The following is a 54,899-nucleotide window of genomic DNA, read 5'->3' as shown; positions in this document are numbered from 1 at the left end:
CTACCATGTCCCAGATGCCAAGACTCATGAACCTCAAGGAAACGGCCGACTTGCTAAGCGTGTCGCGAGCCACGCTGTACCGTATGCAAAAGCGCGACCCTCGGTTTCCGCCGCCGCTGTATTTGTCGCCGGGCTGCGTCCGGTGGCGCGAAGACCAAATCCATGCCTATATTCAGCGCCTGACGCCGACCATGCCCGACGACCAAGAATGACGCCAATAAAATGATCACAAACACGTGAGGTCTCGATCAAAGAAAATCTGTTGCCCCGGCGTTGCCCAACATGGGCTTGCACCAGGAGTCAACTCAGCGGCCTGTAAAATTATTCTTTTCTTTCAAATATTTAAGTGGTGCCCGGGGGCGGAATCGAACCACCGACACGAGGATTTTCAATCCACTGCTCTACCCCTGAGCTACCCGGGCACGGGGAACGCGCTGGCGTTCGGGTGCGCGCGTTCTAGGCGAGGGCGCGCAGGGTGTCCAGAGGGTCGGCGGAAATTTTCAGTTCGGCCACTCGGGCGTCTCGTCGCGGGCCAGCAGAGCTTCCAGCGCCGCCTCGGTGTCCTCCGGGTCGGTCGACGGCACGGCGTACCCGCCGTTCAGCCACTTCGCCAGGTCCACGTCCGCGCAGCGGCGCGAACAGAACGGTCGGTAGCGGTCAGCAGCAGGATGTTCGCAAACGGGGCATTTCATCGCGGCATCACCTCACATAGCGCGATCCTGTCGCGTTTCCTGTGCAGTTCGAAATGGCCCAGCGGCGTCCAGCCCGCAAGGGCGGTTTCCACCCCGTCGGTGCGCAGCGCGCCGCGCAGCGCCTCCTCGAAGCGGCGCCGGTCCTTCTTGGGCATCGGCGCGGTGTCGATGGTCACCTGCCCGGCCAGGCCGCGCAGGCGCAGTTCACGCGGCAGCGCCTTCGCGGCAGCGAGGTTGGCCTTCATGCCCGCGGCCGGCGAGGTATCGCCGCCGGTGTTCACGTCCACGGCCACCAACGCACGCGTCGGCTCGACCGCCATGCTCGCGCCCGCGCCCAGCGACACGACAGGCTGCCCCAGCGCCTCGAGCGCATCGAGCACGCCGTGGCGTGCGAAGGCGCCCGTTTCGCCATCGACCTCTGCCGGGGCTGTCCATTCGCGCCAGGCCAGCTCGTGTGGTCCGTCGCCCTCGGTCAGTTTCTCGGGACTTTCGCCTTCGGCGTCGCCCAGCACGGCGCCCGACAGTTCCGCCATCGCGCGAATGTCGCCGGTGATCCCCTCCGTGTCGCCGCCCGCGCAGGCCGATCGCAGGATCAGGCCCATGTCTTCGCGCGCCGCCGGGTCAAACGCACCATGCGCGATCTCCAGCAGGCGGTCGCGCTCGGTCTCGTCGCGGATCGCGCGCGAGACGTTCACGCCCGGCGCCCCCGGCGTGATGATGGCGTAGCGGCTCTTGAACAACAGCCGGTCGGTCACGGGGATCGCCTTGCCCGGCTCCGCGTGGCCGGACACCTGCACGAGCACCGCATGCCCCGGCGCCAGCCCCTTGACCCGGCGCAAGAAGGCCGGGCCGTCGGGCGTGCGCAGGAACATGCCGCCCTGCCCCTTCACCGGCCGATCCGCGATGGCGCGGAAGATCGCACCGGGGCGCGGCCGGTCCTCGGCGTCGAGAAAGAGATCCTCCAGCCGCCCGTCAACCACAAGCGCGGCCGCCTCGGCCCCGCCCAGCGCATCGAGCGCGATCAACCGCCCCTTCATGGCCCCGCCCCGAGAACCGGGTACCCCGCCGCCTTCAACAGTCCGGCAGTCTCGCACAGCGGCAGCCCCACGACGGCGGTGAACGATCCCTGCACCCAGGGGATCAGCGCGCCGGCGGGGCCCTGGATGGCATAGCCGCCCGCCTTGCCCTGCCAGTCGCCGGTGGCAAGGTAGGCAGCCAGTTCCGCCTCGTCGAGGCGTTTCATCCGCACGGCGGTTGTCACGTCGCGCTGCCAGAGCCGGGCGCCGCGGCGCACGGCGACGGCAGTGTGCACGCGGTGTCGCCGTCCCGACATGGCGCGCAGGAACGTCTCGGCCTCGGCCGCGTCGGCAGGTTTTCCCATGATCCGGCGGCCCAGCGCGACGGTGGTATCGGCCGAGAGCACGACCGCGTTCTCGCCGGCGTCCACCGCGCGCGCCTTCTCGCGCGCCATGCGGACACAATACGGCCGCGGCGTCTCGCCCCGGCCTGGCGTCTCGTCGATGTCGGGGGGGCGTATGTCGTCGGGCACCACGCCGATCTGCGCCAGCAACTCCCGCCGGCGCGGGCTGCCCGATCCGAGGATCAGCCGCATCGCGACACTGCCGCGACGGTTACTTGAAGCGATAGTTGATGCGGCCCTTGGTCAGGTCGTAGGGCGTCATCTCGACCTGCACCTTGTCGCCTGCCAGAACCCTGATTCGGTTCTTGCGCATCTTGCCTGCCGTGTGCGCGATGATTTCATGGCCGTTCTCGAGCTCGACCCGAAATGTCGCGTTCGGCAGGAGCTCCTTCACGACACCGGGAAATTCGAGCGTATCTTCCTTGGCCATGGTCTCTCCTGCGTTGGTGACACCGCCCCGGGGGCGGAATGGCGCCCTAAATGGGCTTATTCTCTGTTTTTTTCAAGGCCCCGTTTACTGCAAGGGGCAATGTGTGACCTGCGTGTCGCGCCCCGATTGCTCTGCCCAGTGCGCGCAGCCGCGCACCCCGCCCTCGGCGCGCACGCGGGCCACCGCGGCCGCGTCCACCTCTGCCATGCACCAGCCCGGCCGGTTCAGGTTACCCGCCGCAAGCACGCCCGTCGGCGGGAACCCGGTATCGGGCGGCCCGAACACGCCGCCGGTGCCGGTATTCTCGTCCACCGCCGGGCACCACGCCGCGTCGCCCACCGTCGACGCCATCACCGTCACGCACTGTCCCTCCAGCGCGCGCGCCATCGCGCCGACGCGCACCCGCCAGTAGCCCGCCAACGCCTCGGTGCACGACGGCACGAGGATGATCTCGGCCCCCGCCTCCACCAGTGCCCGCCCCAGCAGCGGGAACTCGGCGTCATAACAGATCAGCACGCCGATGCGGCCCAGCGCGGTGTCGAACAGCCGCAAGGCCCCGCCCGGGGCGATGCCCCATTCGTCACGTTCGAAGGGGGTCATGATCTGCTTGTCCTGATGTCCCCGGCCGCCGCCGGGGGCGAAAAACCCTGCCCGGTTCACGGCGAACGCGCCCTGGGCCGGATCGAACACCGGACCGGAAGCCGACAGGATGTGCACGCCGTGCCGGGCCGCCAGTTCGGCGTGCAGGGCGTCCGCATCGGCCATGCGCGCCGAAACCGCCCGTGCGGCGGCCTCCAGGTCGCCGGCGGCATCGGCCCCGGCCAGCATCGCCAGTTCCATCGCCCCGTACTCGGGAAAGACGAGAAGGTCCGCGCCTTGCCCGGCCGCGTCCGCGACCCACGCGCCGATCTTCGCGGCGTAATCACCCCAGCGCGTCAGGGGCTCCATCGGGTAGGCGGCCGTCGCGATCCTCATGGGCTCCCCCTTCGCCGCCACGGCCCGTAAAACCGTGCCGGCCCTTCACCTTGGTCCAAATACTCCCGCCGGAGGCACTCCGAAAGCCCGGCCCGAACACCGGTCTCCGCCGGGGCGCGACACTCGCCGCGCGCGGCCCGAGGTCGCGGGCCAACGCCCGCGTCCGAGACACCCTGCGCGCGGCGCAGCCGCGCACCGCCTAACAGCGCCGCGCCCGCTCTATGCCCGCGTCGGCGGCAGCGCAAGGGTGGCGCCTCTCGGCGATCCCGTGATCGTGCAAGGAATCGTGAAAACACCCGGCCCGGGGAACTGTTACACTCGGCCACGACAATACCGCAACCTGCCCCGGGCCGCCGGGCGCAGTCCTCTGTGCCGCAAGCCCGGGCCACGCTTGCGTGACAGCAGGAGGATACAATGGTCAAGACAATCGGAAACCCGCTGAGTTGGGCCGCGGGCGCGGTGTTCGGCACCGGCCGCAGCCTGGGTGACGCCGCCGAAGCCATTGGCAGCCACGAGGCCACCCCGCCCGAGGTGACGCGCATCGGCATCGGCGACATCCGTGAGGCCCTGCGCAAGGGCTACGACGATTTCATGCACTTCCGCAGCGACGTGATGTTCCTGGTGGCGATCTATCCCGTGATCGGCATCTGCCTGGCGGTGATCGCCTTCGACCGCGCGCTGGTGCCGCTGCTGTTCCCCCTGGCCGCGGGTTTCGCCCTGCTCGGGCCGGTGGTGGGCGTGGGCCTTTACGAGATGAGCCGCAGGCGCGAGGCCGGCGAGGCCATCGGCTGGGGCGCGGCCCTGTCGGCGCTGCGCGCGCATGTGATCGGCCCGGTGCTCGTGCTGGGGATCTACCTTCTGGTGCTCTTCATGCTGTGGATGTTCGCGGCCTATGCGATCTACGCCGCCACTCTGGGTCCGCAACCCCCGGCCTCGGCGATGGCCTTTGCCAGCGACGTTCTGACCACGCCCGCGGGCTGGACGCTGATCGTCGCGGGGCTCGCCGTGGGCTTCGTCTTCGCGGTCATCGTGCTGGTGATGAGCCTGACGTCCTTCCCGATGCTCATCGACCGGCGTGCCGGGCTGCCGGTGGCGGTGGCCACGTCGGTCAAGGTGGCGCGGAAAAACCCGGTCTCTGTCGCCTGCTGGGGCCTCGTGGTCGCGGCCCTGATGGCGCTGGGCACCCTGCCGTTCTTCCTGGGCCTGATCGTGGTGCTGCCCGTGCTGGGCCATGCCACCTGGCACCTCTACCGCGCGGCGGTGCCCGCGCGGGGCTCGGCGCCTCAGCCGTAGGTCGGGTGGAACCGCCCGGCGGGGGAAAGCGTGAAGATCTCGACCCCGTCGGCGGTCACGCCGACCGAGTGTTCGAACTGGGCCGACAGCGACTTGTCGCGCGTCACCGCCGTCCAGTCGTCCGACAGCACCTTGGTTTCCGGGCGGCCGAGGTTCACCATCGGTTCGATGGTGAAGAACATGCCCTCCTCGAGCCGCGCGCCACTGCCGGGGCGACCGTAGTGCAGCACGTTGGGCGGGGCGTGGAACACGCGGCCGAGCCCGTGCCCGCAGAAATCGCGCACCACCGACATCCTGTGACCCTCGACATGGGTCTGGATGGCATGGCCGATGTCACCGAAGGTGTTGCCCGGCTTGACCGCCTCGATCCCGGTCATCAGCGCGTCGTGGGTCACCTGGATCAGGCGTTCGGCCTTGCGGCTGTGCTTGCCGGCCACGTACATCCGGCTGGTGTCGCCGAACCAGCCGTCCACGATCACGGTGACGTCGATATTCAGGATGTCGCCATCCCGCAGTTTCTTGTCTCCGGGGATGCCGTGGCAGACCACGTGGTTGACGCTGATGCAGCTTGCGTGCCGGTAGCCGCGGTACCCGATGGTGGCCGATTGCGCCCCGGCGGCCTCGATCCTTTCCTCGATCAGCCGGTCGATCTCGCCCGTGGTCTGGCCGGGGAAGACGTGCTCGGCGATCTCGTCGAGGATCGTCGCCGCCAGCCGGCCGGCGCGGTGCATGCCGGCGAAATCCTCCGCCGCGTGGATTCGGATGCCGTCACGGGTCACGCGTCCGGGGTGCTCGTCTTTCAATTGGCCGCCTCGTTTCAGGATCATGCGCCCTATTTAGGCGAAAGCGCCCGCAAGGGCCAGAGGCGCCGTCACCCCTCCGGCCCGGCCACGCGCAGCGGCAGCGGCACGCCGGGGCAGATCCCCGCCGTGTCGATGCGGGTGCCCAGCGCCAGCGGTTCCACGCCGCACGCCCGGGCATGCGCGAAGGCCGCAGCATAGCCGGGGTCGATGTCGGCCGCCAGTGTCACGGCGCATGCGTCGGTGCGCTGGACAAGGAACAGCATCACCGCCCGGTGCCCCTGCGCGGCCATGGCGGCCAGGTCGTCCAGGTGCCGCGCGCCGCGGGCGGTCACGGCATCGGGGAATTCGGCCAGCCCGGCGTGGCGGGAAAGGGTGACCGATTTCACCTCGACATAGGCGTCGGGCCGCCCGCCCCCGGACAGCAGGAAATCGACCCGGCTCTTCTCGCCATACCGCTGTTCGGGGCGCACCGTGTCGTAACCCGCCAGCGCGGGCACCCCGCCGGCGTCCAGCGCTTCGCGCACAACCCGGTTGGCCAGCCCGGTGTCGACACCGGTGAAATGGCCGGTGTCATGCTCCACCAGGCGCAGGCCGAATTTCAGCTTCTTGCGCGGGTCGTCGTTGGGTTCCAGCCAGACGCGCGTGCCCGGCTCGGCCAGACCCATCATCGAGCCCGGGTTGGCGCAATGCGCCGTCACCTCGCGCCCGTCGTCGAGCCGCACGTCGGCGAGGAAGCGTTTGTAGCGGCAGATCAGCCGCCCCGGCACCAGAGGGGTTTGAAAGCGCATGCGCCGGGGCCTATACCCGACCGCGACGGATGTTCAAGGAGGCCCGGCCATGCCCAACCCGACCGCCGCGATGCTGGTCATCGGCGACGAGATCCTTTCGGGCCGCACCCGCGAGGGCAACATGCATTACCTCGCCGGCGAACTGACCAAGGCCGGCATCGACCTGCGCGAGGCGCGCGTCGTCCCGGACGACGCCGATGCCATCGAAAGGGCAGTGCGTACCCTGTCGGGCGCGCACGACTGGCTGTTCACCTCCGGCGGCATCGGACCGACGCACGACGACATCACCGCCGATTGCGTGGCCCGCGCGCTGGGCCGGCCGATCGACGTGCGCGAGGACGCCCTCGCACGGCTGCAGGCCCACTACGACCGCATGGGCACCGAGTTGAACGAGGCCCGGCTGCGCATGGCGCGAATCCCCGAAGGCGCCACGCTGATCGACAACCCGGTCAGCGCCGCCCCCGGGTTCACGCTGGAGAACGTGCACGTCATGGCGGGCGTCCCGGCGATCTTCGAGGCGATGGTCGCCAGCGTTCTGCCGCAACTCACCGGGGGGGCGCCGCTGCTGTCGCAATCGTTGCGGATCGAACGTGGCGAGGGCGATATCGCCGGGCCGCTGGCCGATCTGGCGGACCGCTACCCGGACCTGTCGTTCGGCTCCTACCCCTACCAGAAGGACGGGGCGTTCGGCTCCAACGTGGTGGTGCGCGGCACCGACGGCGCACGGGTGGAGGCGGCGATGGCCGAACTCGCCGCAATGTTCGGCACATGACGCCCGCGCCGGGCCGGTTCCTTGCGGCGATGGCGGCGACATGGCCGCCTGCGTCACAGCGCCGCCTCGGCCCCTGGACCATCCGCGACGGCGCGGGCGGGGGGCAACGCGTGTCGGCCGCAACGGCCGAAGGCCCGGTCACCGCCGCCGACCTGCCTGCGGCAGAGGCCGCGATGCGGGACCTCGGGCAGCGGCCGCTGTTCATGGTGCGCGCGGGCGAGACGGCGCTCGACGCCCTGCTGGCCGGCGCGGGCCATGCGGTGGTCGACGCTGTGGATGTTCATGCCGCGCCGGTGGCGGATCTCGCCGCGCGGAAGCCGCCGCCCGTCACCGCCTTCACCATCTGGGAACCCCTGGCGGTCATGGTCGACATCTGGGAGGCGGGCGGCATCGGCGCGGCGCGCCGCGCGGTGATGGCACGCGCCCCCCACCCGAAAACGGGGATACTGGGCCGGATCGACGACAGCCCGGCCTGCGCGGGGTTCGTCGCGATCCATCAAGATGTCGCCGTGGTCCATGCGCTCGAGGTCACGCCGCGCAGCCGTCGCAAGGGCATGGGCGGGTATGCCATTCGGCAGGCCGCGATCTGGGCGCAGGAGCACGGCGCCACGCGTCTCGCCGCCGCCTGCACGCGGGACAACGCGGCCGCCCGTGCGCTCTACTCTTCCCTCGGCATGGGCATTGTGGAACACTACCACTACCGGCAAAAGCCATGAAGGACAGCACGATGCGCGACACCGAGCGGACAACCGCCCTCGACCTTCCCATGACGGACCCGCTGCCCGACGAGACCCGGACGTATTTCGACATCTGCGAGGAAAAGCTGGGCCTCGTGCCGAACGTTCTGAAGGCCTATGCCTTCGATATCGACAAGCTGAACGCTTTCACGGCAATGTACAACGACCTGATGCTGGCCGACAGCGGGCTGAGCAAGCTCGAACGCGAGATGATCGCCGTCGTCGTCTCGTCGATCAACCGCTGCTGGTACTGCCAGGTCGCCCACGGTGCAGCGGTGCGCGCGCTGTCGGGACGGCCCGAGCTGGGCGAAGCGATGGTCATGAACTGGCGCGTGGCGGATCTCGATTCGCGGGAGCGCGCGATGCTGGCTTTCGCGGAAAAGGTGACCGTGGAAAGCGCCAGGATCGAGGAGATCGACCGCGAGGCGCTGCGCCACGTCGGCTTCAGCGACCGCGACATCTGGGATATCGCCAATGTCGCGGGGTTCTTCAACATGACCAACCGGGTGGCCAGCGCCACGGGGATGCAGCCCAACGATGAGTATCACGCGCAGGCGCGCTGAGATGCGCGGGCTGCGGTTCGCCGCGGCCCTGCTTCTGGCCGGCATGGCAGCCCTGCCCGCAGCCGCCATGGAACTGCAGATGCCCGGCGAAGCCACGCTGACCCGCCAGATCGTGACCGGTCCGGACAGTTATCCGTTGCCCACCGGCGCCTTTTCCGACGGCACGCTGCCGACCCGCACGGTCGAGGGCGCGGTCGTGCGGCAGGCCTGGCGAATCGACGGGGACGGCATGACAACGCTGCAGATCCTGCGCCCCTTGCGCGATCAGCTGGACGAGATGGGGTTCTCTGTGGTGTTCGAATGCCAGGACGCGGGCTGCGGCGGCTTCGACTTCCGGTTCGGGGTGCAGGTGATCTCGGCGCCCGAGATGTTCGTCGACCTGTTCGATTTCCGGTTCCTGTCGGCGCGCCGCGGCACGGGCGAACAGGCCGAATATGTCACGCTGCTGGTCAGCCGGTCGGGCAACACCGGCTACGTCCAGCTTGTCCATGTCGGACCGGAAACGGCCGAGCCCCTGCCCGTCGCGCCCGCAGGGGTGGCACCCGCGCCCGATGCGACGGAGACGGCCGTCGCGCGCGCGCTCGAGGAGACCGGGCACGTCATCCTGTCGGACCTCGATTTCGGCACCGGGGCCACGGCGCTCGGGGACGGGCCGTTCGAATCGCTCGAGGCGTTGGCGAACTACCTGCGCAACAATCCCGATCGGCGTGTCGCCCTGGTCGGGCACACCGATTCGGTGGGCAGGCTGGAGGCCAACACCGAGCTTTCGCAGCGCCGGGCCGCCGCCGTTCTGGAACGGCTCGTTGCCGCCCACGACGTGCCGCGCGCCCAGCTCGACGCCCAGGGCGTGGCCTACCTGGCACCGGTGGCGCCCAACCTCACGCAGGCGGGCCGTGATGCCAACCGCCGGGTCGAGGCGGTGTTGCTCGACAGCGAGTGACGCGCACCGCGGCCGGGCCGGCGGGGGCGCATGGCAAGCGCCGCGCCGGTCAGCTGCCGTAAACCATGTTCCATCGCTCGATGAGCGCCTGTTGCAGATCCTTCGCGCGGCGGTTCCATCCGCGGGCACCGGGCGGCCGGCCGCGCGCGTCGCGGTCGATCCGCGACCGCCGGTCGGTGTCAGCCGCGAAGATCGCGAAGGCCATGACGCGCCCGTCCTCCGCTGTCATGTATCCCGCGAGCGAACTGACGAAATACAATGTCCCGGTCTTGGCCTCGACCTTGACGGGATGGCCCTTGTCGACCCGGCCGTTCTTGTCGCGCATCGGGATGTCCTTGAGGATCGGGCGCAACGTGCCGGACCGGTGCGCCCGCACCAGCGCCAGCGCCATGGACCGGGCGGACAGGCGCGAATCCTCGCCCAGGCCCGAATGATCGAGCAGGCGGGCATCGGTCATGCCCAGCTCCTCGGCCGCCCAGCGCGACATCGCCCGCGCCGAGGCACGCAGCGATCCGGCCTGCCCGGCGCGCGCCTGCGTGGCCGTGATGCCCACCAGTTCGGCCGTGAGGTTGTTGGAATATTTCAGCATGCCGTGCAGGATATCGCGCAGCGGCTGGCTCTTGCGGATGACAAGCGCCTTGCCCTGCGGCGCGCGCCGCGTCGGGCGGATACTGTCAAGCGCGATCCCGTGGGCACGCGCGAACGTGACAAAGACCTCGCCGGCATAGACATCGGGCTTGCGCACGGGCAGCCAGCGTGCCCCGCCCTGACCCAGCGCACCGCGCGCCACCGTCCAGCTGTCGTGGTCGCCGCCGTCGCTGTAAGTGTAGACCGGGTAGTTCCGATCGGCGACGGACATGCGGGACACGCGCACCTCGGGGCGGTACTTGCGAGAGCGCGCGTCGATGGTCACGCGGTAGCCGCCATCACCGCGGCGCCACTGGAAATGCACGCGGTTGTAGTTGAGGTTCAGCCCCGAGACCGTGGGGTTGTAGCCAACGTGCTCCGGCTGCTCGGCATCGATCATCGGCTCGAACGGCAGCGCCCCGCCCCAGACCTTGAAGTCGCCGCGCACCTCGCGCACGCCCGCCTTCTTCAGCCGCGCCGCCATGTCGGCCAGCGCGTCGGTATCGAGCGTCGGATCCCCGCCACCGGCCAGCACGAGGTCACCGCGCAGCACGCCGTTTTCCACCGGCCCTGTCGCGATCAGTCGCGTCTTGAACCGGTAGCTCGCGCCCAGCGCGTCAAGCGCATAAAGCGCGGTCACGGCCTTCGTCACGCTTGCCGGCGGCTGCGCGGCGTCGCCGGCCATTTCCTCGAGCAGCGCGCCATCGCGAACATCGGCCACCGCGTAGGCCACGCGCCCGCCAAGGCGCGCGCCGCGGATGAGCAGGCCCGCCCCCGGCGCCGCGCGGCCCCCGATTCCGGCCGGACGCACCTGCGGCCGCAACGAGACGGCCGGCGCACCGGCCTGCGCCGCGGCCGCCAGCCCCGACAGGCTGCCAGCCAGAAAAAACCGTCTGGAAAAGGCTTTCGTCATGGCGAGAGTAAACCGCACGATCGGCGCCCAGACAATGCGAATCCCGCCGCGTGGCGATCAAATTCGCCCCTCTGTGTCCCAGCGGCCTTCGCGCCGCAGCCGGGTCGAGGAGATCGCGACCATGGGGACGTTCACGAAGCACCACGCCGGCGCGCGGCACAGCGGCAGCTTCCGGCTTTGCGCCGCCGGCAGCCGCGCGCCCGAATAGATGCGTGCGGCCCGCGACGCGCGCGCCGAGATGCGGGCGCCCGGCCGTGCCAGCACGCCCACCGGCACGGTCTCGAGGATGGTCTGCCAGTCCTGCCAGCGGTCGAGCTGCGCCAGGTTGTCGGCCCCCATCAGCCAGACGAAGCGCACCCCGGGCCGCGCGGCGGTGAGTGCGGTCAGGGTTTCGGCGGTGAACCGCGTGCCGGCCTGCGCCTCGAAATCGGTGACGGCCACGCGGGGATGGTCCATCAGCGCGCGGGCGGCCGCCATCCGGCGCGCCAGCGGCGCAGGGCCCCGCGATTTCAGCGGGTTGCCGGGGCTGACCAGCCACCAGGCCCGGTCGAGGCAGAAACGCTTGAGCGCCTCGCGCGTGATGTGGACATGACCGGCGTGCGGCGGATCGAACGACCCGCCGAGAACCCCGACGGACATGCCCGGCCGGGTCAGCGGCAAGGAATACTGCGGCACGCGCGGCGACCTCCCTTTGCATGGCGACGGCCCGTCCAGCCGGCTGCGGCGGCACCTGGCCAGCCGCCCGCGCGGACCGCGCGGCCCGGGCCCCATTGCCCCTGACCGCGCGCGCCTATATCAGGGCCGGCAGGCTATGAACATCCTCTGGAGCGGCAAGAATGGCATCCTATCAGTACGTCTATCACATGCAGGGCGTCTCGAAGACCTACCCGGGCGGCAAGAAATGCTTCGAGAACATCAATCTCAGCTTCCTGCCGGGCGTGAAGATCGGCGTGGTGGGGCCGAACGGCGCGGGCAAGTCCACGCTGATGAAGATCATGGCCGGCCTCGACACGGATTTCACCGGCGAGGCCTGGGCGGCCGCCGGCGCCAAGGTGGGTTACCTGCCGCAGGAGCCCGAGCTTGACCCCGCGCTCGACGTGCGCGGCAACGTCATGCAGGGCGTGGCCGAAAAGCAGGCCAAGGTCGACCGCTTCAACGAGATCGCCATGAAGATCGCCGAGGACTACTCGGACGAGCTGATGGCCGAGATGACGGCGCTGCAGGACGAGATCGACAGCGCCAACCTCTGGGATCTCGACGCGCAGGTGGACGTCAGCATGGAAGCGCTGCGTTGCCCGCCGGACGATGCGCAGGTCGACCAGCTGTCGGGCGGGGAAAAGCGCCGCGTCGCGCTGTGCCGCCTGCTGCTCGAGGCGCCCGACATGCTGCTGCTCGACGAACCGACCAACCACCTGGATGCCGAGACGATCGCCTGGCTGCAACAGCACCTGATCGACTACAAGGGCACGATCCTGATCGTCACGCACGACCGGTACTTCCTCGACGACATCACCGGCTGGATCCTCGAGCTCGACCGCGGCCGCGGCATTCCCTACGAGGGCAACTATTCCAGCTGGCTGGAACAGAAGGCCAAGCGGCTGGAGCAGGAGGCGCGCGAGGACAAGTCGCGCCAGAAGACGCTGGAACGCGAACTGGAATGGATGCGCCAGGGCCAGAAGGCCCGGCAGGCCAAGCAGAAGGCCCGCATCAAGGCCTACGAGGAACTGGCCAACCAGTCCGAGCGCGAGAAGGTCGGCCGCGCCCAGATCGTCATCCCCAACGGGCCGCGGCTGGGGTCTAAGGTGATCGAGGTCGAGGGGCTTAAGAAGCACAAGGGCGACAAGCTGCTGATCGAGGACCTGTCGTTCTCGCTGCCGCCGGGCGGCATCGTGGGCGTGATCGGCCCCAACGGCGCGGGCAAGACGACGCTGTTCCGCATGCTCACCGGGCAGGAGGACCCCGACGCGGGCACCATCGAGTTCGGCGAAACGGTCGATCTCAGCTACGTCGACCAGACGCGCGATGCCCTGCCCGACGACAAGACCGTGTGGGAGGTGATCTCGGGTGGCAACGACATCATCAAGCTGGGCGACGCCGAGGTGAACAGCCGCGCCTACTGCTCGGCCTTCAACTTCAAGGGCGGCGACCAGCAGAAGAAGGTCAACCTGCTGTCGGGGGGCGAACGCAACCGCGTCCACATGGCCAGGCTGCTGAAATCGGGCGGCAACGTGCTGCTGCTGGACGAGCCCACCAACGACCTCGACGTGGAAACGCTGCGCGCGCTCGAGGACGCGCTGGAGACCTTCGCCGGCTGCGCCGTGGTCATCAGCCACGACCGGTTCTTCCTCGACCGGATCTGCACCCATATGCTCGCCTTCGAGGGCGACGCCCACGTCGAGTGGTTCGAGGGCAACTTCGAGGACTACGAGGAGGACAAGAAACGCCGGCTCGGGCCGGATGCGCTGGAGCCCACGCGGATGAAGTACAAGAAGTTCGCGAGGTGAACTTAATGAAATCTCGAGATATACATGAAGCGTTGGTTTATCTACAAAACCAAGGGATGACAAATGACCAGCTTAACGAGCTGCATCACAAAAGATCGAAAGAGTCATTTGGTAAGGCGCTCGGATACTGGTCTGTGGACCGGAACATGAGCCCAAAAAGCGAAGAATACGGTCAGCGCTTGCTATATGTGATGAAGCGCCATCAAGAAGGCGAACAGAGTTTTTCGCGCTTGATTACAGAATCTTGGCAACACGTCTGATCCACAACCAACCGTAGGATGGGCAATCCTGCCCACCACCCCTCACCACGCACGGGTGGCAAGATTGCCCACCCTACCCCGTGCGGCTGGCGCCCCCGCCACGACACGCCGCCGGATCGGCTGACCCGCCAACCATGCCACCCCCGGCCCTTTACCCCGCGGCGCGGGCCGCCTAGCCTCGGGCCACCGGCAGCCGAGGGCCAGCGATGTTCGAGAACGACTATCCCCTGCTCAGCACCCCCAGCCTGATGGCGCTGATCCTGCATGCGGCGCAGGACGGCCCGGTCACGCTCGACGGCTGCGCGGCGCGGCTGGACGCGCTGTTCGCCCGCGCGGGCGAGCCCCCGGCGCTGACAGGGGCCGAGCGGCGCGATCTTCTGGCCGACCGCCTGCGCGAGCTCGAGGTCGCCCGGCTGCTGGAGCGCGGCGACGACGGCGCTTGGCACCTGACCGGGCGCGGGCAGAGCGCGCTGCGCGACCACCCCGAGGGCGTGGACTGGTCGGTTCTCACCGGCTACCCGGAATTCGCCGAGCACCTGCGCGCCCGCACCCCGCAGCCCGCCGGCATGGACCCGCGCGCGGCGAGCTACGACCAGGGGTTCGTCGCCCGGCTTCAGGGCGAACCCTTCACCGCCAACCCGTATCCGCCGTCCACCGCCGATCACCTGTCGTGGGAAAACGGCTGGATGCAGGCGCTCGACCGCGGGGCGCAGTAGCGCAGCGGCCCTTTCACGTCCGCTCACAAGGGTTTCAGCCCCCTTGGCAGCGGCGGGCGTGGCGCCCCATCTCGATGGCAAGGAGGAAAGGAGACCGCCATGCCATCGCAACACCAGAACCCGCTCGCCCCGCGCCCGGCCCACGCCGCGCCGCCGCGGCGGCAACGCCCCGCCCGGTTCCGCGACTGGGCCGCACTGTGACCGCCGGGTCCGGCTTGCATTCGCCCGCCCCGGTGGCAAGGTGATCGCGCGCCATGCAGGAGAGACACCGCATGATCGACCGCCGCCGATTCCTGACCTGCACGCTTGCCGCCGCGGCGCTGGGGGCCGCTGCCCCGGCACGGGGCTTCGAGCTCGAACCGAAGTTCCGCCCCCGGAACGTGGGCATGAGCGCGCGCTTCGGGCAGGGTGAGCTTCTGGTCGTGCCGCGGGCGCATTTCCTGTATTTCGTCACCGCACCGGGCCGCGCGATCCGCTACGGCGTGGGCGTGGGCCGCGCCGGGCTGCAGTTCACCGGGACCGCGACGATCCAGGTCAAGAAGAAATGGCCCACCTGGCGGCCCACCGACGAAATGATCGCGCGCGCGCCGGAAGAATATGCGAGGTTCAAGGGCAACGACTACGTCCAGCCGGGCGGGCCCGACAACCCGCTTGGCGCCCGCGCGCTCTACCTGTTCCAGAACGGGGTGGACACCTATTTCCGCATCCACGGCACCAACGCGCCGGAAACCATCGGCCGGTCGGTATCCAACGGCTGCATCCGGATGCTCAACGACCACGTCCGCGACCTGTACGAACGGGTGCCCATCGGCACCAAGGTCACGGTGATCTGACAGGGCGGCCACGGAATTTTCTTGCATAACCCCTGCCGCGTCCGCATATAGGCAGTGCGACGTTACACTATCGACCATCTGCTCCGTTACGACCGGCACAGTACCTCGATCTAGACAGCGCCGGGCTGCCGCAATTCCGCGGGCAGCGAAACAACGTAAGGAGAAAGCGGATGGCTACTGGCACCGTGAAATGGTTCAACGCAACGAAGGGCTACGGCTTCATCGCGCCCGAGGACGGCGGCAAGGACGTGTTCGTGCACATCTCGGCCGTCGAGCGTGCGGGTCTGACCGGCCTCGCCGACAACCAGAAGGTCACCTTCGACGTCGAATCCGGCCGCGATGGTCGTTCCTCGGCAGCGAACATCGCGCTGGCCTGACCGGCCGCGCAAGCGATGACCGGAAGGGGCCCCGACGTGGGCCCCTTTTTTCATTCCGGCGCGCGGGCCCGTTCGATCAGGGCGCGCACCTTCGGCCCCATCGCCGCGACGATGCGCGCCACGCCCCGCGCGTTCGGGTGAATGCCGTCGGGCTGGAAAAACGCCTGCATCGCCCGCGGCTCGTCCGTCGGCAGGCCCTTGAAGAAATTCTCGTGGTAAAGTGTACCGAACCGGTCCGCCAGTTCCGGGTACATCGCGTCGAAGGCCGCCTTGTAGTCGGCCCCGTAGTTGCCCGGCGCCTCCATGCCCACAAGCAGCATGGCAACGCCGTGATCGCGGCCGGCCTGCAGGATCTCGCGCAGGTTGGCGCGGCTGACCGCCGGGTCGATGCCGCGCAACATGTCGTTGCCGCCCAGTGCAACGATCATCGCGTCGACCTCATCGGTCAGGCTCCAGTCCACGCGGGCGGCACCGCCGGCGGTCGTGTCGCCCGACACGCCGGCATTGACGATCTTCGCCTCGACCCCGCGGTCGTCGAGCCAGCCCTGAAGCCGCGGCACGAAGCCCTCTTCGCGCGGGAGGCCGTAGCCCTGCGTGAGGCTGTCGCCCAGCGCCACCACCGTCACCGGCCCCGCCCAGAGCGGCGCGGCCAGCAAAAGAAACGCCGCGGCCACCTTGCCGCGCAGCAGGGCGGGCCCATATGCTGACCAACCCATTGCGATCAGGCGCCAAAACATGACGAGCCCCCTTCTTTCCATGGACCGCGCCGCGCTGGCGCTCGACGGCAACGCCGGCCGCGTCGAGATACTTAACGGGATCACCCTCGATGTCCACCGGGGCGAGACGCTGGGCCTTGTCGGGCCGTCGGGCTCGGGCAAGTCCTCGGCGCTGATGCTGATGGGCGGACTGGAGCGCGCCACCGGCGGCACGGTGCAGGTGCTGGGCCATGACCTTGGAGAGATGGACGAGGATTCGCTCGCGCGGCTGCGGCGGGACCACATCGGGGTTGTTTTCCAGTCCTTCCACCTGATCCCCACCATGACCGCGCTGGAAAACGTGGCCACGCCGCTGGAGCTGGCCGGCCACCGCGATGCCTTCGACCGGGCGGCGGCGGAGCTCGACGCGGTGGGGCTTGCGGCACGGGCCGCGCATTACCCGTCGCAGCTGTCGGGCGGCGAACAGCAGCGGGTGGCGCTGGCGCGCGCCGCGGCGCCGCGCCCCGACCTCGTGCTGGCCGATGAACCCACCGGCAACCTCGACAGCGCGACCGGGGCCACGATCATCGACCTTCTGTTCGACCTGCGCCGGCGCCACGGCTCGACCCTCGTTCTGGTGACCCACGCGCCCGATCTCGCCGCCCGTTGCGACCGCGTGGTGGAACTGCACGACGGGCGGCTGGCCAAAGGCGCGGAGGCCGCGGAATGAAACTGCCCCTGGCCGCCCGTCTGGCCGGCCGCGAGTTGCGGGGCGGCCTGCGGGGCTTCGGCATCTTCCTTGGCTGCGTGATCCTGGGCGTGGCGGCCATCGCCGCCGTGGGCACGGTGCGCGAAAGCATCGCGCGCGGGCTTGCCGCCGAGGGCGCGGCGCTGCTGGGCGGTGACGCCGAACTGACCTTCACCTACCGCTTCGCCGAGGCCGCGGAACGGGCATGGATGGAGGAGACCGCCAACAGGGTCTCCGAGGTGGTCGAGTTCCGCTCCATGGCGGTGGCCGGCGACGACGCGCGCGGGCTGACGCAGGTGAAGGCCGTCGATGACGCCTATCCCCTGCTGGGCAGGGTCCGGCTGGACCCGGACATGCCGCTGGACACGGCCCTGGCCGGCCGGGACGACCTGCCCGGCGCCGTGATGGACCCGGCGCTGGTCGAGCGGCTGGCGCTCGAGGTCGGCGAAACCTTCCGCCTTGGCGAGCAGTCCTTCCGGCTGACGGCCGAGCTGCGCCACGAACCCGACGACGCGGCGGGCGGTTTCGGGCTGGGGCCACGCACGATCGTGCGGACGAAGGCGCTTGACGGCTCAGGCCTGCTGGCGCCCGGCACGCTGTTCTCGACGAAATACAGGCTTGAACTGCCAGAGGGCACGGACCTCGGCGCATTGCAGCGCGCCGCCGAGGACCGGTTCCGCGACAGCGGCATGCGCTGGCGCGACGCGCGCAACGGCGCGCCCGGGGTGGCCGAGTTCGTGGACCGGCTGGGGTCCTTCCTCGTGCTCGTCGGGTTGTCCGGGCTCGCGGTGGGCGGTGTCGGCATCTTCGCGGCCGTGCGCGCGTATCTCGCCGCCAAGACCGAGGTGATCGCCACCCTGCGCACGCTGGGCGCCGGGCGCGGCACGGTTTTCGCCACCTATTTCATCCAGACCGGCATCATGGGCCTTGCCGGGCTGACGGCCGGTCTGGCGCTGGGCGGCGCGCTGCCCGTCGTGCTCGCACCGCTGATCGAGGCGCGGCTGCCCGTGCCCGCGCGCTTCGCGCTCCACCCCGGCCCGCTGGCCGAGGCCGCGGCCTACGGCACGCTCGCGGTGCTGATCTCCACGCTCTGGCCGTTGGCGCGCGCGCAGGACGTCCGCGCCGCCGCGCTGTTCCGCGATGCGATGGCCGGCGTTCCCGGCGTGCCGCGTTGGCCCTGGCGGGCGCTCACCTTCGCGCTTGTCGCGGCCCTGCTGGCGCTGGCGGTCTGGTTCTCGGGCAACCTTGCCCTCACGCTCTGGACGGCGGGCGGGATCGCCGGTGCGCTGGTTCTGCTGGCGCTGGCCGCCACCGCCGTGCGCCGGGTGTCGCGCGCCCTGCGCCCGCTGTCGCGCCGCCGCCCCGCGCTGGCGTGGGCGCTGGCGGCGATCGGCGGGCCGGGCAACGCGACGGCACCGGCCGTGCTGTCGCTGGGACTGGGGCTTTCGGTGCTGGCGGCCGTGGGCCAGATCGACGGCAACCTGCGCCGCGCCATCGCGGCTGATTTGCCCGAAAAGGCGCCGACGTTCTTCTTCCTCGACCTGCAGAAGAACCAGATGGACGGCTTCCGCGACCGGCTGCAAGGCGACCCGGCCGTCAGCCGGATCGAAAGCGCGCCGATGCTGCGCGGGATCATCACGCAGATCAACGGCCGGGCCGCGCGCGAGGTCGCCGGCGACCACTGGGTCCTGCAAGGCGACAGGGGCGTGACCTACGCCGGCACCAAGCCCGAAACCACCCGGATCGTGGCGGGCGACTGGTGGGGGCCGGGATATGCCGGGCATCCACAGGTCAGCTTCGCCGCCGAGGAGGCGCGCGAGATGGGGCTTGCCCTTGGCGACGAGATCACCGTGAACATCCTGGGCCGTGACATCACCGCGGAGCTGACCAGCCTGCGCGAGGTCGATTTCTCGACCGCCTCGATGGGCTTCATCATGGCCATGAACCCCGCCGCGCTGGAAGGCGCCCCGCACAGCTTCATCGCCACGGTCTACGCCGATGACGGGGCCGCGGGCGCGATCCTTCGCGATGTGACGGACATGTTCCCGAACGTCACCGCAATCCGGGTGGGCGACGCCATCGACCGGGTCTCGGACCTTCTGGCGGGGCTGGCCGCGGCCACGGCCTGGGGCGCGGCGGCCACGCTGCTGACCGGTTTCCTCGTGCTCATCGGCGCGGCCGCCGCCGACCAGCGCGCGCGCAGTTACGAGGCGGCAATCCTGAAGACCCTCGGTGCCACCCGCGCGCGCATCCTCTCCGGGCTTGCCCTGCGCTCGGGCCTTCTCGGCATGGCGGCGGGGCTGGTGGCCCTCGGCGCGGGCCTTGCCGGCGGCTGGGCCGTCAGCCACTACGTGATGGAAACCGGCTTCGAAATCGCCTGGGGCCCGGCGGTGCTGGTCGTCGCGGGCGGGGCGACGATCAGCCTTCTGGCCGGGCTCGCCTTTGCCTGGGGGCCCATCTCGGCGCGCCCCGCGCGGGTGCTCAGGGCACAGGACTAGGGCTGGCCCGCCCCCTCCATTTGGGGGGTGCCGGGCTGCCCCCATGCCACGATGCAGAGGGCTCAACCCTTCCTGTGCGACCGGAGCAGAAAAATGCAAGCATCCCCTTTGAAACCCGCCCTCCTGGCGCTCGGCCTGTTCTGCGCCGGCCAGGCCACCGCCCAGGCCCAAACCGGTGGCACGCAGGTCTTTGCCTGCAACCACAGTCCCGTGGGCTGCTACGTGACGACCCATTCCGACCGGGTCACCAAGTCGGTACATTTCTACAATGACGGCTACCGCAGCTGCGGCGTGCGGATCACCAATTGCAATAACGGCAAATGCGGCTCCTTCACCCGAAAGCTGCAGCGCGGCACATATTACAACGGCCAGAATTACTGGTTCGCCAGCAAATCCTACAGTTCCGTCAACCAGCAATACACCTTCACCTTCTCCGGGCGCCACCTGGGCGGCGGCGTCCGCGAGCACATGAAGTTCCACATCAAGAACTACGACCCCGACACCCACAAGAAACGGGGCACGATCACGTCCTATTTCAGGGCCTCCCCCGGGGGCTGCTGAAAGCGGCCGGCATTCGGCGCCTCCCGGCCGGCCCGGCAGGCTGCGGCCCGGAGGCGCGTTGATTCCGCCGGGCCATCATGGAACCCCTTGGGCCAACCCCGACACCAAGGGAATCGCCCATGCCCGACAGCCTGCCCATCCCCCTGACCGCACCGCTGAGCCGGGCGCAGGAAACCGCGCTGATCAATCTCGTGCGCCGCGCCGCGCGGGCCGAGATCATGCCGCGGTTCCGCAACCTCGGCCACGCCGACATCTCGGCCAAGTCCTCGGCCCAGGACCTGGTGACGGAAGCCGACCACGCCGCCGAGGCCATGCTGGCGCGCGGCGTGCAACGGATGCTGCCGCACGCATTGGTCGTGGGCGAGGAAGCCGTGGCCGGCCGCGCGGCCCTGCGCGACGAGATCGCCGCCGCCGAGCTCGCCGTCGTCATCGACCCGCTGGACGGCACGTGGAACTTCGCCCACGGGCTGCCGCTGTTCGGGGTGATCGTGGCGATCACTCGGTTCGGCCGGCCGGTGTTCGGGTTGCTTTACGACCCGGTGATCGACGACTGGATCGTCGCGCGCGAGGGCGAGCGGACACACCTGGCACGGACCGGCGGGGCGGAACGGCCGCTGCGCATGGGCGGTGGCGGCGCGCTGCGCGACCTGTCGGGTTTCATCCATCTTTACCTGCTGCCCGAGGACAAGCGCGCCGCCATGGCCGCCGCCCTGCCCGAGTTCGCCCGCACAAGCATGCTGCGCTGTTCGTGCCACGAATATCGCACGCTGGCGCAGGGGGGCATGGATTTCTGCCTGTCGGGCGTTCTGAACCCCTGGGACCACGCCGCCGGCGTGCTGGCCTGCCGGCAGGCGGGTGGCGTGGCACGGCTGATGGACGGGCGCGACTACGACGCCGGCGTGACCGAGGGCTACCTGCTGACGGCCCCGGACGAGGACAGCTGGCAGCGCCTGCGCGACCGCTTCGCCTTTCTTCTGGAATGACCGACTGCCCGGCGGCGAACCCAGACCTTCTTGCAAAAAAGGGCGATTGTATATTTGACAAACCCGCGCTCTGATTTGCTCAGGCGGAAGGCCGAAAGCGCCAAAGGTCGAGCATGTCAAAAGCGGCGTCTAGCGATGCCACGCGGGCTAGAACCTTGATACCTCGGCCCTTGTTGCCGTCTTTGGTCTCAAACAGGAAGTAGCCCCCAAAACCAAGGTGTTCCGCCTGGCTGTCTATGATGGACTGACGCGACAGTTCTGCGATATGGATTGACCTATAGTTGTCAATTTTTGCAGTTCCGAGGAAACCCTCTATCATGGCTCGCTCCCCTTCAAGCCCACGCGTTTCTGCGAACGAACTTGCTCTGTATATGGTTTCGTCTGACACGGCCCGAATGGGCATCATCAGACGAGCAGCAGAACCGCAGACTTATGTCATCACACGCTATAAGGACGTGCGTCCCCCAGTGCGGTCATTTCTAGCCGACATGCAGCGGCGCGTGAATCCCCTAAATGACGCGGAAACAATGTTTGAACAGAGGGCAGAAGACCCCGCAGAAAGCGACCTGAGGCAGGATGATGCGCGTCAGTCGATCGAAGTCATCCGCGCAATAAGGGGCATGTCAAACCAACTTGCAAGCTACCAGTTCGTAGAAGCCCCGCACTCGCAGCCAAAGCTTGTGATCGCTGGCGTGGAAATTTCGGTTCGAGCAGACTTATGGGTGCACGGCAGGCGGCAAGGCGTGGACCAAATAGGCGGCGCCCTCTTGCGAATGTCTCAAGATGATGGCGCTCGCAGAGGGGACATGGGACGTTACGTGGCCACCTTGATGCGAATGCATCTTGACCAAAACAACCCCACAAATCGCGAACCTACCAACCGGCTATGCCTTGCGATTGACGTAAGGCACGGTCAGGTGTTCCCCGCTCCAAGTGCCAGCACAAGGCGCATGAGCGACATGGAGGCCGCCTGCCGGACTATTCACGCCCTTTGGGGGCAGGCTTAACTTTCTTCTTCACGAGCTTCTTCAGCTTTTCCTCAAACCGCTCTTCGTCGTCGTCCGTCTCTAGCTGGCGGGCGGCTTCCTTGAACTTGTCGAGTTGGGATTGAGGGTCGTCTGATTCGACCCCGGTTTTGGATTCTTCCCCATCCGTCAACTCGTTTTCATGGCCGTTTTGCTTTCTGTAGTTTGCAACCATTTGATTACGCTCCAACTTTCCCGCGTTTATTGAATAACGCGCTGCGCTCTTGACGCTCAGAGCCGCACAGCCCACTATAAATCGTATCGGTGGCTTTGCCACCCACAACATAGGCCCCGTGGCGGAACGGTAGACGCAACCGTCTTTAAAACGGTCACCCCTCCAAGGTATGCGGGTTCAAATCCCGCCGGGGCCACCACACACAGGAGGACGCCATGCCGCGCCCATCTATTACAGACCTGCGGTCTCGGCTTGAAGAAATCAAGCAGGAGATCGCCAAGCACCAGCTTGAGATCGACAAACTCAAAGCGAAAGAGGAGATGCTCTTGGAGCTTCTTGACGAGGTCCCTGCACCTGCTGCGGCCAGGGCCAAAAAGGGAAGCGTCAAAACTACAGTCTTAGAGCTTCTTGAAGAAGCCGGCCCCAGCGGTCTGAACGCTATCAAAGCCGTAGAAATGGCGGCACAGAGAGGGGTTTCGCTAGAGCGTGGCTCCGTGTCTAGCCTCCTGTCGCGCTTGAAGGGCGACGGCGTTGTTTCTCATGACGGGCACGCTTACCGCCTAAACGAACATTCCGAAAAACAGGGTGGCACTGTTCACCCTCTCCAACCCCGGGTAGCACCATGAGGTAGCTGCTGAGAGGGTCCGCCCCCCCCAGTCTATCAGCCGTAGGAAGCCGACTAGGGGGGCGGCACACGTCCATAAAGGAGATTTCCCCATGGACAACTTGACTGACGACAAGAAAGTCGTCTCCCGGCCCTACATCACGACCAAAGATGGTCGCAGAATTTGGGCCAAGTGGTATGGCAAAAAGGCGTTCCGGATAGAACTCTGAATCCATACCCTTTTAACTTGGAGGGAGTGGCAATGCCGCTCCCTCTTTGCGTGGTAGGCGCAACCGGCGAACCGGACCCCTCCAAGGATTTGTGCCACCACGCCCTATCATATAATCGCTTTTCATCTGCGGTGAAGCGTTTGCTGACGCACTCGACGTGGCGTGAATCAGAGGTCTAGCTTGCGTATGTCAGTCGCTTGCCAACTACACCGCGCAACGCGATCTCGCCCCGCTCCGCGTCCTCAATGCCATTGGCGGAGCGGTTATTGTAACGGAAATCGAACTCCGCTGCGTAGCGGTGCAGGTGCTTCTTGGCACAGTGCTGGTAAACGCCCTTCATGCCGCGCTTGAAGATGCTGTAGAAGCCTTCGACGGTGTTGGTGTGAACCTCGCGATCCTCGCGGCGCACATACTCACCGGCACTGTGGTTGACCCAATCGTGACCGGCGAAATCCGGGCTGGCGGCAAGGCCCTGATACTGGCGCGCGTCGTCGGTCAGAACGAAAGCCTCCTTGGCGATGTTCTCGCGCAGGATCGGAACGAGGGTGGATTTCTTGAGGTCGTCAACGACAACACTCTTGGCGCGCTTGGCATCGCGGTCAACGAGGGTAAGCACCTTCATCTTGTGAGCGCCGCCACGGGCGTTCTTTGCCTTGGTGACGCCCGGCTCCTTGCCGATGAACGTCTCGTCAACCTCGACCGAGCCGCCATTGCCGCCAAACGGGGCCAGCGCACCATCGCGCATACACTCGCGGATGCGATGCGCCATGAACCACGCGCTCTTGTGGGTGATTTCCAGCACGCGGTGCAGTTGGTGCGCACTGATACCCTTCTTGCTGGACACCATCAGGTGAATGGCTTGCAGCCACTTGTGCATGGGGATGTGGCTTTCCTCGAAGATGGTGCCCTTGCGCACCGTGAACTGCTTGCGGCACTCGCGGCACTTCCACAGGCCGTGACGCTCGACGCCCTCGGGGTTCTTCTTGCTCGGCTTGGAGCGGACACCCTCAAGACGATAGGCACGGTCCACCACGCCGCAATGGGGGCAAACCGGACCCTCGGGCCAGATGATGCTCTCGACATGCGCAAAGGCTGCGGCTTCGTCGTGCATATACGGTTTGCTCAGAACGGACATCGCGGCTTTCCCTAACTGCTTAACTCCAATATAGGAATCTCAGTTGGGTTTGTCAAATATACAATCGCCCAAAAAAGGAACCGGGGCGCATCAACGCCCCGGTCCATTTCTGTCCCGTCGCCCCGCGTCGCGGCCTTGCGCGGCATCACTCCGCCGCTTCGGCGTAGTCCTCGAGCGGCGGGCAGGTGCACACGAGGTGCCGGTCGCCGTAGACGTTGTCGACCCGCCCCACCGGCGGCCAGTACTTGTCCACCCGGAAGGCGCCGGGCGGGAAGCAGGCCTGTTCGCGGCTATAGGGCCGGTCCCACTCCTTCACGAGGTCGTCCATGGTGTGCGGCGCGTTCTTGAGCGGGTTGTTGTCGGGGTCCATCCGGCCTTCCTCGATCTCGCGGATCTCCTCGCGGATCGCGAGCATCGCGTCGCAGAACCGGTCGAGCTCGGCCTTGGTCTCGGATTCCGTGGGCTCGACCATCAGCGTGCCCGCCACCGGCCAGCTCATCGTGGGCGCGTGGAAGCCGCAATCGGTCAGCCGCTTGGCGATGTCGTCCACCGTCACGCCCGCGCTGTCGGAAAACGGACGGGTGTCGATGATGCATTCATGCGCCACCCGGTCGTTGCGGCCACGGTAGAGCACGTCATAAGCGCCCTCCAGCCGCTTGGCGATGTAGTTGGCGTTCAGGATCGCCACGCGCGTGGCCTGCGTCAGACCCTCGCCGCCCATCATCAGCACGTAGGCCCAGCTGATCGGCAGCAGCGAGGGCGAGCCGAAGGGCGCGGCCGAGACCGGCCCCTCGTCGCCGCCGGTCACCGGGTGGCCCGGCAGGTGCGGCACCAGGTGTTCGCGCACGCCGATGGGGCCCATGCCCGGGCCGCCGCCGCCATGGGGGATGCAGAACGTCTTGTGCAGGTTGAGGTGGCTGACGTCGCCGCCAAGGTCGCCGGGGCGGCTGAGCCCCACCATCGCGTTGAGGTTGGCCCCGTCGATGTAGACCTGCCCGCCATGATCGTGGGTGATCTGGCAGACCTCCTTCACCGTCTCCTCGAACACCCCGTGCGTGGAGGGGTAGGTGATCATGCAGCCGGCAAGATTCTCGCTGTGCTTTTCCGCCTTGGCACGGAAATCCTCGAGGTCGATGTCGCCGTTCTCGGCCGATTTCACCGTGACGACATCCCAGCCCACCATGTGGGCGCTGGCGGGGTTCGTGCCGTGCGCGCTCATCGGGATCAGGCAGACGTTGCGGTGCCCCTCGCCGCGTTCGCGGTGCCAGGCAGAGATGGTGAGAAGCCCGGCGTATTCCCCCTGCGCGCCCGAGTTGGGCTGCATCGAGATCGCGGCGTAGCCGGTGATCTGGCACAGCTTGGCGTTCAGGTCCTCGATCAGCTCGCGGTAGCCCTCGGCCTGGTCGGCGGGCACGAAGGGGTGCATCAGGGAGAACTCGCGCCAGCTCACCGGCATCATCTCGGCCGCCGAGTTGAGCTTCATCGTGCAGCTGCCCAGCGGGATCATCGCCCGGTCGAGCGCGAGGTCGCGGTCCGCCAGCCGACGCATGTAGCGCATCATCTCGGTCTCGGCCCGGTTCATGTGGAACACAGGGTGCGTGAGGTAGTCGGACGTGCGGTGCAGCGCCTCGGGCACGCGGTATTCGGGCGTGTAGTCATCGTCCTTCATCACGATGCCGAAGGCGCGCCAGACCTGCTCGATCGTGGCGGGCCGCGTACGCTCGTCCAGCGTGATGCCGATCTTCGTCTCGCCCACGCGGCGCAGGTTCACGCCCTCGCGCACGGCCGATTGCAGCACGCCGCGCTGGAGAAGCCCGACATCCACCGTGATCGTGTCGAAGAAGGACCCGGGCTCGACATGGAAGCCGGCCGCCTCGAGCCCCTTGGCCAGCCGCACCGTCTTGCGGTGGATGCGCTGCGCGATGGCCTTGAGCCCCTTGGGCCCGTGGAACACCGCGTACATCGAGGCCATGACCGCCAGCAAGGCCTGCGCGGTGCAGACATTCGAGGTGGCCTTTTCACGGCGGATGTGCTGTTCGCGCGTCTGCAGGGCCAGGCGATAGGCGCGCTTGCCGTGGCTGTCGACGCTGACGCCGACCAGCCGCCCCGGCAGCGCCCGCTTGTAGGCTTCCCTGGTCGCGATATAGGCCGCGTGCGGCCCGCCGTAGCCCATTGGCACGCCGAACCGCTGGGTGTTGCCCACGGCGATGTCGGCGCCCATCGCGCCCGGCTCCTTGAGCAGTGTCAGCGCCAGCGGGTCGGCGATGACGATGCCGATGGCCTTGTGCTCGTGCAGGGCGGCCATCTGATCGGAGAAATCGCTCAGGTGCCCGTAGGTGCCGGGATACTGGAAGATCGCGCCGAACACCTTGTCGACGGGCATGTCCGCGGGGGCGCCCACGATCACCTCGATGCCCAGCGGCGCGGCCCGCGTCCGCATGACCGCGATGTTCTGGGGGTGGCAGTTCTCGTCGACGAAGAACGCGGTGTTCTTCGATCTGGCCACGCGCTGCGCCATGGTCATCGCCTCGGCGGCGGCGGTCGCCTCGTCCAGCAGCGAGGCGTTGGCGATCTCCAGCCCCGTCAGGTCGCTGACCATGGTCTGGAAGTTCAGCAACGCCTCCAGCCGGCCCTGGCTGATCTCGGGCTGGTAGGGCGTGTAGGCGGTGTACCACGCCGGGTTTTCGAGGATGTTGCGCTGGATCGCGGGCGGGGTGACCGTGCCGTGATACCCCTGCCCGATCAGCGATGTCAGGACCTTGTTCTTGCTCGCCGTGCGCCGCATGTGGAACAACAGCTCTCGCTCTGACTTGGGCTTGCCGAAATCGAGCGGCGCGTCCTGCCGGATCGCCTTGGGCACCGTTTCCTCGATCAGCCCGTCGAGATCGTCCGCCCCCAGAAGCTCCAGCATCTCGGCCATCTCCTCGGGCGAGGGGCCGATGTGGCGGCGATTGGCGAAATCGTAAGGCAGATACTCGGTCGGCGTGAAAGGCATGGCATGCTCCTGCACTTTGGTGACGGGCCGTCGCGCGGCCCATTCGGCAACTCGTCCGGACGGCGCCGCGGGGCGCCGCAGAAACCTTCGCAAGTTCCTTGCCGAAACCCTTGTCCAGGAGATCCGGCCCGGCAACACGGGCGATGTCAGCCCACGAATTCCTTGTAGGCGGCCTCGTCCATGTAGTCGTCCATCTGGCTGGGGTCGCCGGGTTTCATCTTGAAGAACCAGGCGTCGCCCAGGGGGTCCTCGTTGACCTTGGCTGGATCGTCGACCAGCGCCTCGTTGACCTCGGTGATCTCGCCGTCCAGCGGGGCCAGGATGTCGCTGGCCGCCTTGACGCTTTCGATCACCACGATCTCGTCATCCTTGGCCACGTTGGTGCCGGCCTCGGGCAGTTCGACGAACACCACGTCGCCCAATTGTTCCGATGCGTGCTGGGTGATCCCCACCACGACGGTGCCGTCATCCTCGGGGCGCAGCCATTCGTGTTCCTCGGTGTATTTCATTGTCCCTTCCCTCGTTGTCTGCTGTCAGCGTTTGAACCGCGCGGGGACGAACGGCAGCGATGCCACGCGCACCGGCCGCCGCTTGCCGCGCACCTCGCCGTGCAAGAGCGTTCCCTCGACGGCGTGCTCGGCGGGCACGTAGCCCATGGAAACCGGCGCCTCGACACTCGGGCCGAAGGCGCCTGAGGTGACGTGCCCGACGGGCGAACCCCCTTCGGCCGCGGCAAAGAGCGGCGTGCCCTCGCGCATCGGCGCGCGGCCCTCGGGGCGCAACCCGACCCGGGCGCGCGGCGCGCCCCCTTCCAGTTCCGCGAGGATCCGCTCGGCCCCAGGGAACCCGCCCTCGCGGGCACCGCCGCGGCGGCGGACCTTCTGTATCGCCCAGGCGAGGCGGGCCTCGACCGGCGTCGTTTCGGTATCGATGTCATGGCCGTACAGGCAGAGCCCGGCCTCCAGCCGCAGGCTGTCGCGCGCGCCGAGGCCGACCGGCTCGACCGCATCGGCGGCCAGAAGCGCGCGCGCCAGCGCCGCGGCTTCGTCGGCGGGCACGGAGATCTCGTAGCCGTCCTCGCCGGTGTAACCCGAGCGGGAAATCCAGAGCTCGCCGAAGTCCGAGGCGAACACGCCGACGTCCATGAATCGCATCGCCGCAACACCGGGCACCAGCGCCTCCAGCACGCGCTCGGCCTCCGGCCCCTGCAGGGCCAGCAGCGCCCGGTCGGTGATCTCCTCGACGTCGCACCCCGCCAGATGCGCGCGCATGTGGGCGATGTCGTCGGCCTTGCACGCGGCGTTGACCACCGCGAACAGGTGGTCGCCGCGGTTGGCCATCATCAGGTCGTCGCGGATGCCGCCCGCGTCATTGGTGAAAAACCCGTAACGCTGGCGTCCCTCGGCCAACCCTTCGAGGTTGACGGGCACCAGCGCCTCCATCGCCCGGGCGCCGGCGGCGTAATCGTCCCCGCGCACGATCACCTGCCCCATGTGGCTGACATCGAACAGCCCCGCGGCGGTGCGCGTGTGCAGGTGTTCCTTCATCACGCCCAAGGCGAACTGCACCGGCATCTCGTAGCCGGCGAAGGGCACCATTCGGGCGCCCAGGTCCTCGTGCAGGTCCGCAAGCGGCGTGCGACGCAACGCGGTCATCCGGTGCCTCCGTCTGCTGGGCCGGCTGATCGCTGGGTCAGTCCGGCATCGTCGAAATGCGCGCTTGTCCGCGCGACGATGCCCCCTCTGTCCTTTCGCCTGAGATCGCTATCCCTTCGGCGGGTGCGCGGCGCACCTCTCTCCAGAGTTCGTTTGCCGGACAGGTCCCTGTCGCCTGAGAGTTTCCGGGGCGGTTGCTCCTTCGGCACCGGCATTGCCGGTTCTCCCTGTCGCGGCTTGCGCATACGCTAGTATGCCCCGCGGCCCGCTTCAACCCTGTTTCGGGCAGGCCTGCGGCAGAAACAGGTCGAACAGTTCCTCGTTGCCGCACACCAGCGCGTCGAGCGAGATACCGTCGAGATGGGAATAGAAAGCCTCGGCCGCGTCCGCGATGGCCAGTCTCAACCGGCAGGCATGCACCAGCGGACAGGTGTTGTCGACGTCGGCAAAGCACTCGGCCAGCGGCACGCCGGTCTCGAGCGCACGGAACACCTCGCCGATGGTGATCGCGTTCATCGGCCGGCCCAGCGCGATTCCGCCGTTGCGCCCGCGCTGCGTGCTGAGATACCCAAGCTGCGCAAGCTGGTTGATGACCTGCGCCAGATGGCTTTCGGAGGCATTGCAGCGGTCGGCGATCTCGGTCTTGGTGACCAGGCGATCCGAGTTCACGCCACAATACATCAGCACCCGGATGGCGATGTTCGTGCGTTTGGTGATCCGCATGGGGCCCCGTGCGCGTTGCTTGAATTCGGCGCATCCTGCTTGCTATCGGGACATGCAGGAATGACATAGATCAAGCGCACCGTGACAAGAGATACATCCGAGGCATATTTTTTCGGCTACGGCAGCCTGGTGAACCGCGAAACCCACGGGTTCGCGCAGGCACGGCCGGCCAGCCTGCGGGGCTGGCGCCGCGTCTGGCGTCACACGGCACTGCGGCCGGTGGCCTATCTGACGGTGGTGCCCGACTCCGCAACCCGAATCGACGGGCTGATCGCGGCGGTGCCCGCGGAGGACTGGGCGGCACTGGACGAACGCGAGGGCGCCTACGACCGCGTGGCGGCCGCGCACCAGGTGGACCATGGTCTGCCGCACCGACCCGAGATCGCGGTCTATTCCATCCCCGAGGGCAAGCACGGGCCGCCGGCGGACACGCATCCCGTGCTGCTGAGCTATCTCGACGTGGTGGTGCAGGGATACCTGCGCGAATTCGGCGAGGCCGGCGCGGCGCGGTTCTTCGACACCACCGATGGCTGGGACGCGCCGGTTCTCGACGACCGAGGTGCGCCGCGTTACCCGCGCCACGTGCCGGTCGACGCGGACGCGCGCGGCTTCGTGAACGACCGCCTGCGCGACCGTGGCGTGCGCCTCATCGAGGATTCGTAGGACGGCGCGCGTGTGACGCGCCGCCCCCGCCCTGCCGCCTAGCGGCAGGTGATGCTGCTGAACCCGTCGCAGAACGCCTGGTCGCAGATCTGGCCCGTCGAAAAGACCCGCGTCGGCGTGCTCGCCCCGATGTCGTGCGCGGGCGCGTAGCCGATGGCGCGGGAATATCCCTTGGCCCGGCAGAAGGCATCCGCCGCAGGCTGTCCGCATTCGGCGGCCCAACTGCGGCACCAGTCAAGCCGGTACCCGCCAAGCGAGGGATTGGTGAACTCCCGACTGGCGGTCTCGCGGCAGGTGATGCGGCTGAAGCCGTCGCAGAACGCCTGATCGCAGATCCGGCCGGTCGAAATCACCTTGGTGGGGGACGATGCCCCGATGTTGTGCGCCGGCGCGAAGCTGGTGGCACCGGGATAGCCCCGGGCCCGGCAGAAAGCGTCGGCCGCGGGCTGGCCGCAATCGGTGGCCCAGTTCAGGCACCAGTCCAGCCGGTGGCCCGAGATCATCGGGTTGCGGAACTCGGCCGCTTCCGCCGGTGCCGCGCCCCAGGGCAGGCCACCCAGACCGGCGGCCAAAACAATGCCCGCCACCACCCAATTGATCCTCGGTCGCATCCTCGATCCTCCGTGCATTACCAAGCGCAAGGCTACGGCGACGCGGATGCGGACACATTAACCCAGGGCAAGCCGGGGCGGGGTCAGGCGTTCTTTTCCAGGGCGCGGATGCGCTGCAGAAGCGGCAGCACCTGCGCCATGTCCGGGCCGTGGCTCTGCCCGGTCAGCGCCTTGCGCAGCGGCATGAACAGTGCCTTGCCCTTGCGCCCCGTCCGTTCCTTCACGGCGGCCGTCCATTCGCCCCAGGTGCCGGCGTCATGCGGCCCTTCGGGCAGCAACGCCAGCGCCTCGGCGACGAATTCGGCATCGGCGGGGTCGATCGCGGGCTCGGCCCCGTCGCGGAACAGGTGCCACCAGCCCTCGAGGTCGTCGAGCGTGGTGATGTTTTCGCGCGTGACCTCCCAGAACCGCTCGGCCAGCTCGTCGGGCACGCCGAGCGCGGCGATGCGCTCGCGCACCGCCTCGAACGGCAGCGTCTGCAGGTACCGCGCGGTCAGCGGGAACAGGTCGGCCTCGTCGAACTTGGTTGGCGCCGCGCCGAAGCGGGTGATGTCGAACCCCTCGATCAGCGACTGCATGTCCTCGCGCAGAACCACCGGGTCGGACGAGCCCAGCCGCGCCATCAGGCTCAGAAGCGCCATCGGCGCCACGCCCCGCGCGCGCAGGTCGCGCAGGCTGAGCGTGCCCAGCCGCTTGGACAGCGATTCGCCCTGCGCGCCGGTCAGCAGCGAATGGTGCGCGAAGGTCGGCACCGTGCCGCCCAGCGCCTCGATGATCTGTATCTGGGTCGCCGTGTTGGTGACGTGGTCGGCCCCGCGGACCACGTCCGTCACGCCCATCTCGGTGTCGTCCACGACGGAGGCCAGCGTGTAAAGCACCTGCCCGTCGCCGCGGATAAGCACCGGGTCGGACACGCTGGCCGCGTCGATCGACTGCGGCCCCAGAATCCGGTCGTCCCACTCGATGCGCTCATGATCGAGCTTGAAACGCCAGTGGCCGGGGCCGCGCTCGGCGCGCAGCCTGGCGCGGTCCTCGTCGGACAGCGCCAGGGCGCTGCGGTCGTAGACCGGCGGGCGTCCCCGGTTGAGTTGCTTGCGCCGCTTGAGCTCCAGCTCCTCGGGGGTCTCGAAGCATTCGTAGAACCGGCCCATCTCGCGCAGCCGGTCGGCAGCCGCGGCATAGCGATCCAGCCGCCGCGACTGCCGCTCGATCCTGTCCCAGGTCAGGCCGAGCCATTCCAGGTCTTCCCTGATCGCGTCGACGTAGGCCTCCTGCGACCGCTCCGGGTCGGTGTCGTCGATGCGCAGGATGAAGGTGCCCCCGGCCTTGCGCGCGATGAGGAAGTTCATCAGCGCCGTGCGCAGGTTGCCCACGTGCAGGTATCCGGTGGGCGACGGGGCGAAACGGGTGGTGGTCATCGGGCTTGGCTCCTCGGGTCGCCGGGCGCATGCCACGCGGGCGCGGGTTTGTCCAGACAGGCGCGGCCCGTCAGCCCTGCGTGGGCCACGCGCGGTGCTCGTCGTCGATCACGAAGACATGCGCGTGCCGCCGCTGTCCTCGGTGCGCACGAAGGTGCGGGTGATCGGGTGGCAGGTCGGGGTGGTCGTGCAGCGGCGCGCGGGGCAGGTCCGCCGGCCAGAGCAGCCGCGCCGCCACGACGCCCGCCAGCGCCACCGCCCCCAGCGCGAAAAGCGCGGCGTCCATGCCAAGCGCCTGCCCCGTCCAGCCCGCCAACGGATATGTCACCAGCCAGCAGGCGTGGCTCAGCGCGAACTGCGCGGCGAACACGGCCGGGCGGTCCTCGGGATGCGACGACCGACGCAACAGCCGGCCCGCGGGTGTCAGCACCGAGGCATAGAGAAACCCGGTGCCCGCCCAGACCAGCAGGAACACGGGCCACGCCGGCAACCCCCGCACCGCGAGGGCGGCGCCCAGCAGAAGCGTCGCGGCGGCAAGCCCCTGCGCGCCCGCCAGCATCACGCGCCGGTCGGGCACACGCTCCAGAAGCCGCGGCAGCATCAACGCGGCGCTCATCGACCCCGCGCCAAAGGCGGCCATCGCGACGGCCAGTGCGCGTTCGCCGCCTGCGTAGCCCGCACGCACCAGCACCACCGTGTTGACCAGAACGAAGGCGCCGGCGGCCGCCGCGGCGAGGTTGAGCGCCAGCAACCCCCGCAGCCGCGGCGTGCGGATGTATATCCGCAGGCCCCGCACCAGCCGTTCGCGGAACGGGCGCCGGTCGCCGCCCGGCGCAAGGCGCGGCACGGCGGCGACCGCCACCAGCAGGGCGGACCCTGCGAACCCGGCAACCGTGCCCAGGAACAGCCAGCTGTAGCTCATCACCGTCAGCAGCAGCCCTGCCAGCGCCGGGCTCGTCAGGTTCTCCAGGTCATAGGCCAGCCGCGACAGCGACAGCGCGCGGGTGTAATCCTCTTCCCGTGGCAGCACGTCGGGGATCGTGGCCTGGAAGGCGGGGGTGAAGGTCGCCGAGGCCGACTGGAGCACGAAGATCAGCACATAGACCTGCCAGACCTCGGTCACGAACGGCAGGCAGAGCGCCACCGTGGCGCGCACCGCGTCCGCGCCGACCAGCACGGCCTTGCGCGGCAGGCGCTGCGCCACGGCCTGCGCGACGGGCGACAGACCGACATAGGCCACCATCTTGAGCGTGTAGGCGGCGCCGAGCACGAGCCCCGCGCGTGCGCCGGCAAGGTCGTAGGCCAGAAGCCCCAGCGCCACGGTCAGAAGCCCGGTGCCGACAAGGGCGATCACCTGCGCGGAAAACAGCGCGGCATAGGTGCGGTTGGACAGCACGGCGAACATGGCGACGAGTCTAACGCCGCGCGGGACGTCACAACACCGTGAGGCGCCGCCACGGCCCGACGCGGCGTGTTAGGCTCCCGCTACGGATTGTACTGCAAGACGAAAGGCATTCTGGATGACGCACCCCGTTTCCCTCGGTCGCCGGGCGCTCCTGGGCGGCGCCGCGGCCCTGCCATTGACCGCCGCGCTGCCCGGCCTGCTGAACGCCGCTGCGCCCATGCAGGGGCCTGCCACGACCCGGTTCAAGCGTTTCCGCCTCGGCGCGTTCGAGGTGACGACGCTGCTGGCGGCCAGCCGGACGGTGCCCGACCCCCACGGCATCTTCGGACAGAACGTGAGCGACGAGGCCTTTGCCGAAGCCTCGCGCGCGGCCCGCATCCCCACCGACCGCGCGCAGTTCTTCTTCACGCCCACCGTCGTGAACACCGGCGCCGAACTGATCCTGTTCGACACCGGGCTGAACGCCGATGGGATCACCGGCGCGCTGGGCGCGGCGGGATACGACCCCGGGCAGGTGGACACGGTGGTGATCACGCACATGCACCCCGACCACATCGGGGGGCTGATGAAGGGCGGGGCGCCGACCTTCCCCAATGCCCGCTACGCCACCGGCCGGGTGGAGTACGACGCCTGGGCCGGCATGGACAGCGACGGCTTCGACGCCAAGGTCCGCCCCCTGGCCGACCGCATGGCGATGCTCGAGGACGGCGACAGCGTGACGGGCGGCATCAACGCCATGGCGGCCTTCGGCCACACGCCGGGCCACATGACCTTCATGCTCGAAAGCGAGGGACGGCAGATGCTGATCGCCGCGGACTTCGCCAACCACTACGTCTGGTCGCTGGCGCATCCCGACTGGCAGGTGAAGTTCGACATGGACGACGAAAAGGCCGCCGCGACCCGGCGCCGCTTGCTGGACATGCTGGCATCCGAGGGCATGCCCTTCGTCGGCTACCACATGCCGTGGCCGGGGACGGGTTACGTGGAAAGGAACGGCGCGGGCTATGCATACACGCCGACCAGCTACCAGTTGATGCTGGACGGCTGAGGGCTTCCCTTCGCGGCGCTGGCGGGCCATATCGCGGCCATGTCCGCGCCGCCCGACCTGACCCGAATCGATGAAATGGCCCGCGAGGCGATCGCGCAACTGCCCGAGCCCTTCCGGTCGGCCGCGGCGGAGGTCGCGTTGCGGGTGGAGGATTGGCCGCCGCAGTTCATCCTGCACGAGCTCGGCATCGACGACCCCCTTGAGCTGACCGGGCTCTACGAAGGGGTGCCGATGACCGAGAAATCGATCGCCGACCAGCCCATCGCGCCCGATACCGTCTGGCTTTTCCGCCAACCGATCCTCGCCGAATGGCGCGCGCGCGGCGACGTGAGCCTCGGGCGGCTGGTCGTCCATGTCACGGTACACGAGTTCGCGCATCACTTCGGCTGGTCCGACGACGACATCGCCACCATCGACCGCTGGTGGGAGTGAGCGGGACCGCGGGGCGACAACCGCACGCCGGCGCCGGGCCGCTCACGCCGGCATGAGTATTTGGGGCAAGATGAAGCCCGGCCCTTTCGGGGCCCGCAGCCCGCGCGTTATGGTAGGGGTATTACGACACGGAAAGGTTGCCGCCATGTCCCAGACGCTCGCCACGGCCCTTTTGCACGCTCTCAAGGCGCGCGGCGCCGACCGGATCTTCGGCATCCCGGGCGATTTCGTCCTGCCCTTCTTTCGCGTGATCGAGGAAAGCGGGATCCTGCCGTGGCACACGATGAGCCACGAGCCGGGCGTGGGGTATGCCGCCGACGCGGCCGCGCGGATCAACAGTGCGCCGGGGGTCGCGGTGATAACCTATGGGGCGGGGGCGCTCAACATGGTCAACGCCGTGGCGCAGGCCTATGCCGAGAAGTCGCCGCTGGTCGTGATCTCGGGGGCGCCGGGCACCGGCGAGGGCAAGCTGGGGCTGAACCTGCACCACCAGGTCAAGACCCTGGATTCCCAGCTGCAGATCTACAAGGAGCTGACCTGCGCACAGGCGGTCCTGGACGATCCCGAGACCGCGCACGAAGAGATCGCGCGCGTGCTGGACGCGGCGCAGGATTACGCGCGCCCCGTCTACATCGAGATCCCGCGCGACCTTGTCGGCGCCCCGTGTGCCCCGGTGCCGCCCCGCGACCCGGGCAGGCCCGACCGCGAGGCCGCCCGTGCCTGTGCCCGCGAGATCCTGGACAGGCTGCGCGGCGCGCGCGACCCGGCGGTCCTGGTAGGGGTCGAGGTGCGCCGCTACGGGCTGGAGGGCAAGGTCGCCGAGTTGTGCCGCAGGCTGGGGTTGCCGGTGGCCACCAGTTTCATGGGCCGCGGGCTTCTGGCGCGGCAGGACGTGCCGCTCAGGGGCGCCTACCTCGGTTCGGCGGGCAGCGAGACGGCGGCGCGCTGCATCGAGGGATCCGACGGCCTGCTGATGCTGGGCGTGATCCTGAGCGACACGAACTTCGGCGTCTCGGGGCGCAACATCGACCTGCGCAACGCGATCCAGGCCTTCGACCGGCAGGTCGCGTTTCGCCATCATACCTATCCCGAGGTCACGCTCGAGGCGCTGGTCGACGCGCTGACGGAACTGGCCGAGCCGGTGGGGCACGCGGCCCGTGCCAATGAGGGCCCGGACTATCCGCGCGGGCTGCCGGACGACGCCACGCCGCTGGCGCCCAGCCATGTCGCCATGGCGGTCAACGACCTGTTCGACGCGCATGGCCGGCTGCCGATCGCCACCGACATCGGCGACTGCCTGTTCACGGGCCTGGAGATCATGGACACCGAGTTCGTCGCGCCGGGCTACTACGCGTCGATGGGCATCGGCGTGCCCGGGGGCATGGCCATTGCCGCGACGATGGCGCGAAGGCCCATCATCCTTGTGGGCGACGGCGCATTCCAGATGACCGGCTGGGAGCTGGGCAACTGCCGCAAGTACGGCTGGGCGCCGATCGTCATCGTGTTCAACAATCTCAGCTGGGAAATGCTGCGCGTGTTCCAGCCCGGCCCGGCCTACCACGACCTCGACGACTGGCATTACGCCGAAATGGCGCCGCACCTGGGCGGGCGCGGCGTGCGCGTCCACACCTGCGCCGAGTTGAAACAGGCGATGGCCGATGCCTATCGCGACGACAGCCGCTTCCAGCTGATCGAGGCCATGCTGCCGCGCGGCGAGACATCGCAGACGCTTGCCCGGTTCGTGGGCGCGGTGCGCGAGATGTCGGCGCTGAGCGAGGAATAGGCGCGCGGCCCGGTCAACCGGGGTTGCGGCGACGCCATTCGAATCCGATCAGCCCGCCGGCGATCAGCACCCCGCCCAGCAGCCGGCCCACCCAGACCGGCGCCATGTTGGAGCGGTTGACGACGCCCGTCTCGGACGGGTCGTCGGGCATCACCCAGACCTCGATCCTGTCACCCACCGACCAGGCATCGTGGTTGTTGGCGCCGATCGGCACGCCGCGGGCGCGATGCGTCTCGCCCTGCAGATCGAAGGTGTAGTCGGCCGAGAAATCCGCCGAATCGGTGCCGATCATGTCGGCGTGCAGCGCCTCGATCCGCGCCTGGGTGCGCACGCTTTCGCGGGCGATGCGGGCCTCTTCGTCCGCGCGCCAGTCCATGATGACGATCAGCGCGATCCCGGCCGGGACCAGCCAGAGAAAATCCCGGGCTCTCATGTTGCCGTGGGCCATTTCGCACGTCCCGTGTTGCCGCGTCCCCGGCGTGCCCTAGCAGATGGCCGACCGCCGTGCCAACGGGCCTATCCCCTGTCGCGCCAGCGGTTCACGATGGGATAACGCCGGTCGAGCCAGAACGCCTTGCGCGACAGCCGCGTGCCGGGCGCGGCCTGGAAGCGCTTGTACTCGTTGATGTAGATCAGGTGTTCGACCTTGCGCGCATCACCCGCGTCGTGGCCCGCCGCCACGCAATCCGAGATCGTGCCGTCGCGGTCGATCAGGATCTCGAGGATGGCATCGAGCACCTCGTAGGGGGGCAGGCTGTCGGCGTCGCGCTGGTCCGGGGCCAGTTCGGCACTGGGCGGCTTGTCGATCACGCGCGGCGCAATGACCTCGCCCGCCGGGCCGTGCATCCAGTCGCGGTGGTTGGCGTTGCGCCAGCGCGCGGCCTCGAACACGCGGGTCTTGTAGAGATCCTTCAGCGGGTTGTAGCCGCCGGCCATGTCGCCGTAGATCGTGGCATAGCCCACCGCGACCTCGGACTTGTTGCCGGTGGTCAGCAGCATCTCGCCGAACTTGTTGGACAACGCCATGAGCAGCAGCCCGCGCAGGCGCGACTGGATGTTCTCCTCGGTCACACCCGGTGCCAGCCCCTCGAACAGCGGCGCCAGCGTCTCGGTCACGGCCGCGCGGGGCTGCCCGATCGGCACCGTGTCGTAGCGGCAGCCCAGCGCGCGGGCCACGGCGGTGGCGTCCTCGAGGCTGGCCTCGCTGGTGTATTCCGAGGGCAACATGACGCAGCGCACATTGTCCGCGCCCAGCGCGTCCACCGCCACCGCCGCAACCAGCGCGCTGTCGATACCCCCGGACAACCCAAGCAGCACCTTGGGAAACCCCGTCTTGCGCAGGTAGTCACGCAGGCTGAGCACCATCGCGTGATAGTCCTGCTCCAGCGTGCCGGGCACATGGGCCTTGACGCCCGGTTCGGCCTGCCAGCCATCGGCCCCCTGCGTGAAATCGACGTGCGCGACCGCCTCTTCGAACAGGGGCATCTGCAGGGCCAGCGCGCCACCCGGGTTGAGCACGAAGCTGCCGCCGTCGAAGACCTGGTCGTCCTGCGCGCCCACGAGGTTGAGATAGACCAGCGGCAGGCCCGTCTCGACCACGCGGCTGACCATCAGCGTTTGACGCACCTCCAGCCGCCCGCGCGAGTACGGCGACCCGTTGGGCACCAGCAGCATTTCGGCGCCGGTCTCGGCCAGTGTCTCGGCGACATCCTCGTACCAGGCGTCCTCGCAGACCGGGCTGCCGACCCGCCGTTCGCCGACGGCGTAGGGCCCCGTCACGCGACCGGGCTCGAAGACGCGCATCTCGTCGAAGACGTCCTGGTTGGGCAGGTGGTGCTTGTCCACCCGGGCGGTAACGCGCCCGCCCTGCAGGATGTAATAGGCGTTGCGCAGCCCCGCCCCTTCCACCGCGGGGCCGCCGATGGCCATCGCCGGCCCGTCGGCGCAGTCGCGTGCCAGCCCCTCGATCGCGGCGATCGCCGCCTGGTGGAAGGCAGGTTTGAGCACCAGGTCCTGCGGGTTGTAGCCGGTGATGAACATCTCGGGCAGGGCCACCATGTCGGCGCCCGCGTCGCGGGCCGCGCCCCAGGCCTCGCGGGCGCGCGCCGCGTTGCCGTCAAGGTCTCCGACGGTGGCGTTCAACTGTGCCAGGGTCAGGCGGAAGCCGTCGGCCATGCGTAGCCCTCGTTGCTGGTTCCAGCGGTGATTTAGCAGATCACGGAGCAAGGGAAAGCCGATTTGCGCAAAACCCGTTGTCAGCCAGACCGGCGTCCATTAAGTTTTCTTCACCCGCAAGTTACAGGCGGGCGGGGGCAGCCGGGGCACGCATGAAACCATCGTCGAGGATATTCCAAGCGGGCATCATCGCACTGACGGCCAGCGCCGCCATGGCGCAGGAAGACCAGGGAGAGGTGCGCACCAAGCAGTACGACGACGGCGGCGTCTACAAGGGAACCTTCAAGGACGGCCTGCAGCACGGCACGGGCACATACACGTTGCCCAACGGATACGAATACACCGGCGACTGGGTCGAGGGCGAGATCCGCGGCGAGGGTGTCGCGCGCTTTCCGAACGGCTCGGTCTACGAGGGCGAATTCGCCAAGGGCAAGCCGCACGGCGTCGGCAAGATCATCTTCACCGACGGCGGCACCTACGAAGGCGAATGGAAGGACGGCAAGATCACCGGCGAAGGCGTGGCGCTCTATGCCAACGGGGTCCGCTACGAGGGCGCGTTCTTCAACGCCATGCACCACGGAGAGGGCGTGATGAAAACGCCCGGCGGATACGTCTACGACGGTGACTGGGTCAAGGGCGTCAAGGAGGGCGAGGCCAAGATCACCTACCCCGACGGCGCGGTCTACGAAGGCGAAGTCGCCAACGGCGCCCGCCACGGCGAGGGCAAGCTGACGATGCCCGACGGCCTGGTCTACGAAGGCACCTGGAAGGACGGCCAGATCAGCGGCGAGGGCAAGCTGACCCAGCCGAATGGCGACGTGTACGAAGGTGACCTCGTCAACGGCAAGCGCGAGGGCGAGGGCAAGGTCACCTACGCGAACGGCGACGTCTACGTGGGCGACTTCAAGGACGACAAGCGCCATGGTCAGGGCACCTTCAAGGGCACCGACGGCTACGTCTACGAAGGCGCGTGGAAGAACGGCCAGATCTCGGGCGAGGGCGAAGTCACCTACCCCGACGGGTCGGTCTACGTGGGCGAATTCGCCAACGACCTCGCCAACGGACAGGGCAAGATCACCTATCCCGACGGCTCCACCTACGAAGGCGAGTGGAAGGACGGCGTGATCGAGGGCGAGGGGCGCGCGACCTACCCCAACGGCGTCGTCTACGAGGGCGCGTTCAAGAACGCCAAGAACCACGGCTACGGCGTGATGACCTATTCCGACGGGTACCGCTACGAGGGCGAGTGGAAGGAAGGCCAGCGCCACGGCGAGGGCAAGGCCACCTACCCCGACGGCACCGTCTACGAAGGCGAGTTCCGCAACGGACAGCGCCATGGCGAGGGCACGATCGTGATGCCCGACGGCTTCACCTACGAAGGTCAGTGGAAGAACGGTGAAATCTCGGGCCGGGGCGTGGCCACCTATCCCAATGGCGACGTTTACGAGGGAATGTTCAAGAACGGCCGGCGCCAGGGCGAGGGCACGATGACATACGCCAGCGGCGAGGAAGCCTCGGGCACATGGGAAAACGGCGCGCTCACCCGGGAGTCCGCCGCAGGCGACACCCCGGCCGACGAAACCGCGGCGGACAGCGCTGACGACACGGAATAACCCGCCCAGCCCTTCATCTTGCTCCAAATACTCATGCGCGGTGCCGGCGTCGCATTTCCGTGGCCGGACGACGTCTCGGCGGGGGCGACCCGCGGCCCGAGGGCCCGGCCGAAGGCGGGGCCCGAGACATGACGCGCGCGCGGCCCGCGCGCCCCGCCTGACAGCGGCCCGGCCCGGTCAGACGTCCTCGCCCGCCTCCATCCGCGCCAGCCAGCGATCCGCGTCCGCGAGCACGGTGCTTCGCTTCTCCTCGCTCATCCGGTCCCAGGTGCGGTACATCTGCGCCATCCGCGGGTTGGTTTCGAACCGCTGCCGGTGACGGTGCAGGAAATGCCAGTAGAGCAGGTTGAACGGGCAGGCCCGTGCGCCCGTCTTCTCCTTCACCGCGTAGGCACAGCCGCCGCAGTAATCCGACATCCGGTCGATGTAGTTGCCCGAGCTGACATAGGGCTTCGACGCCACGACGCCGCCGTCGGCGACCTGGCTCATGCCCAGCGTGTTGGGCGCCTCCACCCATTCGACCGCGTCGGCATAGACCGACAGGTACCATTCGTGCACCTGCGCCGGGTCCACGCCGGCCAGCAGCGCGAAGTTGCCGGTCACCATCAGCCGCTGGATGTGGTGGGCATAGCCGTCGTCGCGCGTCTGGGCCACGGCTTGCGCCATGCAGGCCATGCCCGTGGGCGCGCCCCAGTACATCGCCGGCAGGTCGCGCGCGTGGCCCAGCGCGTTGCGCGCGGTATAATCCGGCCCTTCACGGAAATAGATGCCGCGCACGTATTCGCGCCAGCCGATCACCTGCCGGATGAATCCCTCGGCCGAGTTCAGCGGCACCCGGCCCGCGCGCCACTCCGCCTCCACCCGTTCGCAGACTTCCCGTGGCCCCAGCAGCCCGAGGTTCAGGCAGGGCGACAGGACCGCGTGGTTGAGGAACCGCTCTCCCGTCAGCATCGCGTCCTGGTAGGCGCCGAACTCCGGCAGGCGGTGGCGCGCGAAATCGTCCAACGCCTCGAGCGCCTGCGCGCGCGTCACCGGGAAGCCGAAGGGGCGCAGGGTGCCGAAGTTGTCATGGAACCGGGCGGCGACCAGCTCCAGCACCTCTTCGGTCATCGCATCCGGGGTGAACGCGGGCGGCGCGCGCCGCCGCATCTCCGCGGGCGCGGGCTTGCGGTTGTCATGGTCGAAGTTCCACTTGCCCCCCGCGGGCCTTTCCCCCTCCATCAGCAGGCCGGTCTTGCGCCGCATCTCGCGGTAGAAATATTCCATGCGCAGCTCGCGGCGGCCCGCGGCCCAGGCGTCGAATTCCGCCAGCGAACAGACGAAACGATCGTCGGGCAACAGGCGCACGGGCAGCGCCGCCGCCTCCAGCGCCTCGATCAGCCGCCATTCCCCCGGCCGCGTGGCCAGCACCTCGCCCGCGCCCGTCTCGGCCGCGCGGCGCAGCAGCTCGCCCGGGATCGAGCCCGCGTTGTCGGGGTCGTCGAGATGCGTGTAGGCCAGCGTCCACCCCGCCGCGCGCAGTTCCTCGGCAAAATGGCGCATCGCCGACAGCACCAGCGCGATCTTCTTGGGGTGGTGGGGCACATAGCGGGCCTCGTCCATGACCTCGGCCATCACCACGATGTCGCGCGCGGGATCGGCCGCGCGCAGCGCCGACACGCCTGCGCTGAGTTGGTCGCCCATCACGAGAACGAGCCGCGGGCTCACCACGGCACCCGCTTGCCCTGCCAGTCGAAGAACAGCCCCGTGTCCTGCGGCGCCAGCCCGTCCATGACCGAAAGAAGGTTCTGCGCGGCGTCCTGCGGCGTGACCGACGGGTGGTTGCCCACGTACCGGCGGGTCAGCGGCGTCTGCACCGTGCCCGGGTGCAGCGCCACGCAGATCGACTGCTTGTGCGTGCGCGCAAGCTCGATCGCGCCGGTGTGGATCATCTGGTTGAGCGCCGCCTTGGCCGCACGGTAGCCATACCAGCCGCCGAAGCCGTTGTCGCCGATCGACCCAACCCGCGCGGACAGCGCGGCGAACATGCACCGGCGGTCGCGCGGCAGCAGACGCACCGCGTGCTTGAGCACCAGCGCCGGCCCGATGGTGTTGAGCGCGAACTGCCGCTGCAACGCCGCCGCGTCGAGGTGCTTGAGCGATTTCTCTGGCCGCCGCCCGTCGATTTCCAGCCCGCCGGTCGCCACGAAGACCAGATCGAATGGGCCGTCCAGCCGCCCCAGCGCCGCCTCGACCGAGGCCTCTTCGGTCACGTCCAGCCCGTCGTCGCGGCGCGTCAGCGCGGTGACGCCCGCGCCCCGCGTGACCAGCGCGTCCGACAGCGCCGCGCCGATGCCCCCCGAGGCGCCGATGATCAATGCCCGTTCCATGCCGTGGGCAGCTAGGCGGCCGCGGGCCGGGATCAACGCCGCGATGCCTGAAAATCACACTTTTCAAGGCGCCACGCCGCGCGTATGCTGCGTGCATGATGATCAACGGGCAGAACATACCCGCGTCTGCGCCCTGCGGCGCCCTTCCCGGCCCTGGCCGGGCTGCCCTGCTGCTCCTAAGCCGCCTCTGAGCGTGCCGTTCCGGCGCGACCGCTCAGAGGATGTGCTCCGTTTCGCGCCATTTCCAGGCTTAGGACAGACGAGATGAGACCCGACATGACAGACCACCCCCAGGACGACCGCGTGTTGATCTTCGACACGACGTTGCGCGACGGCGAGCAGTCGCCCGGCGCCACCATGACCCACGACGAGAAGCTCGAGATCGCGGGCATGCTCGACGAGATGGGCGTCGACATCATCGAGGCGGGCTTTCCCATCGCCTCCGAGGGCGACTTCCGCGCCGTCAAGGAAATCGCCGAACGCAGCCAGCAGGCGGTGATCTGCGGGCTGGCGCGCGCCAACCCCAAGGACATCGACCGCTGCTGGGAAGCGGTGAAACACGGCGCGCGCCCGCGCATCCACACCTTCATCGGCACCTCGCCCCTGCACCGGGCGATCCCCGATCTCAGCCAGGACGAGATGGCCGAGCGCATCCACGAGACGGTCACCCACGCGCGCAACCTGTGCGACAACGTGCAGTGGTCGCCGATGGACGCCACCCGGACGGAGTGGGATTACCTCAAGCGCGTCGTCGGGATCGCGATCAACGCCGGCGCGACCACGATCAACATCCCCGACACCGTGGGCTACACCGCGCCGGTGGAATCGGCCGACCTGATCCGCCGGCTGATCGACGAGGTGCCGGGCGCAGACGAGATCGTCTTCGCCACGCACTGCCACAACGATCTGGGCATGGCCACGGCCAATGCACTGGCGGCCGTCGAGGGCGGCGCGCGCCAGATCGAGTGCACGATCAACGGGCTGGGCGAACGCGCCGGCAACACCGCGCTCGAGGAAGTCGTGATGGCGCTGAAGGTGCGCAACGACATCCTGCCGTGGAACACGCGCGTCGATTCCACCAGGATCATGAACATCTCGCGCCGCGTGGCCACCGTCAGCGGTTTCCCGGTCCAGTACAACAAGGCGATCGTGGGCAAGAACGCCTTTGCGCACGAATCGGGCATCCACCAGGACGGGATGCTCAAGAACGCCGAGACCTTCGAGATCATGCGCCCCGAGGACATCGGCCTGACCGAGACCAACATCGTCATGGGCAAGCACTCGGGCCGGGCGGCGCTGCGTTCCAAGCTCAAGGAACTGGGCTACGAACTGGCCGAGAACCAGCTCGGCGATGTCTTCTACCGCTTCAAGGAACTCGCCGACCGCAAGAAGGAGGTCTACGACGAGGACCTGATCGCGCTGGTGCATGCCGGCACCGACGGGGAAAGCGACCGGCTCCAGGTCAAGCACCTGCGCGTTGTCTGCGGCACCGAAGGGCCCCAGACCGCCACCCTGACGATGGAAATCGACGGTGCCGAGACATCCACCGAGGCCACCGGCGACGGCCCCGTCGACGCCACCTTCAACGCCGTCAAGCAGCTTTTCCCGCACGACGCGCACCTGCAGCTCTACCAGGTGCACGCGGTGACCGGCGGAACCGACGCGCAGGCCACCGTCAGCGTGCGGATGGAGGAAGAGGGCCGCATCGTCACCGGCCAGTCGGCGGACACCGACACCGTGGTGGCCTCGGCCAAGGCCTATGTCCATGCGCTGAACCGCCTGCTGGTGCGCCGCGAGAAATCCGGCGGCGACGTGGCCGAGGTCAGCTACAAGGACGTGAGCTGACGCCGCGCACCCTTCATCTTGCCCGAAATACTCCGGGTTGAATTGTCCCGGGCACTGCCCGGGACAAGAGGGGCAGCGCCCCTGCCGCGGCGCGCCGCCGTCTCAGGTTTCAGCCGGATCCGTCCCGGCCCATTCCCACGGCCGTGTGAACCGGCCCAGGACGTGGGCCAGCTTGTCGTTGTCCACCTCGCCCGTGGGCTCGATCTGCGCCACCAGCCCGCGCTTCTTCGACTCGATCACTTCCGACACGTGGGCGTGGATTCCCTCTTCCTCGAGCGCGGCATCGTACACGCGCTTGATCGCCAGCTTTCGCAGGTCGGGCTTGAACGTCTTGCCGACGGCCGTTTTCGGCAGTTCCTCCAGCACCTCGACGTGCTTGGGAAACGCGGCGCGCTCGTGGACATGGATCTTGCAATGCTCCAGCAACTCCGCGCCGGTCGCCGTGCCGCCCTCGATCAGTTCGACATAGGCGCAGGGCACCTCGCCGGCGTGGGCGTCTGGCTGGCCGATCGCGCCGGCCACGGCCACGTCGTGATGGACCATCAGCGCCTCCTCGATGTCCGCGGGGTCGATGTTGTGGCCGCCGCGGATGATCAGGTCCTTCGCGCGGCCCGTGATCCACAGGTATCCGTCCGGGTCGATCCGGCCCAGATCGCCGGTGCGCAGGTACTTTTCGTGGTAGTAGAGGTCGCGGTTCTTGTCGGGGTCGGTGTAGGTGTGCCCGGCATAGACGCCGGGATTGGAGATACAGATCTCGCCCACCGTATCGGTGGGCACCTCGACCGGCACGCCGTCCTCGTCCTGATCGTAGATGCGCACGTCGGTGTGGGGGAAAGGCACGCCGACCGACCCCACCTTCTTCTCCCCCTCCGGCGGGTTGCAGGACACCAGGCAGGTCGCCTCGGTCAGCCCGTAGCCCTCGATCACCGCCATGCCGGTGGCCGACTCGAAGCGGTTGAAAAGTTCCAGCGGCATCGGCGCCGAACCCGAGAAGGCGTTCTTCACCGTCGAGATGTCGGCGTCCACCTCGCGCTGCATCAGCGCCGAAACGGCCGTCGGCACCGTTATCACGAAGGTCGTCTTCCAGCGTTCGCACAGCTTCCAGAAGTTGTCGAACACGCCCTCGCCGCGATAGCCCGCCGGGGTCGGAAAGACGACATGCGCCCCCGACTTGATCATCGCCATCAGGATCACGTGGCATGCGAAGACATGGAACAGCGGCAGCGGACACATCACGCTGTCTTCCTCGGTGAACAGCAGCCGGTGGCCCAGCCAGCCGTTGTAGACGATGCCCGAATAGCGGTGCTGGGCCACCTTGGGCATGCCCGTCGTGCCGCCGGTGTGGAAATACGCAGCCACGCGGTCGCCCGCGCTGTCGGCGAAATCGAGCGTCGTGCCGTGTGTCTTCAGCGCCTTGTTGAAATCGCGCAGGTCGGCATGGTGCCGGTCGGGGTTCTTCGGCCGGACCAGCGGCACGATCCATTTCTTGGGCGGGGTGAGGTAGGTGTTGAGATCGACCTCGAGCACGGTGTGGACATTGGGCGCATGGCGCACCGCCTCGGCGCACTTCTGGGCGATGTCCGTCTTGGGAAAGGCCTTGAGCGTGACCACCACTTTCGCGTCGGTCTCGCGCAGGATGGCGGCGATCTGCTCGGGCTCCAGCAACGGGTTGATCGGGTTGACGACCCCCGCGATCGCGCCGCCCACCGTGGCCACCGCCGTTTCCAGGCAGTTGGGCATCACCAGGGCCACGACATCGTTCTCGCCCACCTTGAGGTCGCGGAACAGGTTCGCCGCGCGGCAGACCTGGTCGTGGAACTGCTGCCAGGTCAGGGTCTGCGCCTTGTCATCGGGGCCGGACAGCAACTGGTAGCTGATCGCGGGACGGTCCGGGAAAGCGTCCACCGTCTGGCGCAGCATCTGGTAGAGCGTCGCGGGGATATCCCGCTCGTCCCACGGCTTCTCGGTCTCGATCTCAAGCGCGTCCCGCCGCGAGGCAAATGTCATGCTGTGTCCTCCCAACAGCCCGGCACGGGCCGGGCATCGCTCCTCCATCCGGCAAACATGCGGGTCGCGCCGGCGGCACGCAAGATTGACGCTGCGTTTTTCGCCGTGCCGCGGTCAGGCCGCCTCGCCGTCGGTGAACTGCAGCCGCGCCAGCCGGGCATAAAGACCGTCCTCGGCCACGAGGCTGTCGTGCGTGCCTTCGGCCACGATGCGGCCGTGGTCCATTACGACGATGCGGTCGGCTTTCTTCACGGTCGCCAGCCGATGGGCCACGATGATCGTGGTCCGGGTGCGCGCCATCGCGTCCACCGCCTGTTGCACGGCGCGTTCGCTTTCGGCATCGAGCGCGCTGGTGGCCTCGTCCAGCAAAAGCACCGGCGCGTCGCGCAGGATCGCCCGGGCGATGGCGATGCGCTGCTTCTGTCCGCCTGACAGCATCACGCCACGTTCGCCGACGTAGGTGTCGTAGCCATCGGGCAGCGCGGTGACGAAGTCGTGCGCCGCCGCCGCGCGCGCGGCCTGCTCGACCTCCGCATCGGTGGCGTCGCGCCGGCCGAAGCGGATGTTCTCGCGCGCCGAGGCGGCGAAGATCACCGGGTCCTGCGGCACCAGCGCCATCTCGGCGCGGAAATCGTCGCGCCGCATCTTGTCGAGCGGAAGGCCGTCGAGCGTCACGCGGCCGCGCTCGGGATCGTAGAAGCGTTCGATCAGCTGAACGATGGTCGTCTTGCCCGCGCCGGAGGGGCCGACCAGGGCCACCGTCTCGCCCGGCGCGACGTGCAGGTCCAGACCGTCGAGGGCGGGTATCTCGGGCCGGGACGGATAGGCGAAATGCACCTCTTCGAAACCGATGGCACCCCTGACTGGCCGCGGCAGGGCGACCGGGTCCTCGGGGTCGGTCACCCGGTCGTCGGCGCGCAGCAGTTCCACCAGCCGCTCGGTCGCGCCCGCGGCGCGCTGCAACTCGCCCCAGATCTCCGACAGGGCCGCCACGGCGCCGGCGACCATGACCGAGTAGATCACGAACTGGACCAGCGTGCCCGCGCTCATGTCGCCGGCGCGCACGTCGTGCGCGCCCATCCACAGCACGCCCACCACGCCGGTGAAGACGAGGAAGATCACGATCACCGTCATCAGCGCGCGCGTCGTGATCCGCCGCTTCGCCGAGGCATAGCTTTCCTCGGTCACCCCGGCGAAGGTTGCGCGGCTGGCGTCCTCGTGGGTGAAGGCCTGAACCGTCTGGACGCTTTGGAGCGCCTCCGAGGCGTTGCCGGAACTGCGCGCGATCCAGTCCTGGTTCTCGCGGCTGAGGTTGCGCAGCCGCCGGCCAAGCACGAGGATCGGCACGACCACCAGCGGGACCAGCAACAACACCATGCCCGTCAGCTTGGCCGAGGTCACCAGCATAAGCGCCAGCCCGCCAATGAAGATCAGCAGGTTGCGCAGGGCGATCGACACCGACGAACCGATGACCGACAGGATCAGCGTCGTGTCGGTGGTGATCCGGCTGAGCACCTCGCCCGTCATGATGCTTTCGAAGAATGCCGGGCTCATGCCGATGACGCGGTCGAAGATGGCCTTGCGGATGTCGGCCACGACACGCTCGCCCAGGCGGGTCACCAGCGCGTAGCGCAGCCCGGTGCCCAGCGCCAGGAGCCCCGCGATGCCCAGCGCGGCAAAGAAGTACTGGTCGAGGATCCGGCCGTCCTCGACGTTGAAGTTGTCGACCACCCGGCGCACCGCCATCGGAAGGATCAGCGATACCGTGGCGGTCAGCACCAGCGCCAGAAGCGCACCGAACGCAAGCAGCTTGTAGGGGCGCATGAACGGCCACAGCTCGGCCAGCGCGCCGATGCGCTTGGACTTGTCGCGGTCGCGGGCATCGCTGCTGTTCTGGGGCTTTCGGGCCATGGGGTCTCCTGCGTGGGCTTCGGCGCACCCGGGTTTGGCCCCGCCGTCCCGCGCGGTCAAGGCCCGAAATCCCCGTGGTGCCGTGCACGCCGCCCCCCCTGCGCAGGACCGGGCACCGGCAAGCACGAGGCAAAGGGGACATCGCGCCGCCTTTCGGCCCGGCTGTCACGCGCACGTCGCTTTGCTGGACTAACCGGGCCCGGGCTGGCAAGACGAGACCGATGATGACACATTCCGCCTTCACCGCGCCGGGGCGTTTCTTCCGCGGCAACCTGCACACCCATTCCACGCTGTCCGACGGCGCGCTGGACCCCGGCGAGGTCTGCCGCCGTTACCGCGATGAAGGCTATGACTTCATCGCGCTGACCGATCATTTCATCGGCATGTACGGCTACCCGGTCGCCGACACGAAACGGTTCCGGGGCAACGGGTTCACCACCATCCCCGGTGCCGAGCTGCATTCCGGCGCGATGGAGAACGGAGAGCTGTGGCACATCCTCGCCGTCGGGCTGCCAGCGGATTTCGCCCCTGCCAACGCCCCGCACTTCCTGCCGGTCGACGGCCAGGAAACCGGGCCCGAGATCGCGCAGCGCGCCCGCGCGGCCGGTGCCTTCGTCGCCGTGGCGCATCCGCAGTGGTCGGGGCTGACGCTGTCCGACGCGCGCTCGATCACGGCCGCACACGCGGTCGAGGTCTACAACCACGGCTGCGCCGTGGGCACGGACCGACCGGACGGGTTTCACACCGCGGACCTGCTCATGTCCGAGGGGCGCGACCTGAGCCTGATCGCCACGGACGACGCGCATTTCAAGGACCCCGACCACTTCGGCGGCTGGGTCATGGTGAAGGCCGAGGAAAACGACCCCGACGCGCTGCTGGCCGCGCTCAAGGCCGGGCATTTCTATTCCACGCAGGGGCCCGAGCTTCACCGGGTCGAGGTCGAGGGCCGCCACCTGCGCGTGCGCTCGACGGCCGTTGAACGGGTCATCGTGCAGGGCCAGGGCAGCGCCGCCGTGGCGCACCACGGCCATTCCATGACCGACACGCGGCTGGAGATCACGCGGCTGGCCGCCAGCCCGTGGCTGCGCGTGACGGTGGTCGACCGCGCCGGCCGCCGCGCCTGGTCCAACCCCGTGCGCACGGGCTGACCACCGGCCGACCCCGTTTCATTTTCGGGAACATTCGCGTGGAGCGGGCAGCGGGAATCGAACCCGCACCAAGAGCTTGGAAGGCTCGTGTGATACCATTTCACCATGCCCGCCCGTGCAGACGCTAGCGGTAGATCAAGGCGCCGCGCGGGTCAAGAAGATCGTGCGCTCCCGGTTGGACCCGCGCGCAGAGGTCGCGGGCGATAGCCATGGGTCAGGGCGGCAAAGGCCTTGCGTATGCGACCGAATTCTGGATGTTGGACATGCTGGAAACCGACCCGATGGAACACGCGCGCCGGAAAAACATCTTCGTCGTGGGACTCGACGAATTCAACCTGCGGCTTCTGAAGGCCGTGCCGGGTGCGGACCGGTATGAATTTCACCCGCTGCTGGGGTTCGAAGAGATCTCGGGCGCACGCACATTCGACCTGGAAGCACTTCTGGACAAGGCGCGACGCATTCTGCGTGCCTTCCCCGGTCCCGTCGACGCCATCATCGGCTACTGGGATTTTCCCACCGTTCTGATGATGCCGATACTGCGGCGCGAATTCGGGCTGCGCGGCCCCAGTCTCGAAAGCGTGTTGCGTTGCGAACACAAGTACTGGGCGCGCCGCGTTCAGCAAGAGGCGGTACCCGAGACGGTGCCCGCCTTCGCGGCGGTGGACCCCTTCGCACCCGATGCCGCCCAACGCATCGGGCTGGCCTACCCGTTCTGGCTCAAACCCATCAAGGCACATTCGTCACTTCTGGGATTTCGCGTGTCCAACCGCCGTGATCTGGACCACGCGCTCGACCTCATCCGCGCGGGCATCGACCGTTTCGCCGACCCGATGAACGTGATCCTCGGCTACGCCGACATCCCCGACAACATCCGCGCCGTGGACGGCTATCACTGCATCGCCGAGCAGATCATCTCGCGCGGACGGCAGTGCACCCTCGAGGGCCACGTCACGGATGGCACGCCGCAGATCTACGGGATCGTGGATTCCATTCGCGGCCCCAACAGATCGAGCCTCGAGCGATACGAATACCCGTCGGCGCTGCCGCGGGCCGTGCAGGCGCGCATGATCGACGCGGCGGAAAGGGTGATACGTCATGCCGGCCTCGACGCCTCCGCGTTCAACATGGAATTCTTCCATGACGCCGCCAACGACCGGGTCTGGCTACTCGAGGTGAACGCCCGCATCTCGAAATCGCACAGCCCCCTTTTCGACAAGGTCGAAGGATCGCCGCACAAGCAGGTGCTAATCGATGTCGCCCTCGGTCGCCGCCCGGCCTATCCCGCACGGGCGGGACGGTTCCGCTACGCCGCCAAGTTCATGCCGCGCCTTTACGGCCACCACGATGACTGGCGCGTGCGCGGCGTGCCGGATGCCGCGCGCCTGCGCGAGATCGAGGCGGCATTCCCCGGCACCGAGATCCAGCTTCACGTCGAGGACGGCATGCGGCTGGGCGAGTCGCGTCACCGCGACCCATACAGCTACGAACTCGCGGCGGTCTTCATGGGGGCGCAGTCGCGACGGGCGCTGCGACGGGACTTCAAGGCGCTTTGGCAGGCGGTCGGCCTGCACTTCGAAGCCGGCGAGTGACGGTACCGCGCGGCAGCGCGGTCAGACACCCATACGGCGGTCCACCTCGTCGGCCAGCGACCGCAACGCCGGGGCCACCTCGACGGGGTAATCGTGTGCGGCAGCAAGCCCTTGCAGCCGGTCGGGCAACTGCGCCACCTGGGATGCCGCGTGGTCGCGGACCGCCCGAAGATCCGGCGCCGGCCCCAGGCGGCGGCCGCCCTCCATCACCTTTTCGATCAGCGGCGTGCCCTGCTGCGCGTCATCCTCCAACGACAGAACGTCGCCGGTCATCCTCCCCTGCGCATCGAACCGGCGCCAGACCTGCTTGCGCCCCGGCCACGTCGCCTTGCCGGTGGACAGCTTGCGCCGGGCCAGCCCCGCGTATTCCTGCAGCTTGTAGGCACAGTCGAGCACCGGGGCGTCCGACACGCTGGTCAGGGCCGAGCCCACGCCATAGCCGTCGATCGGCGCGCCCTGCGCCACCAGCGCCGCGATCTTGTCCTCGTCCAGCCCGCCGCTGGCGAAGATGCCGATATGCACCAGCCCTGCGTCATCGAAGATCGCGCGCACTTTCCGGGCCAGCGCGCCCAGATCGCCGCTGTCCAGCCGCACCGCCGTCACCTCGATGCCCTCGGCCTTCAGCTTCGGCGCAAGCCGGGCGACCTTTCGCGCGCCCTCGACGGTGTCGAAGGTGTCGATCAGAAGCACCAAGTTGTCGGGCCGCGCGCGGGCGAAGCGCAGGAAGGCCTCTTCCTCGTTCTCGTGCGCCTGGATGTAGGAATGCGCCATCGTGCCATGGATCGGCACGCCGAACCGCTGGCCTGCCAGAACGGTCGCCGTGCCCGCGAAGCCCGCCAGGTACGCCGCCCGCGCGGCCAGCAGGCCGGACTGTGCGCCGTGCGCACGGCGCAACCCGAAATCCACCAGGTCGGCCGACCCGCCGGCCGAGACCATGCGCGCGGCCCGCGCGGCGACCATCGACTGGAACTGCAGCAGGTTAATGATCCGCGTCTCCACGTATTGCGCCTCGGGCAGCGGGGCGGTCACGCGGATGATCGGCTCGTCGGGGAAGAACACCGTGCCCTCCGGCATGGCATGCACGTCGCCGGTGAAGCGGAAATCGGAAAGATAGTCGAGGAACCCCTGCCCGAACCGGCCGCTCTGCGCCAACCAGTCCAGTTCGGCCGCCGGCACGTGCAGGTTCTCGAGGAAGTCCAGCACCTGCTCCAAGCCGGTCGCGACGAAAAAGTTTCGCCGCTCGGGCAGCTTGCGCACGAAGAACTCGAACACCGCCGTGTCGGTCTGGCCGTCGGCGACGTAGGCCTCCATCATCGCCAGTTGATAAAGGTCCGTCAGCAGGAAGCTTTCGTCGGGCTGCATCTCGGGGCGTCCTTTCACCAGGTGGACGCGGGCCGCCGCACCGCTGGCAGCCCGCTCGGGGTCGAACTGGCCAGACCCTTGCACGCCCCGCCGCGCCAAGCGAGGGGTAAAACGGTCACGGGCGCATGCGGCTTCAAGTCTCGAAAAGCTGCTGTATCTCCTTCGAGAAGCTGCGCTTGACGTCGTCCATCTCGCCCTTCGACACATGCGCGTCCATGGTGGCCACCACCGCCGCGATCGCCTGATGCGCGTCGCCCAGCGGGTCGGTATCGAAAGCGGCCTGCACGCGGGTCACGAACCCTTCCGCGCTGCGTTCCTGCACGGGCGTCTTCGACGGGTCCCACCGCTCATAGTAGATGCCGCGGATCAGGATCGGCAACTGCGCGCCGAGCTGTGCCGCCTCGTCCACGCTCAGGTGATCGCGGATCACGTGCAGAACCTGCCGCAACAGGCGATATGCGCGCTGCTTGTGCTCCCAGCCGGTGCGCGCGTCGACCTCGTTGATCCAGACATTGGCGGCCTGAACCGATTCGTCGATGATCTTCAAACCCAGTGCGCTCATCTTCACCTCCGTCGTGTCGCCCCGAGTCATGCACGCAACGCCGCATCATGCCTTAACCTGTGACAGTTGCCCGGCCACGGCCCGGAGCACGGTTTGACCGCTGTTAAGGCACATCCCGCGCCGAGGGTGTCAGACTGCCCGACGCCTGGCAAACCGGGAGGCAGGATGATGCACGACGATGGATCGAAAGAGGTGGTGGCCGTCGGCCCGCACGGGCTTGAAGGCTTCCTGCGCGTGCCGCAGGCGGCGTCGGGCCTCGTGATCTTCGCGCACGGCGCCGGAAGCAGCCACCTGAGCACGCGCAACAACGAGGTGGCCGAGGCCCTGGGCCGTCGCGGCATCGCCACGCTGCTGTTCGACCTGCTGACCGAGTCCGAGGCGGCCGATCGCACCAACGTCTTCGACATCTCCCTTTTGAGCCGCCGGATGATCGAGGCGATGGAATGGGTCCGGTCGCATCCGAACCTGGGCGCCCTGCCCGTCGGGCTGTTCGGGTCGAGCACCGGCGCCGCCGCGGCCCTTCTCGCGGCGGCCGAAGCGCCGCAGCGGGTCGCTGCCGTGGTGTCGCGCGGGGGGCGCGCGGACATGGCCGGAGCGGCGCTGCCCAAGGTGGCCGCGCCGGTGCTGCTGATCGTGGGCGGCGCCGATCACCAGGTGCTCGAGCTCAACCGAGGGGCCAAGGCGCGGCTGACTTGCCCGCACCGGCTCGAGATCGTGCCGGGCGCCACGCACCTGTTCGAGGAACCCGGCGCGCTGGAACAGGTCGTGGAACTGGCCGGCGACTGGTTCGCACGGCAGTTCACCGAGGCACAGGGGGAATCATGAGCGGCTTTCTCGACCGCACCGCCGCCGGAAAGGCGCTTGCGGATGAGCTTGCGGACCGGGGTTACGACGATCCCGTGGTGCTCGCGCTGCCACGCGGCGGCGTGCCCGTGGGCATCGAACTGGTGCGCGCGCTGCACGCCCCGATGGACCTTGTGATGGTGCGCAAGATCGGCGTGCCGGCACAGCCGGAGCTCGCTGCAGGCGCCATCGTGAACGGCGACGACCCGCAGACCGTCGTCAACGAAGAGGTGCTCGCGCATGCAGGGTTGTCGCGCGACGAGGTCGACCGGCTGGGGCGGGCCCAACTCGACGAAATCCGCCGCCGCCGGCAGACATACCTGCGCGACCGCCGGCCGGTACCGGTGAAGGGGCGCACGGCGATCGTCGTGGACGACGGGATCGCCACGGGGGCCACGATGCGCGCCTCGCTGCGCGCGGTGCGACGGCGCAGGCCGGCGTGGCT

At 68.4% G+C, this 54,899-nt stretch carries 54 protein-coding genes, 2 tRNA genes and 1 riboswitch (1 of these 57 cut by a window edge); of the genes, 26 read left to right on the top strand and 30 right to left on the bottom strand.

Annotated features, from left to right (window positions below; all coding sequences use genetic code 11):
• The first annotated feature begins 26 nt into the window (after window positions 1-26).
• Window positions 27-212, top strand: a complete 186-nt coding sequence (locus CEF10_RS02970; RefSeq protein ID WP_232796378.1) for a helix-turn-helix transcriptional regulator — start codon at window positions 27-29, stop codon at window positions 210-212.
• A gap of 135 nt (window positions 213-347) precedes the next feature.
• On the opposite strand, the gene CEF10_RS02965 is transcribed toward CEF10_RS02970, so the two are convergent.
• The 6 genes from CEF10_RS02965 to CEF10_RS02940 all read right to left on the bottom strand — a co-directional run bounded on the left by CEF10_RS02965 (window position 348) and on the right by CEF10_RS02940 (window position 3,517).
• A tRNA-Phe gene (locus CEF10_RS02965) sits at window positions 348-422 on the bottom strand.
• Window positions 423-500: 78 nt separating this feature from the next.
• Window positions 501-692, bottom strand: a complete 192-nt coding sequence (locus CEF10_RS02960) for a DNA gyrase inhibitor YacG (RefSeq protein WP_101065949.1) — start codon at window positions 690-692, stop codon at window positions 501-503.
• Window positions 689-1,729, bottom strand: coding sequence for a ribonuclease E/G (locus CEF10_RS02955; protein WP_101065947.1), 1,041 nt, complete (start codon window positions 1,727-1,729; stop codon window positions 689-691). Before CEF10_RS02955 ends, CEF10_RS02960 begins: the two co-directional genes overlap by 4 nt.
• Complete coding sequence (locus CEF10_RS02950) at window positions 1,726-2,304, bottom strand: Maf family protein (RefSeq protein WP_101065945.1); 579 nt, start codon at window positions 2,302-2,304, stop codon at window positions 1,726-1,728. Before CEF10_RS02950 ends, CEF10_RS02955 begins: the two co-directional genes overlap by 4 nt.
• 19 nt (window positions 2,305-2,323) lie before the next feature.
• Entirely contained in the window at window positions 2,324-2,542 is a 219-nt protein-coding gene (gene infA, locus CEF10_RS02945; RefSeq protein WP_005978431.1) for a translation initiation factor IF-1, read from the bottom strand.
• An 84-nt stretch (window positions 2,543-2,626) separates the two neighbouring features.
• The gene (locus CEF10_RS02940) at window positions 2,627-3,517 is read right to left on the bottom strand and encodes a carbon-nitrogen hydrolase family protein (RefSeq protein ID WP_101065943.1); all 891 of its coding nucleotides are present in this window, start codon (window positions 3,515-3,517) and stop codon (window positions 2,627-2,629) included.
• Window positions 3,518-3,931: 414 nt separating this feature from the next.
• On the opposite strand from CEF10_RS02940, the gene CEF10_RS02935 reads away from it, so the two are divergent.
• The gene (locus tag CEF10_RS02935) at window positions 3,932-4,810 is read left to right on the top strand and encodes a DUF2189 domain-containing protein (protein ID WP_101065940.1); all 879 of its coding nucleotides are present in this window, start codon (window positions 3,932-3,934) and stop codon (window positions 4,808-4,810) included.
• On the opposite strand, the gene map is transcribed toward CEF10_RS02935, so the two are convergent.
• On the bottom strand, window positions 4,801-5,637 hold the full coding sequence (map, locus tag CEF10_RS02930; RefSeq protein WP_101065938.1) for a type I methionyl aminopeptidase: 837 nt from the start codon (window positions 5,635-5,637) through the stop codon (window positions 4,801-4,803). The two genes, CEF10_RS02935 and map, sit on opposite strands and share 10 nt — an antisense overlap.
• Before the next feature lie 44 nt (window positions 5,638-5,681).
• A complete protein-coding gene (sfsA, locus tag CEF10_RS02925) occupies window positions 5,682-6,401 on the bottom strand; it encodes a DNA/RNA nuclease SfsA (RefSeq protein WP_101065935.1) in 720 nt (239 codons plus the stop codon).
• A gap of 49 nt (window positions 6,402-6,450) precedes the next feature.
• Between sfsA and CEF10_RS02920 the strand changes: the two genes are divergently transcribed.
• Genes CEF10_RS02920 through CEF10_RS02905 form a run of 4 tightly spaced genes read left to right on the top strand, consistent with a single transcriptional unit; the run spans window position 6,451 to window position 9,413 of the window.
• The gene (locus CEF10_RS02920; protein ID WP_101065933.1) at window positions 6,451-7,173 is read left to right on the top strand and encodes a competence/damage-inducible protein A; all 723 of its coding nucleotides are present in this window, start codon (window positions 6,451-6,453) and stop codon (window positions 7,171-7,173) included.
• The gene (locus CEF10_RS02915) at window positions 7,170-7,889 is read left to right on the top strand and encodes a GNAT family N-acetyltransferase (RefSeq protein ID WP_101065931.1); all 720 of its coding nucleotides are present in this window, start codon (window positions 7,170-7,172) and stop codon (window positions 7,887-7,889) included. The genes CEF10_RS02920 and CEF10_RS02915 overlap by 4 nt, the downstream gene beginning before the upstream one ends.
• Window positions 7,886-8,473 (top strand): peroxidase-related enzyme, encoded by a 588-nt coding sequence (locus CEF10_RS02910; protein WP_408638404.1) that lies wholly within the window; start codon window positions 7,886-7,888, stop codon window positions 8,471-8,473. The genes CEF10_RS02915 and CEF10_RS02910 overlap by 4 nt, the downstream gene beginning before the upstream one ends.
• A complete protein-coding gene (locus CEF10_RS02905) occupies window positions 8,448-9,413 on the top strand; it encodes an OmpA family protein (RefSeq protein WP_232796377.1) in 966 nt (321 codons plus the stop codon). The genes CEF10_RS02910 and CEF10_RS02905 overlap by 26 nt, the downstream gene beginning before the upstream one ends.
• A 49-nt stretch (window positions 9,414-9,462) precedes the next feature.
• Here CEF10_RS02905 and dacB read toward each other — a convergent pair whose 3' ends face one another.
• Window positions 9,463-10,953 (bottom strand): D-alanyl-D-alanine carboxypeptidase/D-alanyl-D-alanine endopeptidase, encoded by a 1,491-nt coding sequence (gene dacB / locus CEF10_RS02900; RefSeq protein ID WP_101065927.1) that lies wholly within the window; start codon window positions 10,951-10,953, stop codon window positions 9,463-9,465.
• Window positions 10,954-11,010: 57 nt separating this feature from the next.
• Entirely contained in the window at window positions 11,011-11,628 is a 618-nt protein-coding gene (locus tag CEF10_RS02895) for a nicotinate-nucleotide adenylyltransferase (RefSeq protein WP_269801310.1), read from the bottom strand.
• A 161-nt stretch (window positions 11,629-11,789) separates the two neighbouring features.
• Here CEF10_RS02895 and ettA point away from each other — a divergent pair, with 161 nt between their 5' ends.
• The 5 genes from ettA to CEF10_RS02875 all read left to right on the top strand — a co-directional run bounded on the left by ettA (window position 11,790) and on the right by CEF10_RS02875 (window position 15,643).
• A complete protein-coding gene (gene ettA / locus CEF10_RS02890; RefSeq protein WP_101065922.1) occupies window positions 11,790-13,457 on the top strand; it encodes an energy-dependent translational throttle protein EttA in 1,668 nt (555 codons plus the stop codon).
• 5 nt (window positions 13,458-13,462) lie between these two features.
• Window positions 13,463-13,717 carry a hypothetical protein gene (locus CEF10_RS16815; protein WP_157932945.1) on the top strand — a complete coding sequence of 85 codons (255 nt, stop codon included), beginning with the start codon at window positions 13,463-13,465 and terminating at the stop codon, window positions 13,715-13,717.
• Window positions 13,718-13,923: 206 nt separating this feature from the next.
• The gene (locus tag CEF10_RS02885; protein ID WP_101065920.1) at window positions 13,924-14,433 is read left to right on the top strand and encodes a ribosome modulation factor; all 510 of its coding nucleotides are present in this window, start codon (window positions 13,924-13,926) and stop codon (window positions 14,431-14,433) included.
• A gap of 272 nt (window positions 14,434-14,705) precedes the next feature.
• Complete coding sequence (locus CEF10_RS02880) at window positions 14,706-15,266, top strand: L,D-transpeptidase (RefSeq protein ID WP_198586135.1); 561 nt, start codon at window positions 14,706-14,708, stop codon at window positions 15,264-15,266.
• Between the two features lie 170 nt (window positions 15,267-15,436).
• Window positions 15,437-15,643 carry a cold-shock protein gene (locus tag CEF10_RS02875; RefSeq protein WP_101065918.1) on the top strand — a complete coding sequence of 69 codons (207 nt, stop codon included), beginning with the start codon at window positions 15,437-15,439 and terminating at the stop codon, window positions 15,641-15,643.
• A 50-nt stretch (window positions 15,644-15,693) separates the two neighbouring features.
• On the opposite strand, the gene CEF10_RS02870 is transcribed toward CEF10_RS02875, so the two are convergent.
• Complete coding sequence (locus CEF10_RS02870) at window positions 15,694-16,380, bottom strand: arylesterase (RefSeq protein ID WP_101065916.1); 687 nt, start codon at window positions 16,378-16,380, stop codon at window positions 15,694-15,696.
• Here CEF10_RS02870 and CEF10_RS02865 point away from each other — a divergent pair.
• The 4 genes from CEF10_RS02865 to CEF10_RS02850 all read left to right on the top strand — a co-directional run bounded on the left by CEF10_RS02865 (window position 16,379) and on the right by CEF10_RS02850 (window position 21,128).
• On the top strand, window positions 16,379-17,068 hold the full coding sequence (locus CEF10_RS02865) for an ABC transporter ATP-binding protein (protein ID WP_101065914.1): 690 nt from the start codon (window positions 16,379-16,381) through the stop codon (window positions 17,066-17,068). The genes CEF10_RS02870 and CEF10_RS02865 overlap by 2 nt on opposite strands.
• Window positions 17,065-19,584 carry an ABC transporter permease gene (locus CEF10_RS02860; RefSeq protein WP_101065912.1) on the top strand — a complete coding sequence of 840 codons (2,520 nt, stop codon included), beginning with the start codon at window positions 17,065-17,067 and terminating at the stop codon, window positions 19,582-19,584. Before CEF10_RS02865 ends, CEF10_RS02860 begins: the two co-directional genes overlap by 4 nt.
• Before the next feature lie 108 nt (window positions 19,585-19,692).
• Window positions 19,693-20,145, top strand: coding sequence for a hypothetical protein (locus tag CEF10_RS02855; RefSeq protein WP_101065910.1), 453 nt, complete (start codon window positions 19,693-19,695; stop codon window positions 20,143-20,145).
• 119 nt (window positions 20,146-20,264) lie between these two features.
• A complete protein-coding gene (locus CEF10_RS02850) occupies window positions 20,265-21,128 on the top strand; it encodes an inositol monophosphatase family protein (RefSeq protein ID WP_101065907.1) in 864 nt (287 codons plus the stop codon).
• 79 nt (window positions 21,129-21,207) lie between these two features.
• On the opposite strand, the gene CEF10_RS02845 is transcribed toward CEF10_RS02850, so the two are convergent.
• Window positions 21,208-21,447, bottom strand: a complete 240-nt coding sequence (locus CEF10_RS02845) for a hypothetical protein (protein WP_101065905.1) — start codon at window positions 21,445-21,447, stop codon at window positions 21,208-21,210.
• Window positions 21,448-22,106: 659 nt separating this feature from the next.
• Window positions 22,107-22,328, bottom strand: coding sequence for a hypothetical protein (locus CEF10_RS02835; RefSeq protein ID WP_232796376.1), 222 nt, complete (start codon window positions 22,326-22,328; stop codon window positions 22,107-22,109).
• Between the two features lie 215 nt (window positions 22,329-22,543).
• Between CEF10_RS02835 and CEF10_RS16810 the strand changes: the two genes are divergently transcribed.
• Complete coding sequence (locus CEF10_RS16810) at window positions 22,544-22,954, top strand: hypothetical protein (protein ID WP_157932944.1); 411 nt, start codon at window positions 22,544-22,546, stop codon at window positions 22,952-22,954.
• A gap of 383 nt (window positions 22,955-23,337) precedes the next feature.
• Here CEF10_RS16810 and CEF10_RS02830 read toward each other — a convergent pair whose 3' ends face one another.
• From CEF10_RS02830 to CEF10_RS02810, 5 genes are all read right to left on the bottom strand, one after another.
• Window positions 23,338-24,297 carry an IS1595 family transposase gene (locus CEF10_RS02830; protein WP_101065901.1) on the bottom strand — a complete coding sequence of 320 codons (960 nt, stop codon included), beginning with the start codon at window positions 24,295-24,297 and terminating at the stop codon, window positions 23,338-23,340.
• 145 nt (window positions 24,298-24,442) lie between these two features.
• Complete coding sequence (gcvP, locus tag CEF10_RS02825; RefSeq protein WP_101065899.1) at window positions 24,443-27,292, bottom strand: aminomethyl-transferring glycine dehydrogenase; 2,850 nt, start codon at window positions 27,290-27,292, stop codon at window positions 24,443-24,445.
• 146 nt (window positions 27,293-27,438) lie between these two features.
• A complete protein-coding gene (gcvH, locus tag CEF10_RS02820; RefSeq protein ID WP_101065897.1) occupies window positions 27,439-27,801 on the bottom strand; it encodes a glycine cleavage system protein GcvH in 363 nt (120 codons plus the stop codon).
• Between the two features lie 24 nt (window positions 27,802-27,825).
• Window positions 27,826-28,947 (bottom strand): glycine cleavage system aminomethyltransferase GcvT, encoded by a 1,122-nt coding sequence (gene gcvT / locus CEF10_RS02815; RefSeq protein ID WP_101065894.1) that lies wholly within the window; start codon window positions 28,945-28,947, stop codon window positions 27,826-27,828.
• 152 nt (window positions 28,948-29,099) lie between these two features.
• A riboswitch (glycine riboswitch) is annotated at window positions 29,100-29,186 on the bottom strand.
• Window positions 29,187-29,217: 31 nt separating this feature from the next.
• On the bottom strand, window positions 29,218-29,670 hold the full coding sequence (locus tag CEF10_RS02810; protein WP_101065892.1) for an RrF2 family transcriptional regulator: 453 nt from the start codon (window positions 29,668-29,670) through the stop codon (window positions 29,218-29,220).
• A gap of 81 nt (window positions 29,671-29,751) precedes the next feature.
• On the opposite strand from CEF10_RS02810, the gene CEF10_RS02805 reads away from it, so the two are divergent.
• Window positions 29,752-30,333 carry a gamma-glutamylcyclotransferase family protein gene (locus tag CEF10_RS02805; protein ID WP_101065890.1) on the top strand — a complete coding sequence of 194 codons (582 nt, stop codon included), beginning with the start codon at window positions 29,752-29,754 and terminating at the stop codon, window positions 30,331-30,333.
• A 38-nt stretch (window positions 30,334-30,371) separates the two neighbouring features.
• Here the strand turns inward: CEF10_RS02805 and CEF10_RS02800 are convergent, their stop codons facing one another.
• The 3 genes from CEF10_RS02800 to CEF10_RS02790 form a co-directional block, all read right to left on the bottom strand.
• On the bottom strand, window positions 30,372-30,944 hold the full coding sequence (locus CEF10_RS02800) for a hypothetical protein (protein WP_157932943.1): 573 nt from the start codon (window positions 30,942-30,944) through the stop codon (window positions 30,372-30,374).
• A gap of 83 nt (window positions 30,945-31,027) precedes the next feature.
• On the bottom strand, window positions 31,028-32,362 hold the full coding sequence (gltX, locus tag CEF10_RS02795) for a glutamate--tRNA ligase (protein ID WP_101065886.1): 1,335 nt from the start codon (window positions 32,360-32,362) through the stop codon (window positions 31,028-31,030).
• Window positions 32,363-32,432: 70 nt separating this feature from the next.
• A complete protein-coding gene (locus tag CEF10_RS02790; protein ID WP_101065884.1) occupies window positions 32,433-33,767 on the bottom strand; it encodes an MFS transporter in 1,335 nt (444 codons plus the stop codon).
• A 115-nt stretch (window positions 33,768-33,882) separates the two neighbouring features.
• Between CEF10_RS02790 and CEF10_RS02785 the strand changes: the two genes are divergently transcribed.
• From CEF10_RS02785 to ipdC, 3 genes are all read left to right on the top strand, one after another.
• Entirely contained in the window at window positions 33,883-34,815 is a 933-nt protein-coding gene (locus CEF10_RS02785; RefSeq protein WP_101065882.1) for an MBL fold metallo-hydrolase, read from the top strand.
• Between the two features lie 39 nt (window positions 34,816-34,854).
• A complete protein-coding gene (locus CEF10_RS02780; RefSeq protein ID WP_101065880.1) occupies window positions 34,855-35,247 on the top strand; it encodes a metallopeptidase family protein in 393 nt (130 codons plus the stop codon).
• Window positions 35,248-35,392: 145 nt separating this feature from the next.
• Window positions 35,393-37,030 carry an indolepyruvate/phenylpyruvate decarboxylase gene (ipdC, locus tag CEF10_RS02775; protein ID WP_101065878.1) on the top strand — a complete coding sequence of 546 codons (1,638 nt, stop codon included), beginning with the start codon at window positions 35,393-35,395 and terminating at the stop codon, window positions 37,028-37,030.
• 13 nt (window positions 37,031-37,043) lie between these two features.
• Here ipdC and CEF10_RS02770 read toward each other — a convergent pair whose 3' ends face one another.
• Together CEF10_RS02770 and CEF10_RS02765 are read right to left on the bottom strand one after the other, a co-directional pair.
• A complete protein-coding gene (locus tag CEF10_RS02770; protein WP_157932942.1) occupies window positions 37,044-37,463 on the bottom strand; it encodes a DUF3592 domain-containing protein in 420 nt (139 codons plus the stop codon).
• An 83-nt stretch (window positions 37,464-37,546) separates the two neighbouring features.
• Window positions 37,547-39,205: an NAD+ synthase gene (locus tag CEF10_RS02765; protein WP_101065874.1), complete on the bottom strand. Its 1,659-nt coding sequence runs from the start codon at window positions 39,203-39,205 to the stop codon at window positions 37,547-37,549.
• A 152-nt stretch (window positions 39,206-39,357) separates the two neighbouring features.
• Between CEF10_RS02765 and CEF10_RS02760 the strand changes: the two genes are divergently transcribed.
• Window positions 39,358-40,818, top strand: a complete 1,461-nt coding sequence (locus CEF10_RS02760; protein ID WP_101065872.1) for an MORN repeat-containing protein — start codon at window positions 39,358-39,360, stop codon at window positions 40,816-40,818.
• Between the two features lie 177 nt (window positions 40,819-40,995).
• On the opposite strand, the gene CEF10_RS02755 is transcribed toward CEF10_RS02760, so the two are convergent.
• Together CEF10_RS02755 and CEF10_RS02750 are read right to left on the bottom strand one after the other, a co-directional pair.
• Complete coding sequence (locus CEF10_RS02755) at window positions 40,996-42,501, bottom strand: cryptochrome/photolyase family protein (RefSeq protein ID WP_101066058.1); 1,506 nt, start codon at window positions 42,499-42,501, stop codon at window positions 40,996-40,998.
• Window positions 42,502-42,521: 20 nt separating this feature from the next.
• The gene (locus tag CEF10_RS02750) at window positions 42,522-43,187 is read right to left on the bottom strand and encodes an SDR family NAD(P)-dependent oxidoreductase (protein ID WP_101065870.1); all 666 of its coding nucleotides are present in this window, start codon (window positions 43,185-43,187) and stop codon (window positions 42,522-42,524) included.
• A 276-nt stretch (window positions 43,188-43,463) separates the two neighbouring features.
• Between CEF10_RS02750 and CEF10_RS02745 the strand changes: the two genes are divergently transcribed.
• Window positions 43,464-45,032 carry a 2-isopropylmalate synthase gene (locus CEF10_RS02745; RefSeq protein ID WP_101065868.1) on the top strand — a complete coding sequence of 523 codons (1,569 nt, stop codon included), beginning with the start codon at window positions 43,464-43,466 and terminating at the stop codon, window positions 45,030-45,032.
• Window positions 45,033-45,134: 102 nt separating this feature from the next.
• Here CEF10_RS02745 and CEF10_RS02740 read toward each other — a convergent pair whose 3' ends face one another.
• Together CEF10_RS02740 and CEF10_RS02735 are read right to left on the bottom strand one after the other, a co-directional pair.
• Window positions 45,135-47,039 (bottom strand): acyl-CoA synthetase, encoded by a 1,905-nt coding sequence (locus tag CEF10_RS02740; RefSeq protein WP_101065866.1) that lies wholly within the window; start codon window positions 47,037-47,039, stop codon window positions 45,135-45,137.
• Between the two features lie 114 nt (window positions 47,040-47,153).
• Window positions 47,154-48,950, bottom strand: coding sequence for an ABC transporter transmembrane domain-containing protein (locus CEF10_RS02735; RefSeq protein ID WP_101065864.1), 1,797 nt, complete (start codon window positions 48,948-48,950; stop codon window positions 47,154-47,156).
• Between the two features lie 224 nt (window positions 48,951-49,174).
• Between CEF10_RS02735 and CEF10_RS02730 the strand changes: the two genes are divergently transcribed.
• Complete coding sequence (locus tag CEF10_RS02730; protein WP_101066056.1) at window positions 49,175-50,098, top strand: PHP domain-containing protein; 924 nt, start codon at window positions 49,175-49,177, stop codon at window positions 50,096-50,098.
• 39 nt (window positions 50,099-50,137) lie between these two features.
• Here the strand turns inward: CEF10_RS02730 and CEF10_RS02725 are convergent.
• Window positions 50,138-50,211: transfer RNA gene (locus tag CEF10_RS02725), tRNA-Gly, on the bottom strand.
• Window positions 50,212-50,361: 150 nt separating this feature from the next.
• Between CEF10_RS02725 and CEF10_RS02720 the strand changes: the two genes are divergently transcribed.
• Entirely contained in the window at window positions 50,362-51,687 is a 1,326-nt protein-coding gene (locus CEF10_RS02720) for an ATP-grasp domain-containing protein (protein WP_232796375.1), read from the top strand.
• A 21-nt stretch (window positions 51,688-51,708) separates the two neighbouring features.
• Here the strand turns inward: CEF10_RS02720 and CEF10_RS02715 are convergent, their stop codons facing one another.
• Together CEF10_RS02715 and CEF10_RS02710 are read right to left on the bottom strand one after the other, a co-directional pair.
• Window positions 51,709-53,133, bottom strand: coding sequence for a nicotinate phosphoribosyltransferase (locus tag CEF10_RS02715; RefSeq protein WP_232796374.1), 1,425 nt, complete (start codon window positions 53,131-53,133; stop codon window positions 51,709-51,711).
• A 49-nt stretch (window positions 53,134-53,182) separates the two neighbouring features.
• Window positions 53,183-53,611 carry a DUF2267 domain-containing protein gene (locus tag CEF10_RS02710; protein ID WP_101066054.1) on the bottom strand — a complete coding sequence of 143 codons (429 nt, stop codon included), beginning with the start codon at window positions 53,609-53,611 and terminating at the stop codon, window positions 53,183-53,185.
• 168 nt (window positions 53,612-53,779) lie between these two features.
• On the opposite strand from CEF10_RS02710, the gene CEF10_RS02705 reads away from it, so the two are divergent.
• Window positions 53,780-54,436, top strand: a complete 657-nt coding sequence (locus CEF10_RS02705) for a dienelactone hydrolase family protein (RefSeq protein WP_232796373.1) — start codon at window positions 53,780-53,782, stop codon at window positions 54,434-54,436.
• Window positions 54,433-54,899, top strand: partial view of a phosphoribosyltransferase gene (locus CEF10_RS02700; protein WP_101065856.1) — the 5' portion only. The gene runs 205 nt beyond the window's last position; 467 of the gene's 672 nt are visible here — the first part of the coding sequence; its start codon is at window positions 54,433-54,435; its stop codon lies off the right edge, out of view. The genes CEF10_RS02705 and CEF10_RS02700 overlap by 4 nt, the downstream gene beginning before the upstream one ends.

Source organism: Roseovarius salinarum (assembly GCF_002834145.1).
GTDB lineage: Bacteria > Pseudomonadota > Alphaproteobacteria > Rhodobacterales > Rhodobacteraceae > Roseovarius > Roseovarius salinarum.
Note: the sequence above shows the minus strand (reverse complement) of the source record. Positions and strands in the feature narration are given on the sequence as shown.

Bases quoted from the DNA above. Each gene is read 5' to 3' on its own strand.
- CEF10_RS02970 (WP_232796378.1), top strand. From the start codon at position 27: ATGAACCTCAAGGAAACGGCCGACTTGCTAAGCGTGTCGCGAGCCACG.
- CEF10_RS02960 (WP_101065949.1), bottom strand. From the start codon at position 692: ATGAAATGCCCCGTTTGCGAACATCCTGCTGCTGACCGCTACCGACCG.
- CEF10_RS02955 (WP_101065947.1), bottom strand. From the start codon at position 1,729: ATGAAGGGGCGGTTGATCGCGCTCGATGCGCTGGGCGGGGCCGAGGCG.
- CEF10_RS02950 (WP_101065945.1), bottom strand. From the start codon at position 2,304: ATGCGGCTGATCCTCGGATCGGGCAGCCCGCGCCGGCGGGAGTTGCTG.
- infA (WP_005978431.1), bottom strand. From the start codon at position 2,542: ATGGCCAAGGAAGATACGCTCGAATTTCCCGGTGTCGTGAAGGAGCTC.
- CEF10_RS02940 (WP_101065943.1), bottom strand. From the start codon at position 3,517: ATGAGGATCGCGACGGCCGCCTACCCGATGGAGCCCCTGACGCGCTGG.
- CEF10_RS02935 (WP_101065940.1), top strand. From the start codon at position 3,932: ATGGTCAAGACAATCGGAAACCCGCTGAGTTGGGCCGCGGGCGCGGTG.
- map (WP_101065938.1), bottom strand. From the start codon at position 5,637: ATGATCCTGAAACGAGGCGGCCAATTGAAAGACGAGCACCCCGGACGC.
- sfsA (WP_101065935.1), bottom strand. From the start codon at position 6,401: ATGCGCTTTCAAACCCCTCTGGTGCCGGGGCGGCTGATCTGCCGCTAC.
- CEF10_RS02920 (WP_101065933.1), top strand. From the start codon at position 6,451: ATGCCCAACCCGACCGCCGCGATGCTGGTCATCGGCGACGAGATCCTT.
- CEF10_RS02915 (WP_101065931.1), top strand. From the start codon at position 7,170: ATGACGCCCGCGCCGGGCCGGTTCCTTGCGGCGATGGCGGCGACATGG.
- CEF10_RS02910 (WP_408638404.1), top strand. From the start codon at position 7,886: ATGAAGGACAGCACGATGCGCGACACCGAGCGGACAACCGCCCTCGAC.
- CEF10_RS02905 (WP_232796377.1), top strand. From the start codon at position 8,448: ATGAGTATCACGCGCAGGCGCGCTGAGATGCGCGGGCTGCGGTTCGCC.
- dacB (WP_101065927.1), bottom strand. From the start codon at position 10,953: ATGACGAAAGCCTTTTCCAGACGGTTTTTTCTGGCTGGCAGCCTGTCG.
- ettA (WP_101065922.1), top strand. From the start codon at position 11,790: ATGGCATCCTATCAGTACGTCTATCACATGCAGGGCGTCTCGAAGACC.
- CEF10_RS16815 (WP_157932945.1), top strand. From the start codon at position 13,463: ATGAAATCTCGAGATATACATGAAGCGTTGGTTTATCTACAAAACCAA.
- CEF10_RS02885 (WP_101065920.1), top strand. From the start codon at position 13,924: ATGTTCGAGAACGACTATCCCCTGCTCAGCACCCCCAGCCTGATGGCG.
- CEF10_RS02880 (WP_198586135.1), top strand. From the start codon at position 14,706: ATGATCGACCGCCGCCGATTCCTGACCTGCACGCTTGCCGCCGCGGCG.
- CEF10_RS02875 (WP_101065918.1), top strand. From the start codon at position 15,437: ATGGCTACTGGCACCGTGAAATGGTTCAACGCAACGAAGGGCTACGGC.
- CEF10_RS02865 (WP_101065914.1), top strand. From the start codon at position 16,379: ATGACGAGCCCCCTTCTTTCCATGGACCGCGCCGCGCTGGCGCTCGAC.
- CEF10_RS02870 (WP_101065916.1), bottom strand. From the start codon at position 16,380: ATGTTTTGGCGCCTGATCGCAATGGGTTGGTCAGCATATGGGCCCGCC.
- CEF10_RS02860 (WP_101065912.1), top strand. From the start codon at position 17,065: ATGAAACTGCCCCTGGCCGCCCGTCTGGCCGGCCGCGAGTTGCGGGGC.
- CEF10_RS02850 (WP_101065907.1), top strand. From the start codon at position 20,265: ATGCCCGACAGCCTGCCCATCCCCCTGACCGCACCGCTGAGCCGGGCG.
- CEF10_RS02845 (WP_101065905.1), bottom strand. From the start codon at position 21,447: ATGATAGAGGGTTTCCTCGGAACTGCAAAAATTGACAACTATAGGTCA.
- CEF10_RS02835 (WP_232796376.1), bottom strand. From the start codon at position 22,328: ATGGTTGCAAACTACAGAAAGCAAAACGGCCATGAAAACGAGTTGACG.
- CEF10_RS16810 (WP_157932944.1), top strand. From the start codon at position 22,544: ATGCCGCGCCCATCTATTACAGACCTGCGGTCTCGGCTTGAAGAAATC.
- CEF10_RS02830 (WP_101065901.1), bottom strand. From the start codon at position 24,297: ATGTCCGTTCTGAGCAAACCGTATATGCACGACGAAGCCGCAGCCTTT.
- gcvP (WP_101065899.1), bottom strand. From the start codon at position 27,292: ATGCCTTTCACGCCGACCGAGTATCTGCCTTACGATTTCGCCAATCGC.
- gcvH (WP_101065897.1), bottom strand. From the start codon at position 27,801: ATGAAATACACCGAGGAACACGAATGGCTGCGCCCCGAGGATGACGGC.
- gcvT (WP_101065894.1), bottom strand. From the start codon at position 28,947: ATGACCGCGTTGCGTCGCACGCCGCTTGCGGACCTGCACGAGGACCTG.
- CEF10_RS02810 (WP_101065892.1), bottom strand. From the start codon at position 29,670: ATGCGGATCACCAAACGCACGAACATCGCCATCCGGGTGCTGATGTAT.
- CEF10_RS02800 (WP_157932943.1), bottom strand. From the start codon at position 30,944: ATGCGACCGAGGATCAATTGGGTGGTGGCGGGCATTGTTTTGGCCGCC.
- gltX (WP_101065886.1), bottom strand. From the start codon at position 32,362: ATGACCACCACCCGTTTCGCCCCGTCGCCCACCGGATACCTGCACGTG.
- CEF10_RS02790 (WP_101065884.1), bottom strand. From the start codon at position 33,767: ATGTTCGCCGTGCTGTCCAACCGCACCTATGCCGCGCTGTTTTCCGCG.
- CEF10_RS02785 (WP_101065882.1), top strand. From the start codon at position 33,883: ATGACGCACCCCGTTTCCCTCGGTCGCCGGGCGCTCCTGGGCGGCGCC.
- CEF10_RS02780 (WP_101065880.1), top strand. From the start codon at position 34,855: ATGTCCGCGCCGCCCGACCTGACCCGAATCGATGAAATGGCCCGCGAG.
- ipdC (WP_101065878.1), top strand. From the start codon at position 35,393: ATGTCCCAGACGCTCGCCACGGCCCTTTTGCACGCTCTCAAGGCGCGC.
- CEF10_RS02770 (WP_157932942.1), bottom strand. From the start codon at position 37,463: ATGAGAGCCCGGGATTTTCTCTGGCTGGTCCCGGCCGGGATCGCGCTG.
- CEF10_RS02765 (WP_101065874.1), bottom strand. From the start codon at position 39,205: ATGGCCGACGGCTTCCGCCTGACCCTGGCACAGTTGAACGCCACCGTC.
- CEF10_RS02760 (WP_101065872.1), top strand. From the start codon at position 39,358: ATGAAACCATCGTCGAGGATATTCCAAGCGGGCATCATCGCACTGACG.
- CEF10_RS02755 (WP_101066058.1), bottom strand. From the start codon at position 42,501: ATGGGCGACCAACTCAGCGCAGGCGTGTCGGCGCTGCGCGCGGCCGAT.
- CEF10_RS02750 (WP_101065870.1), bottom strand. From the start codon at position 43,187: ATGGAACGGGCATTGATCATCGGCGCCTCGGGGGGCATCGGCGCGGCG.
- CEF10_RS02745 (WP_101065868.1), top strand. From the start codon at position 43,464: ATGACAGACCACCCCCAGGACGACCGCGTGTTGATCTTCGACACGACG.
- CEF10_RS02740 (WP_101065866.1), bottom strand. From the start codon at position 47,039: ATGACATTTGCCTCGCGGCGGGACGCGCTTGAGATCGAGACCGAGAAG.
- CEF10_RS02735 (WP_101065864.1), bottom strand. From the start codon at position 48,950: ATGGCCCGAAAGCCCCAGAACAGCAGCGATGCCCGCGACCGCGACAAG.
- CEF10_RS02730 (WP_101066056.1), top strand. From the start codon at position 49,175: ATGACACATTCCGCCTTCACCGCGCCGGGGCGTTTCTTCCGCGGCAAC.
- CEF10_RS02720 (WP_232796375.1), top strand. From the start codon at position 50,362: ATGCTGGAAACCGACCCGATGGAACACGCGCGCCGGAAAAACATCTTC.
- CEF10_RS02710 (WP_101066054.1), bottom strand. From the start codon at position 53,611: ATGAGCGCACTGGGTTTGAAGATCATCGACGAATCGGTTCAGGCCGCC.
- CEF10_RS02705 (WP_232796373.1), top strand. From the start codon at position 53,780: ATGCACGACGATGGATCGAAAGAGGTGGTGGCCGTCGGCCCGCACGGG.